Below are 57671 nucleotides of genomic sequence, written 5' to 3'. Positions count from 1 at the left end.
CTCGCCGGCGGGAAGGGCCGGTGCCGGAGCCGGTGTCGTGGTGTGGGGCGGTGTCGGCTCGGCGCGGGTCCACCAGGAGCGTGTGGCGAGGGCGGCGCCCACCCCGCAGGCGGAGCCGAGGACGACGTCACTTGGCCAGTGGGCGCCGGTGTGGACACGCGAGTAGGCAACCGCGGCGGCCACGGGCGCGAGCGCCACGCCGAGAGCCGGGCTCACAAGGCCCACCCCGGTGGCGAACGCCGCGGCCGACGCCGAGTGGCCGCTCGGCAGGGACGAACTCGTGGGCTGGGGGTGGAGGAACCGATGCAGCGGCAGGCTCTCGGGATGGGGGCGGGCGCGCGGGAGGAGGCGCTTGCCCAAGAGGTTGACCCCTGCGGAGGCCAGTGCCACGGCGAGGAGCCCGTGGGCGGCCGCGCGGCGCGGGTTCCCCTTCTTCAGCGCGAGCACGCCGGCCACGCCGATCCAGAGCTTCGAGTGGGTGGCCGCTCGCGTGAGCCAGGACAGGCTGGGGTCCCAGGCTCCGCGGGGCAGCTGCGCCACGCGCTCGACGAGCGCGACGTCCATGCGCTGCACGGCATGGAAGGGAAGGCCGGGGGGCGTGAGCCTCCGGACGATGCGGGAACGGACAGTGAGTGCCACGGCTACTCCCGCGCCTCGCCGGGTACGGCTTCCTTGCGGGTGACGCCTGCGAGGGCGAGGGCCACGAGGATGGGCACCAGAATCACCAGGAGGGCGTGCCGCAGGCCTAGGTGGTCTCCGAGGAAGCCGAGGAGCGGCGGGCCCGCGAGGAAGGCGATGTATCCGATGGTGGAGACCACGGCGACTCGCGCCCCGGCCCTACGGGGATCGTCCGCCGCGGCGGACATGCCCATCGGGAAGGCCAGGGCCGCCCCGAGGCCCCAGAAGACAGCCCCCACCGCCGAGAGCCAATAAGTGCCTGACAAGGCATATACGCTGAGGCCGAGGGCCGCCGAGACCATGCTGGCGCGCAGGGCCGCCACCCGGCCGACCCGATCGATGACCCGGCCGCCGAACCACCGGGCCACCGTCATGGCTCCCACGAACACCGCGAAGAGGGCCGCGCCAGCCGCCTCAGTCGAGCCGAGGCCGTCCACGACGCCCTTGGAGATCCAGTCGTTGCCCGCACCCTCGGTCAGCGTCGCCCCGAGGACCACGACGCCGATGAGCACCGTGCGCGGGTGCCGCCAGGCCTCGAGGGGGCCCGGTTTCGGCTCGGCCGCCGCATCGGGTGGGCCGTCGGCGTCGGGCGAGTGCGCGTCGTCGTGCGGCAGGAAGTACCGGGGAACCACCACCATGATCGCCACGACCACCACGATAATCCCCACGAGGTGCAGAGGCAGGTCAATCCCGGCCGCACTCAGGGCCGCGCCCACGAGGGCTCCGAGCACTGCGCCGCCGCTGAACGCCGCGTGGAACTGGGGCATGAGGGTGCGGCCGAGCCGGTGCTCCACATCCGCTCCCCCGATGTTCTGCGCCACGTCCCAGAGGGCCACCCCGGCGCCGAAGACCACCATGCCGGACGCGACCGTCCAGACCGACCGGAGCAGCAGGCCCACCGAGATGATGCCGCCGGCAGCGACCGCGCACGCGCCGCCCAGGCGCACGGCGGCCGTGAGGCCGATCCGGTCGACCACGGCTCCCGTGAGCGGCAGCGCGACGAGCGAGCCGATCGCCCCCACGAGGAGCACCGCTCCCATGTCCCCCGTGGAGAGCCGGAGGGTCTGCGTGACGGCCGGGATGCGCGCCGCCCACGAGGCGAAGATGAAGCCGTTCGTGGCGAAGATGAAGAAGATCGCGAGCGCGGCAGCACGGACGGAGGTGCTCGTCCCGGCGGTGCTCGTGCTCATCCCCCTACTCAACCATGCCCGCACTGCCCGCGTCAGGAGTTCACCGCCAATCGATGGACAAATTCGCGGCAGACGGTGTCCCTGCGCTCCTACCCACGCAGGCTGCTTTCACCCGGCCTGTTTGGACGCGAGGTCCCGGGGCACAGGTGTGGCTATGAGTGACGACGACGCGATGCTCGGAAGCCCCGAACCTGAACCTCAGGGAGGGCTCGACCGGGACCCCGACGACTGGGTGACCGGGAACGAGCCGATGACTGCCGCGCAGCGGAGCTATCTGGACACCCTGGCCCGCGAGGCCGGGGAGGAACTTCCTGCCGACCTGACGAAGGCGGAGGCATCGCGGCACATCGACAGGCTGCAGGGCAAGAGCGGCCGACTGACGGAGGGATCCGACTCCTAGGCCGTGTTGCTATACCGTGCGTGAGAGGCGGCGGGTGCTTGGATGCACTCAGGACGTGCGCGTGCCTGAGAGTGTTGCTGAGGCGAGAACGTGTCCGTCCACTGCTGTCGCGAGCTCTTGAAGACTGTTCAGGTGTATTAGGTATCTGCTTAGCTGAAGTCACCAAGACTGGCGCGACTCGCCCTTCTGCGTTGACACCCCTTGGCTGTACGACCGAGAGTCGGACCATGGATGAAGCAGATCGCATTTGGAATCGGTCACTCGCGCATGGCCTAACGCATGAACGCGCCGGTGACATCGCGCTGGCCGCGGCGCTGGGATTTCACTCGTCGGTGATGAGCGGAGGCGTTCTGGATGCTGTCGAGGGCCAGTCCGCAGAGTCGTTGGTGGCGGCTGAATCCGCTTTCGCCTGGCTTGGCTTCGAGCCGGTGGCTCGAATCATCGCAGACCTTCGATCAGAGATCGATGCTGGCGCCCTCGACGACGAACGGGCCGAGCAACTCGAGCTGTCAGCCGACGCGAGGTACAACGCCATCATCCCCTCGGATGCTGCCTTGGAGTCCGCGTTCCGAGTGCGGTTCGCTGAAATGCCCGAGGCATTCTCGACGACCTGACACACGGCGATCCGGCTGAGACATTCACGCGCGGGGTACAACCGGATCGGCATCATTTTGGATGACGAGGTCCTTGAGTGGCGCGGGGTCGGTGTTGGTGGCCTGCTGGAGGAGCCGGTAGAAGAGCAGGCCGCGGCTGGTGGAGGTGCGGCGGTTGAAGCGGAAGGTGAACTCGTCCAGGTAGTAGGCCAGCTGTTCCCGGGAGATGCCCTGGTGCAGGGTGCCGTCGATCCAGCGCTTGAGCTGGGAGGCGGCCATGTGTACTGCGGGCATGTTCACGTGGGCCGGGATGTCGGAGCCGAGCTGGGTGAAGTACTCGTGCTGGTAGCCCAGGTCCGCGAAGCGGCGCAGTTGCCTCGCCCCGTCCGTCCGGATCGTCGAGCCGGGTTCGACGACGCGCTGGCCGAACTTCACTAGCGCGAGCCTGCGGTCGGCTGGTCCTGGCTCGAGGCGGACCCGCCCGATCCGGTTGTGGTCCAGGTGTTCGGCGGCGATCAGGACCGAGATCTTGTCCGGGCCGACGCCGGGGAGGCCGCGGTGGACGCCGCCGATGAAGCTCTCGTCGACCTCGACAAGCCCGGAGAGCAGTTCCCGCTCGGGGCGGACCATGGCGCGGCGGAGCGTGTGCATCCACGCCCATGCCGTCTCATAGGAATTCAGCCCCAGGACGCGCTGCAGTCCGAGGGCGGACACGCCGTTCTTCTGCGAGCCGCTGCTTGAGCTTGTTGAAGCACCGTTCGATGACGTTGCGTCCCTTGTAGCGCTCGCGCTGCTGGCCCTTGTCCGCGAGCACCTGGTCGGGTCGGGACCTTGGCCGCCCCTGCGCGCCTAAAACGCGGATCTCAGTCAGCGTCGCGGCGAGCATGCTCGTGTCCGCCGCCTGCCCGGGTGTCAGGATGAACGCCAGAGCGCGACCTTTCCCGTCGCAGACCAGGTGGTTCTTCGTCGTGTTTAAGTCGCCAGCCTGCTGCGCGAGGGACAGCACCTGCTCCAGCGGCCGCGCCCAGCCGCCCTGCTTAGCCCATAGGTTGAAGTTCTTAGGATCGTGTCCAGTTCCCGAACAGCGCCGGAGCACCCGTCCGGAACCGACACGCCGTTGCTTCGACTACCGCGCGACGATCCACGTCTCACCCCCGAGCTGCTCAGGCGGTTTAGCAACACGCCCTACGCCGCTTGGGGCGAGTGTCGCCTCAGCCCGCCTTGACGAGGAAGTTCTTCAGCAGTGGCCCGGACACGGTCGCGCCGAGCCCGCCCTCTTCGACGAAGACCGCCACAGCCAGGTCGCCGTGCGTGCCGATGATCCACGCGTGGGTCTTGGGCGGGTTGTCCGAGCCGAACTCCGCGGTGCCCGTCTTCGCGCCGACCGGGGCGCCCGGAACGTCCGCCAGGAAGCCGGCGTGGCCGCTGGTCACCACCGCACGCATCATGTCCTGGAGCACCGAGGCCTCCGGCTGGCTGAGCGGCGGGCCGGCCGGCGCCTTGCTCGACGTGGTCGGCGGCACGGACGACGGCGCCGGGCTGGCTGAGGCGTCCGGGGTCCCGGGGGCGGTGCCCGCCGCGGAGGGCGAGCCGGACGCGACCGGCGACCCGGCCGGCGTCGTGCGTCCGTTGAGCACGAGCTGCGCCGAGACCGGCGAACCCTTCGCGACGGAGCCGGCCATGACCGCCGCGGCGAGCGGGGAGAAGAGCACTTTGCCCTGTCCGATCATCGAGGCGGCGTGCTCCGTGCCGGTCGCGTCGCCGGGCACGGAGCCGAGGAACGCCGGCGCGCCGAGGCGCGGGGCGTCGACGGCAACGCCGAGGGACGTCGCGGCGGATTCGAGCTGCGGTTGGGAAAGCTTGTCCCGCAGGGAGATGAATGCGGTGTTGCACGAGTGCGCGTAGGCGTCGCGGAGGGTGATGTCCCCGATCGAGGAGGCGGGGTAGCCGTCGGCGTTCTTGAACGTGCGCCCGTCCACGGTGAGGGTCTCGGTGCACGCCACGTGCGTGTCCGCGGTGCCGCCCTGCCGCAGGAGCGCGAGGGAATCGACCGTCTTGAAGATGGAGCCCGGCGCGTACTGGCCCAGCATCGCCGTGTTGTAGCCGTTGCTGCCGGGACCGGATGCCGCGGCCAGCACGGCGCCGTCGGAGGGACGGATCGCCACGATCGCCGAGGCAGGCTTGATGTCCGCGAGCTCGTCCTCGGCGACCTGCTGGAGGCGCGGGTCGATGGTCGTCTTGAGAGGAGTGCCGGGGGTGGGCTCCTTGTGGAAGAGGGTGCGGCGGGCGCCGGGATTGGCCTTGAGCTTCTCCGGCGTGAGGTCCGCCGGCTCCGCGTAGACGGTGACGCCGTCCTGTCCGCGCAGCTGCGAGTCGTACTGGGCCTGGAGCCCGCTCGCCCCGGCCAGCTCGCCGGCCTGGACCGTGCCGCCGGAGTTCTGGACCTGCTCTGCGGTGGCCTGCCCCACCACGCCCAGGACGGGGCGCGCGAACGTGCGCGTCGGTGCGAGCGGCATCGTGTCCTTCACGGTGATGGCCCCGGGGATCGCCGCGATCTGGTCATCGGTGGGGGTGCGGCCGGGCTCGTCGCGCAGGGTGATCGCCTCGACGAACGCCTTCTCACCGGCACCCGTGACCTGCTTGGCGTAGGCGGCCGGGTCCACCTGGACGAGCGCGGCGAGCTTCGCCGCCGAGTCCGCCTGCAGGTCCGGCACCACGATCGCCTTGTCGATCCCCACATGCAGCACAGGCCGGGCGGTCACGAGCTTCGCGTCGCCCGCGCCGAGGATGTCCGCGCGGGGCGGCGCCTGGGTCGCCAGGGCCAGGACTTCGGAGTCGGACAGCTGCGGCGCGAGGAGATCCGGCGTCCATTGCGTGAGCCAGGCATCGCCGCTGCGGACCAGCTGTGCCGTGGTGGTGTACGTCCAGTCCTGCCCGGCGGGCTTCCAGTCGTAGGCCAGCTGCACGGCGGCCTTGTCGCCGTCGACCTTCGGCTCGCCGGCGGTGACGGCGGGCTTGAGGTCCCCGAGGCCCTTGAGGGCGGTCTCGAGCTGCGTCTGCGCGGCGGACGGCTCCTTGCCCTGCAGGGGAACCTTGCCGACGTCGCGCGCTGCGAGCGCACTGGCCAGCTGGGTTGCGGCCTGCTTCGCGGCGGCCTGGCGGCCGTCATCGCAGGAGGCGAGCCCGGCGCCCATGAGGGCCGAGGCGAGGAGCACGGAGACTACGCGGAGGATGCGCACCCCGCCAGCCTATGCGGAGGTTGCTCGGGGCTCCTTGTCACAGCCTGAGTTCGAGCAGGACGGTGTCCCGCCAAGACCCCGCGAGCGGCCCGTGGCCCATCAGCGCGATCCGCTCGCGCCGGCCCACCTCGCGGAAGCCGAACTTGCGGTGCAGCGCCAGACTCGGGAGGTTCTCGGGGAACACCGTGGCCTGGACCGTCCACATCCCGCGGGCACGGCATTCGTCGAGGAGGGCCCGCATCAGGAGGGTCCCGATCCCGCGGCCGCCCGCCGCCGGGTCGACGTACAGCGAGTGCTCGACCACGCCGCGGTGCACCTCCCGCGCTGACACGCGGCCGGCGCCGGTCCAGCCGAGGACGCGCGCTGCCTCGGAGGTGTTCTCGAGTCCTTCCTCCGCCACGAGCACGAACTCCTTGCGCCCAGAGAACTCCTCCCACGTGGCCGGTGGCGCGGACTCGAAGGTCGCGTCGCCGGGCTCGATCCCGGCCGCGTAGATGTCGCGGATGCGCGGCCAGTCTGCGGCGGTCGCCGGGCGCGTGGTCAGGGCTGCGTGGGGCTCCGCCCTTCGGAGATCCATGCGCCGATGCTACGCCGATGCCGGGGGCGCGCGTTCCCGCCCAGTTCTCGCGCGCCCACCACTCGGGCAACCGCGTGTCAGGGGAGCAGGGCTCCTGGGAAATGGGCGGGAGCGTACACCAGACCCCTACCGCGCCCGCTCGACCCGCCCCTCGTCCCATACCGGCTCGGCGGCCTCACGGACGGTGCCGTCGGAACCGAACACGAGGAACCGGTCGAAGGACTTGGCGAACCAGCGGTCATGGGTCACGGCGAGCACGGTCCCCTCGAACGCGTCGATCGCCCGCTCCAGGGCCTCACCGGAGTGAAGGTCGAGGTTGTCGGTGGGCTCGTCCAGGAGCAGGAGGGTGGCGCCGGAGAGCTGGAGCAGGAGGATCTGGAAGCGGGCCTGCTGGCCGCCTGAGAGGGACTCGTACTTCTGCTCCGACTGCCCCGCGAGCCCGTATCCGTCCAGCGCGCCGGCGGCTGCCTCCCGCGCGAGCCCGGAGCGGTGCTCGTCGCCGCGGTGCAGGATCTCGAGCAGGGTCCGGCCGGCCAGGTCCGCCCGGGAGTGGGTCTGGGCAAAGTACCCCGGCCGGATCCTGGCACCGAGTTTGACCGTGCCTCCGTGCGGGACGGGGGCGATCACAACATCCGAGACCGGCAGGTGCTCGCGTTCCGGGTCCGTCCCGCCGAGGGCGAGCAGCCGGAGGAAGTGGCTCTTGCCGGAGCCGTTCGAGCCCAGGACCGCCACGCGGTCGCCGAACCAGATCTCGGCGTCGAACGGCTTCATGAGCCCCGTGAGCTCGAGCTTCTCGGCCACGACGGCGCGCTTGCCCGTCCGCCCGCCGCGCAGGCGCATCCTCACGTTCTGCTCCACTGGGAGCGCCTCGGGCGGCCCGGCGGCGAGGAACTTCTCGAGCCGGGTCTGGGCGGCGTGGTACCGGTTGGCCATGTCGGAGCGGAACGCGGCCTTCGTCTTGTACAGGGTCACGAGTTCCTTGAGCTTCGCGTGCTCCTCGTCCCAGCGCCTGCGCAGCTCCTCGAACCGGGCGTTCCGCTCGGCCCGGGCCTCGACGTAGGAGGCGAAACCGCCTCCGTGGACCCACGCGCCGGCACCGTTGATGCCGGGCTCGAGGGTGACGATGCGCTCGGCGGCGTTGTTGAGCAGCTCGCGGTCGTGGCTGATGAAGAACACCGTCTTGCGGGAGGCGTTGAGGGTGTCCTCGAGCCAGCGCTTGCCAGGGACGTCGAGGTAGTTGTCCGGCTCGTCGAGGAGCAGGAGGTCGTCGGGCCCGGCGAACAGCGCCTCGAGCACGAGCCGCTTCTGCTCGCCGCCGGAGAGGGACGACGCCGCGCGGTGCTGTGCGCGCTCGAACGGCACCCCGAGCGCGGCCATCGTGACCTCGTCCCAGACGGTCTCCCATTCGTAGCCGCCCGCGTCGCCCCACTCGGCGATTGCGTGGGCGTAGGCCATCTGGGTGGCCTCGCCGTCGTCCTCCATCATGGCCAGCTCGGCGGCGTCGAGCGTCCGGCCGGCCGCGGCGACGTCCCGCGGCGCGGCCCCCAGGAGCAGGTCGCGCACCGTCGACTCATCGCGGACGTGCCCGATGAACTGGCGCATCACGCCCATGGACCCCGAACGGCCGACAACACCCTCGTCCGGGGTGAGGTCCCCCGCGATGATCTTGAACAGCGTCGTCTTGCCGGTGCCGTTCGGGCCGATGAGGGCCGTCTTGGAACCCTCGGGGACCTTGAACGTGACACCGTTCAGGAGCGGGGTGCCGTCGGAGAGGACATAGTCGATGCCGGAGAGGTCGAGGTGGGCCACCCGTCAAGGGTAGTGGGCTGCCGTCCTCCGACGTAGGCTCGGAATGCACCTTGGGGGCCCCGAACCGCTGTACGGCAAGGAGAAGGTCATGGCTTCCGCTGAATCCGCACGTCAGATCCTGTCCGGCCAGGACTCCATCAGGGACTGGCAGGAGGACCTGTACAAGGACCTCCATCGAAATCCCGAGCTGAGCCATCAGGAGGTCCGCACTTCCGGAATCGTCGCCGACCAGCTCACCGGGTACGGCTTCGACGTCCACACGAAGGTGGGCGGCACCGGCGTCGTGGGCGTCCTGGCCAATGGGGAGGGGCCCACCGTGCTGCTCCGCGCCGACATGGACGCCCTTCCCGTCGCCGAGGCCACGGGCCTGGAGTACGCGAGCACCGCGTCCGCGACCGATGCGTCCGGGACGCAGACCCCGGTGATGCACGCCTGCGGCCACGACGCGCACGTGTCCTGCCTGCTGGGCGCCGCCAAGCTGCTCTCGGAGCAGCGGGATGCCTGGGCGGGCACCCTCGTGGCCCTGTTCCAGCCGGCGGAGGAGCTCGGCGACGGGGCCAAGGGCATGGTCGACGACGGTCTGGCGTCCCTGATTCCCAAGCCCGACGTGGCCTTCGGCCAGCACATCCTCGTCCACCCTGCTGGCACGGTCGGCACCCACTCCGGGCCGTTCCTGTCGATGGCGGACAGCGTGCAGATCACCCTCTACGGCCGGGGAAGCCACGGCTCGATGCCGCACCTGTCGATCGACCCGGCTGTCCTGGCCTCCATGGTCGTCGTTCGTCTGCAGGGCGTCGTGGCGCGCGAGGTCCAGCCGGGCGAATTCGCCGTCCTGACCGTGGGGAAGATCGCGGTGGGTGCCAAGAGCAACATCATCGACGACCACGCCGTCCTCGAGCTGAACATCCGCACCTACAGCAAGCCGGTCCGGGACCAGCTCCTGGCGGCGATCGAGCGGATCGCCAAGGCCGAGTCCGAGGCGTCGGGCTCGCCGAAGAAGCCCGACATCGAGCTCTACAACAGCTACCCGCTCACCGACAACGATCCCGACGTCACGGCCCGGGTCACCGCGGCCTTCGAGGACTACTTCCCCGCCGGCGCGGTGCAGGACTACGGCCGGCAGACCGCGAGCGAGGACTTCAGCGACGTCCCCACCGCCCTCGGAACGCCCTACACCTACTGGGGAGTCGGGATGGAGGATCCGGAGACGTACCGGAAGGCCGAGGAGGCGGGCACCGTCAGCTCCATCCCCGCGAACCACTCGCCGAAGTTCGCCCCCGTCCTCCAGCCCACTCTGACCACCGGCACCGCTGCACTCGTGGTGGCGGCTGCGGCCTGGCTCGGCAAGGACTGACGGCGGCCGCACGGCGAGGGCGCCGGCGTCATCCGTCCTGCTCCTCGCGCCCCGTCATTCCGGGCGTCGGTACACGGTGCCGGCCTTCATGACGAAGTCCACCGACTCCGTCACCTGGATGTCGGCGAGTGGGTCCCCCGGCATGGCAACGATGTCCGCGGACCGTCCGGCCTCGATGACGCCGAGGTCGTCCCGGCCCAGGAGCTCGGCCGCCACTGAGGTTGCAGCGCGCAGGGCCCTGGCTGGGGTCAGCCCGGCATCGACGAGGGCCTGGAACTCGAGGACCCCGTGCTCGAACGGGAACATGCCGCAGTCCGTGCCGAAGGCCACCTTCGCCTCACTCTCGGCAATGAGGCGCTGCGACGCCAGGATGCGGTCGCTGTCGCGGCGGAACTTCCACACCGCCTGCTCGGGCAGGTCCCCGGCCTTGAGGGCGGCGAGGTCCTCCTGGGTCATCTGCATCGTCGGGACGATGAATGCTCCGCGCTCCACCGCCAGCGCAATGCCCTCCTCGTCGATGAGGTAGGCGTGCTCGAGGCTCCTGGCGCCGGCCTTCAGTGCCTGGATGCAGGCCGGGGCGGCACCGGTGTGCACCGCGACGGGCAGGCCCAGCAGGGCAGCGGCGGAGGCAAGCGCCTCGAACTCCTCGTCGAACCAGGTGCACCGGTCCGGATCGTCCCCGGGGCTGAAGTAGCCTCCCGCGTTGGTGGCCTTGATCCAGTCCGACCCGAACGCGTGCTCCCGGCGCACGAGCCGGCGGATCTCCCCGACGCTGTCCGCCGCAGCCGCGATCGGCAGGTCCCAGCGCGGCGCGTAGAAGGGACGGATGTCGGCGTGGCCGCCGGTCGAGCTGATCAGATGGGCCGCGACCACCAGCCGGGGGCCCTCCGCCAGCCCGGCGTCGATCGCATTGCGCAGGTCCACGGTGGGGAAGTCCGGGTCCATCGTCCCGAGGTCACGCAGCGTCGTGAAGCCCCGGAGCATGTACCGACGCGCCGTGTCCAGCCCGGAGAGTGCCTTGGCAGCCGAGGACTTCAGCGTCTGGGTCGGAAGGGTGGACGCATCCATGGTCAGGTGCACGTGGCAGTCGATGAAGCCCGGAGTGACCACGCGATCGGACAGATCCACCACGTCCGCGCCGTCCGGGCGCGAGACGTGGTCGGCCACCTCGGCAATCCGCCCGTCCTCTACCAGGATCTCTGACGGTCCGCGCAGTTCGTCGCCCACACCATCGAACACCGACCCGCACACCAGCACCGTCGCGCTCACCCGGCCAGAGTAGACCCCGCAACCCGGCGGTAGAACCATTCGCCCGGGGGAACGCTCCCTCGGACCGCACGCGGCCGCCTACATGCGCCGCTTCGTCTTCGCCGTCGCCACCGCCGTCCACGGGTCCTCGGGCCAAGGGTGCTTGGGGTACCGTCCGCGCATCTCCGCGCGCACCTGGGCGTAGGGACCGGACCAGAAGGACGCGAGATCATCGGTCACCGCGAGAGGGCGGCCGGCCGGTGAGAGCAGGTGGAACAGCACCGGCACGCGCCCGTCCACGAGGCGGGGCGTCTCGGCCCAGCCGAAGCACTCCTGGAGCTTCACGGCGACGACCGGACGCCCAGCAGGGGCCGCGCCGTCGTCCGCGCGGTCCTCCACCGGGGGGTACTCGATCCGCACCCGCGAGCCGCTGGGCACCTCGAGCCGCTCGGGGGCGAGCTCGTCGAACCGCGCCGCCTCGGGCCACGGCAGCAGCCGGCGCAGCGGCTCGGCGAGGTCCACTCCGCGCACGGAGGTGCCCCCGGCAAGCGCGTCGACCTCGGGGGCGAGCCACTCGTCGAGCCGGGCGAGCAGGGCGGGGGCCGACACGTCGGGCCACGGGTCACCGAGTTCCCGACGGACGAGCGCGAGCCTGCGCCGCAGCCCATCCGCTGCATCGGACCAGCCGATCACCCCGAGTCCCTCCGCCTCGAGGGCGCGCACGACGGCGCGGTGCCCCTCCTCGCGCGCCGGCCTCACGGGCGTCGACTCGAGCTGGATCGCACCCAGGCGCCGGTCTCGCCGCGCGGCGATGCGGCCGGCGTCGAACCTCGCCTCGACCCGGTCCGTGAGGAGGTGCCCCGCGGCGAGCACCGCGGTCTCCTGGCTGATCGGCGCGGCGGCACGCACGACGGCGCCCGTCCCCGCCGCGTCTCGGCCCGCCGCCCGCGCGGCGTCGGCAATGGCGAGCCACTCGTGGCCCGTGAGCGGGCTCCCGACGGGCAGGCCGGCGCGTGTGCCGGAGGCGAGGAGGTACTGCTCGCGGTACCCGGGGACGCGGCGGGCCACGAAGCGCGGGAACGCGAGCGCGACAACCACCCCCACCTGCCGCCCGGGGTCACCACCAGGCCACCCGGGGTCACCACCCCCCGACCCGGCCCGCGCCTCGCGTGCAATCCGCTCGAAGCGCCGCACGTCCTCGGCCCACGCCCGCGCCTGGGGGTCGCGCCCGGAGCGGAGCGCTCGAAGAAGCCGGCCGAGGTCGGCGCCGGCAGGCCGCAGGTCCCGCGCCACCAAGGCCACAGCCTCGGCGGCGGCCCGCGGTCCCACGAGCCCGGCCCCCTCGAGGAGTGCCCGCCCGAGCCGCGGATCCGCCGGAATGCGCCCGAGGGTACGGCCGAGTGAAGTCGCGTGGCCGTCGTCGTCCACGGCCCCGATCGCCGCGAGCACCCCCACCGCCTCAGCCAGCGCGGGAGCGGGCGGCGCGTCCGGCAGCGCAAGGCCCACCCCACCGGGAGCACCCCAGCACGCGAGCACGAGCGCCGCCTCGGTCAGGTCGGCGGTGGTGATCTCGGGCGTCGAGTGTACGGGAGCAGCGGCGAAGGCGCGCTCGTCGTAGCACCGCACCACGCAGCCCGGGCCCTGGCGGGCGGCGCGACCGGCACGCTGCTCGGCCGAGGCCCGCGAGCAGGAGACGGTCACGAGCCCGGACATTCCCCGCGAGGCATCTCGCCGCGGTTCCCGTGCGAGCCCGGAGTCGACCACGAGACGTACCCCCGGGACGGTCAGGGAGGACTCGGCCAGCGCGGTCGAGACCACGATCCGGGGCCCGTCCCCGGGTCCTCGCCCGGAGACGGCCCGATCCTGCTCCGCAGCCGGTGCCTGCCCGTGCAGCTCGAGAACCTCGATGCGGTCCGGACCGCCGCGGGCACGGGAGCGGAGCCGCTCGGCGACATGCCGCACCTCGCGTGCGCCGGGTACGAACACGAGGGCATCGACGTCACGCCCGCGGGCCTGTTCGCGGCGGTGCTCGTCCAGCGCCACGTCCGCCACGTGGTCCAGGAAGCCGCGGGTCACCCCGCGCTCGTCGAGCCTCGGCACGGACGACGGCGCCCACCCCACCTCGAGCGGGAACAGGGCGGACGGGCAGTCGACCACGGGCACGGCGCCCTCGTCACCGCCGAGCAGCGCGGCAAACCGCGGAGCGTCCAGGGTCGCGGACATGGCCACCAGCGTGAGGTCGCCTCGCAGCTGCCTCACCTCCGCCAGCATCCCCACCAGCAGGTCGGTCTCGAGTCCGCGCTCGTGCACCTCGTCGAGCACCACGGCGTCGACGCCCTCGAGCCCCGGATCGGCGAGGAGCCTCCGGACGAGGATGCCGGGGGTGACGAACTCGACCCTCGTCCCCGGGGAGGTGTGCCGCTCACCCCGGACCGTGTACCCGACGCGCCCACCGATCGCCGTGCCGTCCAGCGCCGCGAGCCTCCGGGCCGCCGCCCGGACGGCCACCCGCCGCGGCTGGGTGACGACGACGCGAGGTGCGGGGGCGCCGTCGTGCGTCCCGTGACGCCCCGCGCCCGCCGCCGACACGAGATTCGCCACGAGCGGCGGCACGAGGGTGGTCTTGCCGGTCCCGGGGGGCGCCTGGACCACGGCCGCGGCGCCCGGAGCGGCGAGAGCCGCCGCGAGCTCGGGGAGCGAGCCCTCGAACGGCAGCCCCGCGCCGATGCGCTCGAGGTCGAAGGGCTGGCTGGCCCACCGCCTCACAGCGGCGGGTGCTCGGGAGCCGGCGGCGCGTGGCCGGGAGCGGCACGGCCCGTCAGCCGCCCACGGAACGTGTTCCACGTGAGCGCGTCGGGTGCCCCGTCGAACTCTCCACCCTGGGGGTCGTCCTGCCGGCTCCGGCGGATGGGATCGCCGCTCGGATCGTAGATGTCCATGACGATCCGCACGCATAGGTAGATGACGGCGCCCATGTGGGCCAGGACGGCACCCACGTAGTAGGGGGAATCGATGTTGTTCGTCGCGGGGCCGCCGCTCGTGGTGGCTCCGAGGTACATCCAGACCGCCCACCAGTGCAGCGCCTCGACGGCCATCCAGATGAGGTAGTCGCGCCATCGCGGCCGGGCGAGCGCGAGGAGCGGGATGAGCCACACTACGTACTGCGGCGAATAGGCCTTGTTGGTGAGGATGAGGGCGGCGACCAGGAGGAAGGCGAGCTGCGCGAGGCGCGGCCGCCGGGGTGCGTGCAGGGCGACGAAGACGACTCCGAGGACGGCGAGTGCGAAGGCGACCACGGCGATGGCGTTGACCTCGGGTGTCTCGAGGGCCGGCAGTCTCAGGCGCCCGGCAACGAGGTTCCACGCGTAGTAGACGGAGGAGAAGCCGGCGGGGCGGTCGCGGGTGAACTCGAAGACGTAGGACCAGCCCCGCGGGTCGATCAGTGCGAAGGGGAGATTGACCGCCAGCCATGCGAGGGCGGCGCCTCCCGCCGTCAGTTGGAGGGACCGGTACCGGCCGGTCCGCAGGGCCAGGAGGAGGATCGCCCCCAGCACAAGGAGCGGGTACAGCTTGGTGGCCATGCCGAGCCCGATCAGCACCCCCGCCCACAGCGGCTGGTTCCGTGCGAAGAGCCATATCCCCACGGCAAGGAGTGCTACCGTCCACAGGTCCCAGTTGATGAACCCGGCGAGGATGGCTCCGGGGGCCACGGCCAGCATCGCCGCGTCCCACGGGCGCCGGCGGTTGGACCGGGCCGTGGCGATGACCGCCACGAGCCACATGACGGCCAGCAGCACGGCGTTGAAGTCGAAGTACCCCAGGATCCGGGCGGTGCTGGCCCCGCTCCCGGGCACGGCCAGCGCGGTGATCCCCGCGATGAGGCTGGTCAGGATGGGGTATTCGAACGGGTGCCCCTGGCTGAGGAAGGGCATGACGCCGTCCGCCAGCCCGCGCTCGGTGAAGAGGCTCGGGAAGTCGGAGTAGCAGGTCGAGTAGAACTGCTGGGGGCTGTTCCAGCCGTAGATGCGGCAGTAGCCCTTGAGCGCCACGCCCGCCAGGGCCGCGAGCGCGGTGAGGAGGATGAGGACGCGCTCGGCGGTCCAGAATCCACTGCGCACAAGCCCGGGCGCCGCGTGGTCTCCGAGCGGGCCGCCGATTGACTCGGACAGCGTGTGCAGGAGTGGATCGTTGCGGGTGGGCGAGATGACCGCCTGCCGTGCTTCCGGCTTCTCGTCGTGGCGCAGCACCATAGCCCGAGCCTACCGGCTGCCTCCGACGCGCTCTGCTGGCAGCGGTTGCCGGCTCCCGTCAAGGAGCCGGCAACCGAAGGTCCTCCTGCAGTCAGTGGAGGATCTCATCGCGGAACGGTCAGGGCCGGACGCCGAACTCCGCGAGGAAGGTCTGCGCCGAGGGGATGTCGACCCGCTGGTAGCCGCCGATATACCGGCAGTTCGACGTGAGGCCGTAGCTCGTGACCCCCACTATCTGCCCCTGGTAGAACACCGGGCCGCCGGAGTCTCCGAAGCAGGTGCCTCCGGTGCCCTTCGTGTCATTGGGGTTGCCGTTGGTCTGGAACACCTGAGGACTGACCTTCTGCAGGGGCATGTCAACGTAGCGCCGGATGAGCGGGTAGCTCATCGGCTCGGGCTTCTGGGGCCCCGAGTCGGGCTTGCGGACCTCGGTGCCGTACCCCACGGCGGTGACGATGGTCTTCGGGACGTCTCCGGGGCTGATGGCGTCGAGTGTGCCGGCCGCCGCGATGGGGTACACCGGCAGGCCCGACACCGGCTCGTCGAGCACCACCACGCCGAGGTCGTTCCAATTCCTCAGGTCCGTGAAGTTGGAGTAGTCGGGGTGGGCGTGCGCGGTCCCGCTCACCCTCCCGGCGAGGTCAGCGGCGGTGTAGCCGATGCTGGGCTCCGCAGCGGCGGGAATGCCCGAGGGCGGCTCATCGGCGATGACCGAGCGGAAGTCCACGAGCACCTTGCCGAGCACCCCGTCGGTGCAGTGCGCGGCGGTGAGGAGCACCCTGGGCGAAACAAGGGCGGCGGAGCAGCGGAACCGCCCGTCGGCGTCGTAGAAGACGATCATCGCGACCCCCGGGTGGGTGCTGCCGTCGGGGGTTCCTCCGGTGCTCGCCTGAGCGGGGGCCGCGATGAAGGCCAAGCTGAAGACTGTCGCGAACGCCGCCAGGAGGGCGGCGATTTTCCTGCGCATGGGCTCTCCTTCCGTGCACTCCGTGTTGAGTGCATCTGAAGGGGATTCTTCACGAATCATGCCTTGCTGGGAAGATGCTGGGATATTTCTCCCAATTCCTACAGGATCGGGCGCGACAGCCCGAGTTCGCGCTGCACCGCCTCGCGATGGGCATCGATGCGGGCGGCGTCGACGTCGCTGTGGAGCCTGCGCAGGAAGTGCTGGATGCGCTGGGCCATGGTGGTCACCTCCTGGTGGCCGCTCGGTGCGGGAGTCTGCTGCGCGGACGACGGCGAACTGGTCGCCTCGGGCGGAACGGTCGGGGCCTGCGGCGGGACTGCCGTCGTCTGGGGTCCGGCCAGTGCAGGATCGGATACGGATGGGGCGGTCAGGGGCGGGGTCGGTCGCGAGGACACGGGAGTCTCCTGGGCAGGGGGCAGCGCGGAGCGGCGCCACCGGAAGGGGTTCGGTGCACCGGCCGCATAGGCCGTGTGCGAGGGCATGCGTCATCGCAGAAGGGCATTGCGCAATAACAGAGGAAAACCAGTCGAGAATAATGGTGCGGACCATTATTGGGGACCAGAGAAATGCCCATCGGCAATGATGCGAAATTGGCCGGCGGAAACCGGCCGAATGGGGCGAGAATTCCGCAGGACGTGCCGCCGGCGCGGACGGGCGCTCGGGAAGGATGAGCGTCAGGCAGGCGGGGAGGCGTACGGGCGGTTCAGCGGGTCAGCATCACGAGGCTCCACCGCGCCGTTCCGAGGCCTTTTCGCCTGGAACGCGGCTGGAGTGGCCGCGGAGACTCTCCGCCGAGGATCAGGCGCCCGCGGCGCCGGAGGCCGGCAGGAGGCCGCAGTGACCGCCCATCAGAAACGCAGTCCAACCACGGTTGAGAACCTTGGTAATCGTCATCGGTCCAGCCTCCTTCGGACATCCGGTCTGGTGGTCTACCCGCTTCGGGGGGACCTCTGGGCTTGTCATGAGCCTGAGCGGCTCATAGATAAAAGGTAGAACAACGCGCTGATAAACCGCAAGGGGAAAATCAGACTTCTTTGAAGAAATCTCCAGGTGAATGCGTAGGGGCTCCCGTCAGAGTCCCCACGCCTCGATCGCCGGCGTCTTCTTGTCCCACCCGAGCCGGCATACCTTGGCCGTCCCCAGCACGAAGTGGCATCCCATCTCGGGAGGCAGTCCCATCCAGCGCGCCGCCAGGATGCGGCAGAAGTGCCCGTGTGCCACGACGAGCGCGTTCTCCACGCCTGCCGTCCGCACCCGCTCCACAATGCGGTCGGCACGCTCGCCCACATGCGCAAGCGTCTCGCCGTTCGGCACGCCGTCCTTCCAGATGAGGTAGTCGGGATTGGTCCTGCGGACGTCGGCAGACCGGACGCCCTCGTAGTCGCCGTAGTCCCACTCGAGGGCGTTGGGCTCCGGCTGAGCCTCGGGAAAGCCGGCGAGCTCGGCCGTGCGCCGGGCACGCTGCAGCGGTGAGGTCAGCACGAGGCCGAAGTCGACGCCGTCGAGCGCCTTGGCAGCCATCCGCGCCTGGTCCTCGCCCACCTCGGTGAGCGGGAGATCGGTGAGGCCCGTGTACTGGCCGCTCTTGGACCACTCCGTCTCGCCATGGCGAAGCAGCCAGAGGCGCGTGAGGTCGAAGTCCTCCATCCCGGGAAGGCCCATGCTGCCCATCTAGCGCTCCTCGCTCTCTGCCGTGTCCTGACGGGGCGTGGAGCCCCCCTCGTCACCGGCCTCTGGCTGCTGTGCCCACCATTGAAGCAGTCGGTCGCGGGCCTCGTCCTCGCTGGCGGGCCCATTCTCCATCCGCTCATTGAGCAGGAACTGGTACGCCCGCCCCACGAGGGGCCCGGGACGGATCCCGAGGATGGCCATGATCTGGGACCCGTCGAGGTCCGGCCTGATTGCCGCGAGCTCCTCGCGCTCGGCGAGGTCGGCGATGCGCTGCTCGAGGTCGTCGTAGGCAAAGGCAAGGCGGTCTGCCTTGCGCTGGTTGCGGGTCGTCACGTCCGAGCGCGTGAGGCGGTGCAGACGCTCGAGGAGCGGGCCCGCGTCCGTGACGTAGCGGCGCACCGCGGAGTCGGTCCAGCCGGCATCCCCATAGCCGTAGAAGCGCATGTGCAGCTCGACGAGCCGAGCGACGGCCTTGATCGTGTCGTTGTCGAAGCGCAGTGCCTTCATGCGCTTCTTCACGAGCTTGGCACCCACCACGTCATGGTGGCGGAAGGTGACCCCGCCGCCGGGTTCGAACCGGCGCGTGGCCGGCTTGCCGGCGTCGTGCATCAGCGCTGCGAACCGCAGCACGAAATCGGGTCCGGGGACCGGGCCGTCGGGACCGGTCTCGAGGCCGATCGCCTGCTCAAGGACCGTGAGCGAGTGCTGGTAGACGTCCTTGTGGCGGTGATGCTCGTCCGCCTCGAGGCGCAGCGCCGGGATCTCAGGGATCACCCGCTCGGCCAGGCCCGTCTCGACCAGCAGGTCGATGCCCGCCCTCGGGGACGCGCCCTTCACGAGCTTCACGAGCTCGTCGCGCACCCGCTCCGCGGAGATGATGGTGATCCGCTCCGCCATCTCCGTCATCGCCGCCTGCACCTCCGGTGCCACTCCGACGCCGAGCTGCGACGCGAAGCGGGCGGCCCGCATCATGCGCAGCGGATCATCGGAGAAGGAGAGCTCCGGGGCGCCGGGGGTGCGCAGGAGTCCCGCATGGAGATCGGAGAGGCCGCCGAAGGGGTCCACGAGCTCGAGGTCCGGAAGGCGGAGCGCCATCGCGTTCATGCTGAAGTCACGCCGCTCGAGGTCCGCGACCAAGTCCTTGCCGAAGGCGACGGCGGGCTTCCGCGAGTCCGGATCGTACGCCTCCGCGCGGTACGTGGTCACCTCGATCTGATGGCCGCCCTTGCGCAGGCCGATCGTGCCGTATTCCCGCCCGATGTCCCAGTGCGCGTCCGCCCAGCCCCGCACCACCGCGAGGGTCTGGTCCGGATCCGCATCGGTGGTGAAGTCCAGGTCCGGGGACGCCCGGCCCAGGAAGAGGTCGCGGACCGGGCCGCCCACGAGCGAGAGCTCGAAGCCAGCGTCCACGAACCGCCGTCCAAGCTCCAGGACCACGGGATCAACCGTGAACCGCGCTTCCTGCACTGCCTTCTCATCTGCTCCCATAGTCCTTAAAGCTTGGCAGATCCCGGCGCGGCCGCAGTCCACGCCTGCGCTGCCGTCCCCGGCAGGGGCTCGTTCGTTAGAGTGGTCTGCATGGTCATTCCGTTGCCGAGCGATCCTCAGAAGAGGAGGAGTGCGCCCCTGCCCTCGGCAGTGGGGCCGCACATCGCCCCGGCCGGGCATGCCTACCCGTCGTCGCTGCCCACTGTCGAGGAGGTCTCCGCGGGCGGAGTCGTCGTCGACACCTCTGATCCCAACCTTCCTGTGGCGATCATCGCGCGCCTCAACCGGGGCGGGCGCCTCGAGTGGTGCCTCCCGAAGGGGCACCCGGAGGGCCGCGAGTCCAACGAGCGGGCCGCGGTGCGGGAGATCAACGAGGAGACGGGAATCATGGGAGAGATCCTCGCCCCGCTCGGCAGCATCGACTACTGGTTCACGGTGACGGGCCACCGCGTGCACAAGACGGTGCACCATTACCTCCTGCGTGCAACAGGCGGCCACCTGACGATCGAGAACGATCCGGACCACGAGGCGATCGATGTGGCCTGGGTCCCCATCTCCGAGCTCGCACGGCGCCTGTCCTTCCCGAACGAGCGCCGCATCGCGGACTTGGCCCGCGAGGTGCTTCCCGAGCACCTCCTCGCCTGAGGCAGCCGTGGCCGCATCAAAGTCCGCACCCGTCTCGGAGGCCCGGTCGAGCGCGATCATGGCGGCCGGCACCCTCGTCTCGAGGGCACTGGGCTTCATCCGCTCGTGGATGCTCATCCTCGCGCTGGGACTGGGCTCAACGGTGGCGGACACGTTCGTCAACGCGAACAACCTGCCGAACCTGATCTTCCTGCTCGTGGCCGGCGGCGTTTTCAACTCGGTCCTGGTCCCGCAGATCATCAAGGCGAGCAAGGCTTCGGACGGCGGCGCGGACTACATCAGCCGCCTGCTGACTCTGGGCGTGCTCGTGATGCTCGTGCTGACGGCGGTCGTGACCCTGGCCGCGCCGTGGGTCATGCAGCTCACGACGTCCGGCTACAGTCCGCCGCAGCTCGCCCTCGCCACGGTGTTCGCCTACTGGTGCCTCCCTCAGATCTTCTTCTACGGCCTCTACGCCCTCCTGACCCAGGTGCTCAACGCGCACGGATCGTTCGGGCCCGCCATGTGGGCCCCGATCGTGAACAACATCGTGGCAATTGCCGGGCTGGGCATGTTCGTGTGGATCTTCGGTGCCAACCGGGCCAATCCGCACACTCTCGACAACTGGACCAGCGGCCACACGTTCTTCATCGCGGCGATGTCCACGATCGGCGTCGTGATCCAGACGGCGCTCCTGCTGATCCCCGTGATGAGGCTCCGCCTCGGGCTCGCGCCGAGATTCGGCTGGCGCGGGGTGGGGCTCGGGACCGCGGCGCGCCTCGGCGTCTGGACGCTCGCCACCACCGCGGTGGGCCAGCTGACGTTCCTGTACGTCATGAAGATCGCCTCCCAGCCGGGCGCCGAGCGCGTGAGGCTGCAGGAGGCGGGCGATCCCCTGTGGCAGCAGATCCCCGGCAACACTGTGCTGGAGATCGCCTCGCAGCTGTACCTCCTGCCGCACTCGATCATCGCGCTGTCCCTCGCCACCGTGCTGTTCAACCGCATGACCGAGGCCTCGCAGGCGGGCGACCGTGCCGGGGTCCGGGAGGCGCTCTCCCACGGGCTGCGGACCATGGCCGTGGCCACCGTGTTCGCCGCGCTGGCCCTGTTCGCCCTCGCCGCGCCGCTGGGAATGTTCTTCTCGGGCGGCCGCGCGTCGGACGGCGTCATGCTCGCCCAGACCCTGAGCATCCTCGCGCTGAGCACCCCGTTCATGAGTGCGAACTTCATGATGGCCCGCGTCTTCTACGCGAACGAGGACGCCCGCACACCGTTCAAGATCCAGCTGTGGCTCGCGGTCCTCAATGTCGTCGGGGCGTTCGCCATCCAGTTCCTGCCCGCCCGCTACATCATCTTCGCGATTGCCGGGCTGTACACCGTGGGCAACGTCCTGTCGGTTGTGCTCAGCAGCCATTACCTGCGCCGGCTGCTCGGGCACCTCGACGGCGCCAAGGTGGCCCGCTCGTACATCCGGATGGGGTACGCGGCGACCGGTTCCGCTGTGGTGGGCGCTATCGCCGTCGGCCTCCTGGGCGGGTACAACCCCGCTGGGTTCATCTGGAGCTCGAATTTCGCGGCCCTCGCGGCCGTGGTGATCATCGCGGTGCCCATGCTTGTTGTGTACTTTGTGCTCCTGCGGGTTTTCCACGTCACCGAGGTGCGTGACCTCCTCGCACCCCTCCTCGGCCGCTTGGGTGGCCGGTTCGGCGCGGCCGCGGGGGCGCCGTCGTCCGCATCCCGCGCTTCGGGCGCGCCTCGTCCGGCAACGCACGACGGCGCAGCCGTCGCCGCGCGCTCCGAGGAGACCCGAGCACCCATCACCGCAGCGGTCACGATGTCGGACGACACCGGCATCATCCCCCGCATCTCAGGCCAGTTCGACCCCGTCATGTACCGGGCGCGCCCGTCCGCGCCCACCGATGAGAGGCTTCCGGGCAGGCGCTCCTACCAAGGCCCTCCCGGCGAGAATCCGCACTTCCCCGAGGACTGACGCCCAGCGCCGCCCGCGGCGTGACCCCCGCGTCCGCTAGGATCTCTAGCAGCACAAGGCGCGGCCATGGCCACGCCCGCGCGAACGACCAGGAGGTTTCCGTGTCACAGCCCATCGACGTCGGCACCGTGATCGGAGGGCGGTACAAAGTCACGTCCTCGATCGTGACGTCCCAGGGGGGCGATCTCGTCCTCGACGGTGTGGATCAGGTGCTGAACCGGCCCGTGAGCATCCTGGTGGCGGGCCGTGCCAATGCCGACCAGCTCGCACAGAGCGCACGCGAGGTCGCCATGGGCGAGCGTCACGGTGCCGTGCAGGTCCTCGACCTCGGCATCAGCCAGGGGTCGACCTACCTGATCACGAACCACACCGACGCGGCTGACCTCCTGGACCTCATCGTTCCTCAGGAGACGCCCTACGTGGAGCCGTTCTTCACGGACACCCTCGGAAGCGAGCTCTTCGGCGAGTCGCGTTCCCACGAACCGGAGACCTATGACGGCACGGTCGATCCGGGCCGGCCCGACGAGTACATTCGGTATGACGACCACGATGAAGTAGCACCGTCTCGCGGCGCGGTACCGGGCCGGCAGCAGCAGTCCTTCCCTGCACCCCGGGGAGAGGCGACGCAGGCGTTCCCGCCGGCCGCCCGGCCCCGCGATACCCCCGGCGCCGGTCCGGCTCAGGGTGCGGCTGCGGCGGCGGCTGCGGCGGCTGCCGCCTCACGTCCCGGCGCTACGCCCACGTCTTCCATTCCGCCGCCACCAGCCGCGCCGCCTCGGTCGGCTCCCTCGGCCGGCTCACCCGGCGCTGGCCAGGGTGGCGCAGGCTCGACACGCGTGACCCCGTGGCCCAATCCCCAGGACCGCAGCGGCACCGAGTCAGCACCGACCGCCGCGGCCCCCGTCCAGCCTCAGCGGTCCGAGCCACGCGAACACCGGCCGTCCAGCCGCCCCGCGGCTGTCCTGCCCGCGGCGGCGAGGCCGTCATACAACGGCCGGGACGCCTACGACGATGACGACGAGTCCACGAAGCCCCGTTCTATGCCATGGCTCGTCGGCGGCATCCTCGCCGTCGTCCTGATCGCAGCTCTCATCTTCGCCTTCACGACCCTCGGCGGACTCTTCCAGCCGCAGCAGGCGGGGACCGCATCGTCGCAGCACCCCGCTCAGCAGGCACCGTCGTCTGCCGCTGCTGGACCGAGCAGCGCCGCGGCGACGTCTGCGGCGCCGGCGCCCGCTGCCGCGCCCGAGATCGAGAGCGTGACCAGGCTCAATCCGGGCGAATTGACCTTCGCCAACTCGTTCGACAGCAAGCTGCCGTTGACCTTCGACGGCAACCCCGCGACGTTCTGGTCGGGGATGGAGTTTGCCCGGGAGGATTGGGGCGGGTTTACCAAGAGCGTCGTCTTGGCGGTCAAGCTCAAGGATCCCGCGCAGATCAAGCAGGTCACCCTCCTCCAGTCGGGCGGTTCCGGCGGCAACTTCAGTATCTACACCAACAACGATCCGAGCCTGACGGGAGCAGCCCTCGCCGGCACCTCGTCGTTCACGGGCCCTCAGGTCACCGTCCCGGTTAGTGCCTCTCCGACTGCCCAGTACGTGCTGATCCAGATCAACTCGCTTCCGCGTCTTTCGGCACCGCAGACCCAGTATCCGTTCGGGCTGCGTCTGGCCGAGATCAAGGTCGAATAGAGGGCGACGCTGCCCGCGGCAGGGGCCACGGACTCCGTTCCGTGGCCCCTGCCGCTTTTCTCGTGGGCGATGGAATCCTCCGAGCCGTGCCGCCCTCTTCGGTACCCTAGGAGGTACAGCTGCGCGGAATATCGGCAACAACCGGTACGTTGTGGCTGCTGACAACCACACGTTGACCGCCAAGGAAGAGGTACGCATCCCGTGAGCACCGCTGAGACCGCCGCCGACGTCCGCGACGTCATCATCGTCGGTTCTGGACCCGCGGGGTACACCGCAGGCATTTACACCGCGCGCGCCAACCTTAATCCGTTGATTTTCGCCGGATCGGTCACCGCCGGCGGTGAATTGATGAACACCACCGAGGTCGAGAACTTCCCCGGATTCCCGGAGGGGGTCCAAGGCCCTGAGCTGATGGACAAGCTCGAGCAGCAGGCCTCGAAGTTCGGCGCACAAATCGAGTACGAGGACGTCGAGTCCGTCGATCTGGCCGGAGAGATCAAGACGGTCACGCTGACGAACGGGACCTCCTACCGGGCGCACGCAGTCATCATCTCGACTGGGTCCGCCTATCGCGAGCTCGGCCTGCCGAACGAGAAGCGCCTGTCCGGTCATGGTGTGAGCTGGTGTGCGACGTGCGACGGCTTCTTCTTCAAGGACCAGGACATCGCCGTTGTCGGCGGCGGCGACTCCGCCATGGAAGAGGCCCTCTTCCTCACGAAGTTCGCACGGTCCGTCACCGTGGTCCACCGCCGGGACAGCCTGCGCGCTTCGAAGATCATGGCCGACCGCGCCCTCAACCACGAGAAGATCAAGTTCGCGTGGAACTCTGAAGTTGCCGACGTCGTCGGCGGCGACAAGGTGACCGCCCTTCGCCTGCGGAACACGGTGGACGGCACGGAGTCCGAGATCCCCGTGACGGGCATCTTCGTGGCCATCGGCAACGACCCCCGCACGCAGCTCGTCAAGGATGTCCTCGAGCTCACTTCGGAAGGAACGATCGCGGTTGAAGGCCGGTCCTCGAAGACTAGCCTCCCAGGCGTCTTCGCGGCGGGCGACGTCGTCGATCCCACCTACCGTCAGGCCATTACAGCAGCCGGTTCCGGTTGTGTCGCGGCCCTCGATGTTGAGCACTATCTTGCTGACATTGAGGCCCGTGCACTGACCAGCCAGGCATAATCACCTCCGAGAGAACGGATCGCAGAAGATGAGCAACGCAAAGAATGTCACGGACGCGGACTTCACCGATCAGGTGATCATGTCCGAGAAGCCCGTCATCGTCGACTTCTGGGCTGAGTGGTGCGGACCGTGCCGGAAGCTCGGCCCTATCCTCGATGACATCTCCGTCGAGTATGCGGACAAGGTTGATGTCGTGAAGGTTGACGTCGACAACAACCCGAACATCGCTGCCGAGTACGGCATCACGTCGATTCCTGCTGTCTACCTCTTCGAGAAGGGCAAGGTCACCGGTACGGTCATCGGTGCTCGCCCGAAGCAGTACTTCGAGAAGGAGTGGAACGAAGTCCTCGCGAAGTAGTCTGGCTCGGCCAAGAGGCTCAGGAGGGATGGACGACTAGGTCGTCCCTCCCTCCTTCTTTGCGCTCGTCGCCTTGCGTTTCACGTGAAACGTCGCGCTCCTGTCGGCGGCAGGACGAGTCCATCCTGTCGACCGTCGAGCGCACCCCATGAATTTCGGAGACCGGCCCTGGCATCGCGGTCGAGAAACCAGCGGAAGATCAACTCAGGCAGCGACTGTGGGGCTACCCGCGCGTGCAACTCTTCAGGGTAGCTCGATCGGTGAACCGGAATGTGCGCATGCCATTCGGGGTAGGCGATGTCGTCGCCCTAGGCTCACTCCGTCAAACCAGGCTCCCCTCACAGCCCCTGTGCACCCCCAACGGCTCCCCCTATACCCTCATGACCCTCAGCATCAGAGATGGCACGATCAACCTCGCGGTGAGTTCTTCTCTGCATTGTCTCCTCCTGCGCTTCGCGACGAAGCTTCCACCCGTTCGCATTGAAGGGTGCACCTAGAAGACATTTCGCCTGCCCGTTGGCCGGCGGTCCGCGCACACTGGCCTGCGCTGCCCCAGTTCGCGCACATCCACCAGATGATTGTCCATGGTGCGAATCCCGAATTTCTCGTGGTCTTTGCGCCACCCGGTCAGATCGGTCTCCAACTGTTCACCGCCGGCTCAGCACCGCCTGCTCCACACCGCCCGCCCAGCACAGCGTGCTGCTTTACCCGCGTTGCAGCATCTCTATTGCAGTGTCTTGCCTAGGCAGAACCGCTCGCCAACAGGTTTCACTTGCGTGTGTTCGACTCACCGTCGAGTACACGAGAGGGCGCCCCTACGGGGTCGACGCCATTGAATGTGCAGACCAGCACGCCGAGGGTCTGGGAATTCGATTACGGCAACGCGCACGCAGCTTCCTCCCAGGGGCCAGGGTTGCCCCGCGACGGGTAAGTGCTTTGGCAGCGCCGCGGGCCACGGGCCTAGATGGATATCGTCAAAAGGTGGCCGTGGGGGGCGACCGGCGTTCATCCGTTGTAGAGAATTGGGCAGGGACAGAAGCGCGTGACCGATAGGTCATACGGTCTGGCGCGGAGTGCTGTACCAGGGAGACCCGTTAGCTTACCCAGACCGACTAAGGCGCAGCCCGAACCGGCTACGATGCTCTGCCGACAATGGCTGCTGCGGGACGGTCACACGATTGCGTCAACCCCCTCTCCTCGGAATAGCAATGGCCGTCCTTCGCCACAGCTTTCGCCTGCCTTTGGCGTGTTTCACGTGAAACAGAAGCACCAATCCAGCTCCGCCGCTAGTCGCCCACTCATTGTGTGGCTCTTCCCGCAAGATCCTGGCTAGTGTTTCACGTGAAACAGGCAACGCCAGTCAACAAGCATCGCTACTCTGATCAGCCATGTCGACCCATTGTCCCACCAACACTTTGCCCGTCGACGCAGCCGCGTCGCCCAGCGGAGATCGATCGGTCGGATAGGTGCGAAGCAATGCCGTGGTCCGGGATCGGCGGTCATGCGCTCCGGCTTACCACTTGCTCTACCGAGCACGCCTGGGGCGACTTAGTCCTTGTGTGCGCCGCAAATGATCCCTGCCCACGAAGGCCAGCGCCATGCAAGTTCCAGCCACTCCTAGACAGCACCCTCTATCGCGAATGCCGGCTTCGCGGCTGGGCCGCTACTCACAGTCCTCGGGTCACGTCCGCCCCTCTGTCTAGGGCCAGCAGGCATCGGCACGGTAGCTGCCGCGATAGCTATCCCATGGATGGCGTACGCGAAGGCACTGAACATTGGGGCGCTATCGCCGTCGCGTTTGATACGAACTATGGACGTGCCCAAGAGCGCCCCTCATCCGTCCTCACGGCACCGGAGGTGAAGTCGCTACCCATGGCATCAAAGCCCCAAGGGAAGACACCCAGGCGCCAGAGAACACCATCACGCCCGACGAAGGAGTGAAAGGCGAACCAGTGCGTCGAACCAGCTGGGCCGCATCGTGTCGGATGTGGCCTAAGGTGCGGAGGATGGCGGGGCGGGCCATCGCTCCCACCCCAGCGACCGCGATCCGACGAACCGACTCAGCCCTGATTTTCCACACAGCTATCCACAGCTTGTATCCACAGCTGAGCACTGGATATCCACAGGCCACCGTCGTTCTAGGCACAGAAGGCCGACCGCTCAGAAAACAGCATCGTTCGCCGGCGCGTCATTAGTCACCGCGGCTGAGCGCGCCACCCCGCATGGGATGGGAGCGAAACCACCGACGCGACGGTCAGAAACCGGCCTCAGACCCGTATCTGCTGACCGGGAGGAAACCGCAAATAGTCGATCTATGTGCCCGAACCAGCCAGATCAAGAAGCCCGACAAGCGAGAAGTGCAAGGGAGCGGATCGATGTAGACCAAACGTCCGGACGCCTCCTGCGGTCCGCGAAGGGTCTTCCAGCCGTAAGTGTGCGCTGGCACTTAGATTGAGCGCGGAATCGACGCACTGATCGGGGCTCGGATGGCACTTTCCCACAGAGCTATCCACACCCGTTATCCACAGGCCGTCCACAGGCTGACTGCCTCTCAGTCCCCGAGCAGCAGTCAGCCCAGGCGCCCAATCTTCCGGTCCATTGCGACCATACGATTGACGGCTGTGTACCCCCACGCGGTGAGCGATTCCGATGCCCACGTCTTCCTCCCACAAGGGCGGAGCAAGGCCGATAGACCGCTGAGAGTCAAAGCCACAGGCGTGTCAAACGCGCGCAGACAGACGCTGAAAAGCGCGCGGCCGGGGGTCTGAACGGCCCCTCTGTCCCAAATAAACGAAGAGCCTTTTGCTCGATCCCGAGCCGGCCCCGATCATCGAACCCCTCGCATCTAGCGACGCGGCCCCGGCGGACTGCGTCTGCATCTGGCCGTTAGCGAGAGACGCTGGCCGGGGGCGCACGTGCTTCCCTCACTCGAGACGAGGGTCTGGTGCGCGCGTACAGGAGAACGTCATCGGCGGCAGCAACGAGCGTCGGTCCGGTGCCAGACTGCTCTTGGCCTGTTTTGCACGCTTCGAGGCCGCGTGTACATAGCGGAAGAGTGAATAGCCGGCGCAGTAGCTGGCCCGCAGACTCTTGGGGAGCATCGGTCCCGCGCCTTCAGGTTCTTCGCTACCGCCGCCCTGGCTCGCCACCGCCGCGCCACGCTTCACCACGGCAGCTGCGGGGCTCAAAGGTGTGCTGTCCAGCGTCCACCGTTTCACGTGAAACAGAACCTTCCGCGCCAACAGCGCGGGTCGGACTTCTCCTGGGCCCCATTAGATCGGCTGAATGCTCGCTAAAGATGGCCGCGCGATCGTCCCATCGCCCGCAAAGGCCCCAATAACTTGGCCGAAAGGATTGCGCAGCTGGAGATTCGGTCTTGTGGCTTGAGGCTTTGCCATCTAGTCGCGCGGACAAGGACTCCAGTGGACCCGCAGTTCCCAGCGACCACCTGCATTCGCGACTCACGACGTTCCGACGTACAGTGTCGGCCTCGACGCACCGAAGTCTCTCGCACTCACATCGGTCTTGCTTCCATAATCCATGTCAGGGTCGTCCCCCATGCCCTCGCCCCACGTCGACATCGCGACAATGTATCGGACGCAGTCAGGCCGCCGGGCAATCGGACCATAGCCCGACCCTTCAATCGGAACGCGTGCCGCCACGGCCTGCTTCGACGCACGTGTCGGCCCGCTGCCGCTACCTGTGGCGCGGGAGCGTTCCCTCTGCAGTGACCGCTGCCCGCAATAGGCACGTTAGCTCCGAATGGGCGGCAGCACCTGGGTCCAACCCACGCTCCACCCTCTCATCTGGGTTCGTAAAACGCGTCTTCACTCATCGCCCATGCACACCCCGCCTTTTCGCCTAGGTACAACCAAGCCTTTGTCATCCTCCCCAGCCCAGGAGGGTGTGACGGCAACTGAAGATTCGCCCGACATTGTGCACAAGGAGGCCCACACATATCGCTTGAAGCGGCCGCGGAACCGTGAACCGGAGATACCGCGGGGAACAGGCGCGAAGGTGTATGACTGCTGGAACCGCGTCAGCGCAGCCAGGTTTCACGTGAAACGCGACGCTCAACTCTCCAGCCCGCATGCTTCCACTCGCGGCTCGGCTCCATAGCAGCGACAGCGCTGCACCCCAGAGTCCCCCTATAGTGACAATCACCTGAACCCTCGCTGCCCAGAGCAGTCATGTTGCTATGAGCGCCGCCTACGACTCGCTGCGACCTTCGCAGGTCGCTCTAGTTCCTTTCAAAGCCAGGAGGAGCGCGAAAACTCGCGGGTTAGCGCCGACATCATCCTCTGCCCCTCAGCCGACTGGACTTGCCTCGGATCAACAGACGGGCACGCTGCAAAGTGGGTAGCAACCGACAATGGTCGTGGTCCGGCCGGCTTGAGCCTACAGCGCAAGCTCATACCCTATGTGGTGGCGCGCTCCCGATGCACCGAAGTGACTATCGATGCGGGTTTGGGTTCCCAACGTCTTTTCTGCATTCGGGGAACCTCGGCGGCCTGCGCCGGTGTACCGACGGGACAGCGCGACCCCTCTTTCGCCCACCCTCCGCCTTTGGCACGACCGTCGGTCCACCAATATCGTCGACGTGACCGGCCGCATTTCTATCTCTAGAGCTTGTTCCTCGATCTACGACGCACAATCTTCGGTGTCTTAGGCAGATCCACCGTCGGTAGATTCACGCGGAGTTGTCCGAGTGTGTCGGCGGCGGTGGGGGCCGACTGTGCAATCTCAATAGCGGAGGCCGCCGCTTCTGGACCTGTGCGCGAGGCGTGTCACGACGCAGCAGTCTCGGGGTCTGCCATTCAGCGCACCGCGGCCGTCGTCGGGATGGAGGGCCCCTCCGTGCACGACCTAAGAAGGGAAGCCCGGCGCCTCGGGCAAGCCGCTACACATGAAGCCAGCCCCGTTTCACGTGAAACGGGGCCGGCTCCGGGGCAGACCTAGGTGAAGCGGTGTGGATCTAGTCATCCTCAGGGCTGATCAGCGTCATGATCCGGTTGAGGTCCTCCACCGAGGCGAACTCGATGCTCACCTTCCCTTTGCGAGCACCCAAGGTGATCTTCACGTTGGTGTCCAGACGATCGGCCAGGCTCGACGCCAGGAAGTCCAGGCGCTCGTGTCGGGCATTGTTGCGGGCACTGGAACGACGCGGCTCCTGCGGCTCCTGATAGAGGGCAACGGCCTCTTCAGTCGCCCGGACGGACAGTCCCTCGGACACAATCTTCTGGGCCATGCGCTCGATAGATGCCTCGTCCGGGAGGGAGAGAAGGGCGCGGGCGTGGCCTGCAGAGAGAACGCCGGCCGCTACGCGCCGCTGCACCAGCGGTGGAAGACGAAGAAGCCGAATCGTGTTGGAGACCTGGGGCCGAGAACGTCCAATACGGTCGGCCAGCTCCTCATGCGTCGTGCCGAAGTCCTCGAGCAGCTGCTGGTAGGCAGCTGCCTCTTCGAGCGGATTCAGCTGGCTGCGGTGAAGGTTCTCGAGAAGGGCATCGCGGAGCAGGGCGTCGTCGCCCGTGTCACGGATGATAGCCGGGATGGTATCGAGGCCAGCACCCTGCGCCGCACGCCACCGCCGCTCGCCCATGACGAGTTCGTACGCTTCGCTACCGGATTCGGTTGACTTACGGACTACGATCGGCTGGAGGATACCGATCTCGCGCACGGAGTGCACGAGCTCCGCCATCTCGTCCTCATCGAAGACAGTACGCGGCTGCTTGCGGTTGGGGTGGATGGCCTTGAGTGGAAGTTCAGCGAACTGGGCGCCAGGGACCTCGACAAGATCGAGCTCGTCGTTGCCGTCGTGCTTCGCGGCCCTCGAACCGGCCTTTCCCCGTGAGGAAGAAGCATTCTTCGGCTCGCGAGCCTCCGAACCCTCAGGCGCGGCCTGCACCTCTGTCTCGGGAACGCCGTCGTCCGTCTCGGCAGCTCGCGGAGGGCGGCCACCCGCGTTGGAAGTCGCGCGAGCATCGGACGCCGCCCCGGTGCCACCCCCCTGGTTCCGGGGTTCCTCGGCAGGGGCAGGAGTCTCAGCGATGGGCTCGGCGCCGGCAGGTCCAGTGCGGCCGGTCGAGTCGGGGAAGAAGAGGTCCACGGGGCGTGACGACGTCGTCGGCCCACCGTTCGCCGGGGCGGAGCTGGGAATAAGGGCCCCCAGGCCCCGGCCCAGCCCTCGGCGCTTCTCGCTCATTGCGGTTTCCTCCCTCGCCCGCTGCCGGGCACCTGGCTGTTCGAGTGAATGGGTGACGAGCGTGCCAGCAGACTAGCGTTCGGCGATCTCCGCTGCAGCCTCGAGATACGACAGCGCACCGGTCGACGTCGGGTCGTAGGTCATCACGGTCTGCTGGTAGCTGGGTGCCTCGGAGATGCGCACCGAGCGCGGCACCACGGCTTCGAGGACCTGCTCGGGGAAGTGCTCGCGGACCTCGGCGGCGACCTGGGCCGCGAGGTTCGTACGGCCGTCATACATGGTCAGCAGGATCGTCGACACCCGAAGGTCGGCGTTGAGGTGCTTCTGGATCATCTCGATGTTCTTGAGCAGCTGGCTGAGGCCCTCGAGCGCGTAGTACTCGCACTGGATCGGGATGAGCACTTCGCTTGCCGCGCAGAACGCGTTGACGGTGAGGAGGCCGAGGCTGGGCGGGCAGTCTATGAAGATGTAGTCGAGGCGCGGCTGGCCCGCCTCCTTGCGTGCCACCGCGTAGTTGTCGATTGCACGGCGCAGCCGCTGCTCGCGGGCAACAAGCGAGACGAGCTCGATCTCGGCCCCCGCGAGGTGGATCGTGGCGGGGGCACACACGAGGTTCTCGACGTCGGGGCACGGCGCCACGACCTCCTCGAGCGGTGCGTCGTTGATGAGCACGTCGTAGATGCTCTCCACCTCGGAGTGGTGCTCGATGCCGAGTGCCGTGGAGGCATTGCCCTGCGGGTCGATGTCGATGACCAGGACCTGCATCCCGGCCGACGCGAGGGCCGCAGCGATGTTCACCGTGGTGGTGGTCTTGCCGACGCCGCCCTTCTGGTTGGACACCGTGAAGACGCGGGTCGCCTCAGGCTTGCGGAGGATCCGGCCGTGGAGCCGCTCTCGACGGCGGGCTTCGCTGGCGAGCTGCGAGGCAATGGGGCTGCCCTCGTCGAGGGTCTTGAGGAACGGCTGGGCATCACCCGTGCCCTGGGCGTTCCCCGCAGCGGCGGACTGCGCCGCGGGAGCTGGGTGCGCGGCCGGGGGCATGGCCTCCTCCGAGGCCGCGCGCGGCGAGCCGAGCGTCAGGAAGGGAGGGATCCGTTGGGCCGACGTCTCACCACTGCTCACTGTCAAACTCACTCTCGATTCGCGTCGATTGCCTCACACCAGACTAGCGGCTGAACGGGCCCTCCCGAGGGAGATCAGGCGCCCCCGACGGCGATCCTCACCACGGTGGTCGGCTCGGCGAGCAGCCCCTCACCCACCACGCGCACCTCGGGTGAGTGCCCCTTGTACTTCCGGATTGCCTTGGCGGCCTTCACCACTTCCTCTGCCGCACTGCGGCCCTTGATGGCCACGAGCGTTCCCTCTCCGTCGAGGAGGGGCAGGGTCATGGGGATCAGGGTCGCGAGGGCGGACACGGCACGCGCGGCGACGAAGTCGACGTCGACCGTTCCGGCCACCTGCTCGCCGCGGCCGCGCACCACGGTGACGTTGTCCAGCCCGAGGTCCGCGATCACCTCCTGGAGCCAGACGACGCGGCGCTCCAGCGGTTCGATGAGGGTCAGCCGCAGGTCGGGACGGGCGATGGCGAGGCAGAGGCCCGGCAGTCCGGCACCGCTCCCGACGTCCGCGATCGCGGCGCCCTGCGGGAACTCGGATTCGATGACCGCGCAGTTGAGCACGTGCCGGCTCCAGAGCCGGGGAACCTCCCGCGGGCCGATGAGGCCGCGCTCCATCCCCGAACTGGCCAGATGGCCCACGTAGCGCCGGGCCAACTCGAGGCGGTCGCCGAAGATCTGCTCGGCCGCGTCGAGCTCAGCCCCGGCGAGCTCGGGGACCTCGGCTGCCTCCACCCCTGCTGGCGTCTCGCCCATCGTCACTCTGCCGAGACCACGATGTGGCGGGAGGCGCCCTCGCCTTCCGACTCGCTGATGAAACCGAGGTCTGCGACGGCGTCGTGCACTATCTTGCGCTCGTAGGAGCTCATCGGCTCGAGATGGACCGAGGCCTCGCCGGCCTTGACCCGCTCGACGGCCTTCTCCGCGAGGTCCGCGAGGTGCGTGGAGCGCTCCCCCCGGTACCCGTTGATGTCCAGGACGAGGCGCGAGCGGTTCCCGGTCGAGGCCAGCACGGACAGGCGCGTGAGCTCCTGGAGGGCTTCGAGGACCTCACCGTCCGGGCCCACGAGGATGTCCAGGCCCTCGGCCTCCTCGTCACCGACCACCGAGAGGTAGGAGCGGCCGTTGCGGACCTCGATGTCGATGTCGCCGTCGATGTCAGCAATGTCGAGGAGCTCTTCGAGGTAGTCGGCGGCGATGTCGCCCTCCTCCTCGAGACGGCTCAGCGGGACGGTGGGCTCCTCGTCGGGAGCCGACTCCTCGCCGGCGCTGCCGCTGACAGGGATGTTCTCGGCCGCCGCCTCGGCGGAGGCGTCCGCCGATGCGGTGTCGACCTTCTGGGCGTCCTCGCCCTCGGGCAGGTTCACGGCAGTGCTCTCGGAGGTCATGACTTCTTCTTCCTGTTCTTCCGCTGCGGCTGCTCACGCTGGACCTTCGGCGGCGGCGGGGGCGGCATGTCCTCAGGCTTCATGACCTTGCCGGTGGTGACGTCGATCGGGGCAAGGCCCTTGGCGGCGCGGCGCTCGTTGAGCTCCTTCGCGGCCGGCGAGCCCGGGGCCGGCATCCGCCGGATCACGTAGAACTGCTGGCCCATGGTCCACAGGTTGGAGATGGTCCAGTAGATGAGGACGCCGATGGGGAAGTTGATGCCGCCGATGCCGAAGACGAGCGGGAGGATGTACAGCAGGATCTTCTGCTGCTTCATGAACGGGCTCTGCATGGCGGCCTCGGTCATGTTCTTCGCCATGATCTGCTTCTGCGTGATGAACTGCGAGGCAGTCATCGCGATGATCATGAGGATCGAGAGGACGGCCACGGCAACGGCGTTGCCTCCTCCGCCGTGGAGGAGCGATGCGGAGAGCGGGGCGCCCAGGATGCTTGAGTTGTGGAACTGCTCGACCTGATCGTGGGTCATCGCGCCGATGCCCGTGTTGTTGGCCTGGGCGTTGCTGATGCCGGAGAGCACGCGGAAGAGGCCGAAGAAGAACGGCATCTGGATGAGCATGGGCAGGCACGCGGAGAACGGGTTGGTGCCGTGCTGCTTGTACAGCGCCATCTGCTCCTGTGCCATGGCCTGGCGCGAGAGCTGGTCCGTCTTGCCCTTGTACTTGGCCTGGAGCTTCTGCAGGTCAGGCTGGAGCAGCTGCATGCCGCGCTGCGCCTTGATCTGCTTGACGAACACGGGAATGAGCGCGGCCCGGATCACGAGCACAAGCCCGATGATGGAGGCGGTCCACGTCCACCCGCTCGCGGCGGGGAGGCCGATGAACGAGAGGGCCTCGTGGAAGGCCACCATCACAAATGAGACCAGCCACTCGAAGGGCAGCAGTATGGCGCTTAACGGGTCCATGCGTTTCCCTAGTTCCTCATGTCATTCTCGTTGTCGGTCCAGTAGCGGTCCGGGTGGTTGAGCACCAGGATCCTTGGGAGGCGGTCCTCCGGCCAGTGCCGGTGCCCTTCGGGGACGTGGTCGATTCCCCCGGGGTTCCACGGGTGGCACCTCAGGAGACGGCGCACGGCCAGATACGATCCTCGCACAGCCCCGTGCACGGTGATGGCCTCGAGCGCGTACCCCGAGCAGGAGGGGAAGAACCGGCACACCTGCCCGTAGAGCGGCGAGACCACGGCGCGGTAGGCCTTCAGCAGCAGGATGAGCAGGTTCTGCGGGAGCGTCCACACGAAGCGCACGACGGCGGTTGCCCACCGGAGCGCAGCACGCCGGCCTTCCGCCTCGGGCATCTCAGCCGTGGCCGCCATGCGCATTCCTTCCGCCGCCGGGCATGCTGCCCTGATCTGTCGCTCCTCCGAGGCGGCGCAGGGCTCCCCCGAGCGCAGACTCGTAGTCCTTGCTGAGCTCGGCCCAGCTTGCCTGGGCCGATGCGGGAAGCGCGCGCACCACGACGTCGAGCCCCTCGGGCTGTTCGCGGAGCGTGGACGCAGCCGCCTCCCTCAGCCTCCGTTTAACGAGGTTGCGGGTGACTGCGTTCCCCACGGCCTTGGAGACGATGAAGCCGAAGCGGGTGGGCCGGCTCGGCGTGCTGACCGCATACAGCACGACGTTCCGGCGCCCTTGGCGGACGCCGGAACGTACGGTATGCGTGAAGTCTGCGCCAGTGCGCAGGCGGTGGGCCGCGGCGAGCATCAGGTCATCCCCGGCGCAGTGCCTGCGACGTCGCCGCCGTGCGTGTCAGAACTCAGGCCGAGAGCTCAGCGCGGCCCTTGGACCGGCGGGCGGCCAGGATCGCGCGGCCGGCACGGGTCCGCATGCGAAGGCGGAAACCGTGCTTCTTGGCACGGCGGCGGTTGTTCGGCTGAAAGGTCCGCTTGCTCACTTCTCTCACTCCAGTAGATCGAGCGCGTCTGCCGAACGAGTCGAAGTGCGGGCGGACGCTAGGTTTTCGGGGTCTGCCGCCCCGCCGCGCCTCATGCCGGCCGCCTCCGGACCTCCCTGCTGATCGAGGGCGGCGCGTGGCGTCCGAGGGCATGCGACAGGACAGTAAGCAGACACAAAGGACTTAACGACGTTAGGCCACGACGGCCTCCAGCGTCAATTCGGGCGCGCGCAAGGAGAGCCCTGCGGGCTCTGGCGCGGGGGCTGGCTCCGCTGTCCCCAGCTGTGTCCAACTCCACTCACAGGCCTGTGGACAGTGCGGTTGTGCGGGTGCCCGGATGAACTTCAACAGTGTAATTCATGGTGGCCCCGAACCCAGCTATCTTCTGGGTTGTCCCATCATCTAGTCTGTCTCAGTACCCTCCTCCACGGCTGTGGGTATCCCTGTGGATGAAAACGATCTCCCGGCGGACAGAAGGCATCACAGCACGGGAGGCCGAGGGATGATCAAGCCGTAGAGGAGCACATGGGACCGCAGGAAGCCAACGAGGCCAACACACTTGGCAGTTCGTGGCGCCGGGTGGTGCGTCTCCTCGAGGAAGACGACCGTGTGTCGCCGCGGCAGCGCGGGTTCGTCTCGCTCGCACAGGCCCAAGGGCTCATCGGCTCTACCCTCCTCGTCGCCGTCCCCAACGAGCTGACCCGCGAGGTGCTCCAGGGGCAGATCAAGTCCGCGCTCGACGACGCGCTCCGCTCGGTCTTCTCCGAGGACGTCCGGTGCGCGATCGACGTCGACACCGACCTCGTTCCGGTGCGCGCCGAGGCGTTCGAGTCAGCCCCCCGCCCCGCGTTCAGGGAGGAGCTGCGCGAGGAGGTCCGTCCGGCCCCGACCCCGCCGAGCACGTCACAGGAGTCCAGCCGGCTCAATCCCAAGTACGTGTTCGACACGTTCGTGATCGGCGCGTCGAACCGGTTCGCCCACGCCGCAGCGGTCGCGGTCGCTGAGGCGCCCGCCAAGGCCTACAACCCGCTGTTCATCTACGGCGACTCGGGGCTCGGAAAGACCCACCTGCTGCACGCGATCGGCCACTATGCGCGGCGCCTCTATAACGGGATCCGGGTCCGGTACGTGAACTCGGAGGAGTTCACGAACGACTTCATCAACTCCATCCGCGACGATGAGGGCACGAGCTTCAAGACGACGTACCGCAACGTCGACCTCCTGCTCATCGACGACATCCAGTTCCTCGCCGGCCGCACGGGGACGATGGAGGAGTTCTTCCACACCTTCAACGCGCTGCACAACAGCAACAAGCAGGTGGTCATCACCTCGGACCAGCCGCCCAAGGCACTGCACGGATTCGAGGACCGCATGAAGTCGCGGTTCGAGTGGGGACTCCTGACCGACATCCAGCCGCCGGACCTCGAGACCCGCATCGCCATCCTGAGGAAGAAGGCCAACAGCGAGGGCCTCTCCGCCCCGGATGCGGCCCTCGAGTACATCGCGTCGCGGATCTCGGCCAACATCCGGGAGCTCGAGGGCGCCCTGATCCGCGTGACGGCGTTCGCGAGCCTGAACAAGCAGCCGGTCGACGTCGCGCTGGCCGAGATGGTCCTCAAGGACCTCATCACGGACGACTCCGCCCTGGAGATCACCGCGGACCAGATCCTGGCGGAGACGGCAGCCTACTTCAAGCTCACGGTCGAGGAGCTCAACAGCAAGTCCCGCACGCGCACGCTCGTCACGGCACGCCAGATCGCGATGTACCTCTGCCGGGAGCTGACCGATATGTCGCTTCCGAAGATCGGGCAGGTGCTCGGCGGACGCGACCACACAACCGTGATCCACGCCGACCGGAAGATCCGGGAGCTCATGGCAGAGCGCCGGGCCATCTACAACCAGGTGACGGAGCTGACCAACAAGATCAAGCAGGTCCAGCGGGGGCTGTGATCCGTCCCCGGGGCCGGACGCCGGATCCCGCCTCGCACGCGCGTGTGCCTTATTAACAGGCGCATGTGGACAACCCTGTGGACGGTTAAGTGCACATCCTCGTCCCACGGGCTTACAACCCTCCTCGGCGCTGTGGAAAGCGCGAATGACAGGAATCGGGGCGTCCACAGCCTGCCCTCAGCCGGAGCACGCTCCGTCAACACACCATGAACACCCGGAATCCGCGCCGGAACGCGGCAGAAGCGGGTTATCCACAGTTTCCACAGCACTTATTAACACCACCAAATCCCAAGAATCCAAGAATCGTCAGCCAACAGCTAGCCCGCCCTGCACGACCCGGACTTCCGGCCAGCCTCCAGCCCCCTCTCCGGCTTGAACCCGCGAGTACCGATAGGGCTAAGCTGTGGTCAGCGCCCAGCGAGGGCGGTGCCGGCTCAGATGGCCGCGGCCACGACAGCGATGAAAGGCGGAACGCGTCCGTGAAGTTCCGAGTCGAACGGGATGTCCTCACCGAGGCTGTGAGCTGGGCCGCCCGCTCGCTCTCCCCGCGTCCACCCGTTCCCGTTCTGGCCGGCCTCCTGCTCAAGGCGCACGACGGCGTCGTAAGCCTGAGCAGTTTCGACTACGAGACCTCCGCCCGCCTCGAGATCCCGGCCGAGATCAGCGACGAGGGAACGATCCTCGTCTCCGGCCGCCTCCTCGCAGACATCTGCCGCAGCCTGCCCAACGCACCAGTCGACGTCGAGACCGACGGCACCAAGGTCACCCTCAGCTGCCGCCGCAGCTCCTTCCACCTGGCGACCATGCCGGAGGCCGAATACCCGGCCCTCCCCGCGCTCCCGTCCATCCTCGGCACCGTTCCCGGCGACTCGTTCGCCAAGGGCGTCGCCCAGGTGATTATCGCCGCGAGCAAGGACGACACCCTCCCGATCCTCACCGGCGTGCGCATGGAGATCGAGAACGAGCTGATCACGCTGCTCGCCACCGACCGCTACCGCCTCGCGATGCGCGAGATCCCCTGGCAGCCGGCCAATCCGAGCACCTCGACCTCCGCGCTCGTGAAGGCCAAGACCCTCAGCGAGGTCGCCAAGACCCTCGGCGGCTCGGGTGAACTGAACCTGGCCCTGGCTGACGACGACTCGCGGCTCGTCGGCTTCGAGAGCGCCGGCCGTACCACCACCTCGCTCCTCGTGGACGGCGACTACCCGAAGATCCGCTCGCTCTTCCCGGAGTCCACCCCGATCCACGCGGTGGTCTCCACCCAGGAGCTCGTCGAAGCCGTCCGCCGCGTCTCCCTCGTGGCCGAGCGCAACACCCCGGTCCGGCTCGCCTTCACCGACGGCCTCGTGACCCTCGACGCCGGCACGGGCGAGGACGCACAGGCCTCCGAGGAGCTCGAGGCGCAGCTCACGGGCGAGCCGATCACTGTGGCCTTCAACCCCCACTACCTGATCGAGGGCCTCGCCGTCATCGAGACCCCGTTCGTGCGGTTCTCCTTCACGAGTGCACCCAAGCCGGCCATGATCACCGCCCAGCGCGAGCTCGACGGCGAGGACGAGGACGACTACCGCTACCTCGTCATGCCCGTCCGGCTGCCGAACTAGGATCCCGCCGCCCCACCACGTCCACCGCCCCGCTCACCCACCGCGCGAAGGGATCTCGCTCATGCACATCGGACTCATCGGTCTCGGCAAGATGGGATTCAACATGCGGGAGCGGCTCCGCCGCGCGGGCATCGAGGTCACCGGCTTCGACCGCAACCCGGACGTGGCGGACGTGGCGAGCATCGACGAGCTCGTCGCGGCGCTGCCTGCCCCCCGCATCGTGTGGGTCATGGTCCCGTCCGGGGAGATCACGGACAAGGTCATCACCGAGCTGTCGGAGAAGCTCTCCGAAGGCGATCTGGTGATCGACGGCGGCAACTCGCGCTTCACCGAGGACCAGCGCCACGGTGAGCAGCTGCGCGCCAAGGGGCTGCGGTTCGCAGACTGCGGCGTCTCGGGCGGCGTGTGGGGACTCGAGAACGGCTACGGCCTCATGGCCGGCGGCGACGCTGCGGACATCGAGCTCGCCATGCCGGTGTTCGACGCCCTCCGGCCTGAGGGCGAGCGTGCGGACAGCTTCATCCACGTGGGCGACGTCGGCGCTGGCCACTACGCGAAGATGGTCCACAACGGCATCGAGTACGGCCTCATGCAGTCCTATGCGGAGGGGTACCAGCTGCTCGCCGCGAAGGACATCATCAAGGACCTCCCCGGCACCTTCCGCGCGTGGCAGAAGGGGACGGTCGTGCGCTCGTGGCTCCTCGACCTCGTGGTCAAGGCCCTCGACGAGGACCCGGGCCTGGAGAAGATCGCCGACTATGTCGAGGACTCCGGCGAGGGCCGGTGGACCGTCGAGGAGGCCATCGCGAACGCCATTCCTGCCCCCGCCATCACGGCCGCGCTGTTCGCCCGGTTCGAGTCCCGCGAGGACTCCTCACCGGCGATGAAGATGGTCTCGGCACTGCGGCACCAGTTCGGCGGGCACGCCACCCGCCCCGCCGAATAGGGCGGGGCGTCGCCGGCCGGTGTACGTCGAACGCGTCTCCCTGACGGACTTCCGCTCCTACGCCCAGCTCGACCTCGAGCTCTCCCCCGGGACCACGGTCCTCGTCGGGTACAACGGGGTGGGCAAGACCAACATCGTCGAGGCGCTGGGAATGCTCTCGACCCTCAGCTCGCACCGTGTCAGCTCGGACGCACCCCTCGTGCGCTTCGGCGCGGAGCGTGCGCTCGTCCGGGCGGGGTTCGTCCGCGGCTCGCAGCGCTCCATGCTCGAGCTGGAGATCACCCCGGGCCGCTCGAACCGCGGCCGTATCAACCGTGGCAGCACGATCAGGGCCCGTGACCTGCTCGGGATCGCGAGGACCGTGCTGTTCGCCCCGGAGGACCTTGCCCTCGTCAAGGGGGATCCGTCGGCGCGGCGCAGGTTCCTCGACGAACTCCTCACGGTCCTGCTCCCCCACCTCGCCGGGACCCGGGCAGACTACGACCGCGTGCTCAAGCAGCGCAATGCCCTGCTCAAGAGCGCCCGCGCCGCCCGCTTCTCCCGGCGTGGGCCCGGTGCCGGGGACCCGTCCGGCGCGACGGTCGAGTCGACCCTGGAGGTCTGGGACAGCCATCTCGCCCGCGCGGGCGCGCGACTCCTGGCCGCGCGCCTCGAGCTCGTGGACCGACTCGGGCCGCACCTCGACGCCGCCTACGCGCAGCTCACCGACGGGTCGAAGGTGGCCAGGGCCGTCTACCGCTCGACGGTGGAGGGTGCGGTTCCCGACGCCGAGGAGGAGACGGACGACGGCGGCGACGCGCCGTCGTCCGCCACCGCACCCGCCGCGGCGCGCAGCGGGCTGGCGGGCCTGGACGTGGACGCGATCGCCGAGCGCTTCCTCGCCGCGCTCGTCCAGGCGAGGCCGCGCGAGCTCGAGCGGGGCCTGACCCTCGTGGGCCCGCACCGGGACGACCTCGAGCTGCTGCTGGGAGACGCGCCGGCCAAGGGGTTCGCCTCGCACGGGGAGACGTGGTCGTTCGCGCTCGGGCTCAGGCTCGCCTCCTACTACGTCATGCTGGACGATTCCGCCGTCGCCGGCGACGAACCGATCCTCATCCTCGACGACGTCTTCGCCGAGCTCGACTCCACCCGGCGCGCCCGGCTCGCGGCGATCGTGGCGAAGGCGGAGCAGGTCATCGTGACGGCCGCAGTCGACGGCGACATCCCGCCCGAGCTGGGCGGCCGGCGGATCCGCGTCGTGCCCGGCGGCGTCGACGAGGGCGCCAGGGGCGCCGGGGGCGGAGATGGCTGACCGGCCGGACAAGGGCGCCCGCGGGGATGAGACGCAGGGGTCCGCCGACGGGAGGCCCGGTGCCCCCGACCGCGTGGACGCGGCGAGGGCTGCGCTGAACCGGGTGCGGCAGGCCGCCGAGGCCCGGGGCGAGGTCCGCTCGAGGGCCACCGGTCCGCTCGTCGCAGATCCCCGGGCAGCCCAGGGCGGCTGGGCCCCCGGCCGCAGCCGGCGCCGCACCACCCCGGGCGGCTACAGCGGGCGCGACCCCCAGGGCCTGGGCGCCGTGGTGAACCGCATGGTCGCCGAGCGGGGCTGGGACTCCCCCGTCGCCGTCGGCTCGGTCATGTCACGCTGGGCGGAGCTCGTGGGCCCGGAGATCTCCGCCCACTGCATCCCGGAGAGCTTCGAGGGGACGGACCTGCGCGTGCGGTGCGACTCCACCGCATGGGCCACCCAGCTTCGCCTGCTCAGCTCGAGCCTCCTGGACAGGTTCCGGCGCGAGCTCGGCGAGGGCGTCGTGACCAGGATCCAGGTGCTGGGACCCGCCGCGCCGAGCTGGCGGAAGGGCCCTCGGCACGTGCGCGGCCGCGGCCCGCGGGACACCTACGGGTGAGGCCCGCGCCCGAACGGAGGCGGAATCCCGTGCACGGCGCGTGGGACGCTCAGGAGGCCGGGAGGCGCACTCCCCCTTGGTTGGCCTCCGGACAGGGGCGCCACGAGCCCTTTTTGGGCCGCTGAACCGCATGCATGGGTGGCGCTGTCCGTTCCCGCGCGGGCGAACCGGTAGAATTGACACGTTAAGCCCGCCGAAGTGAAGGGGTCGAGAACGCCTGTGTCTGACGAGAGTGGGACCCGACAGGGGCCCGGAGAGTATGGCGCCAGCAGCATCACCGTGCTCGAGGGGCTCGAGGCCGTCCGCAAGCGGCCCGGCATGTACATCGGATCGACAGGCCCGCGGGGCCTCCACCACCTGGTCTACGAGGTCGTGGACAATTCGGTCGACGAGGCGCTGGCCGGGTACTGCGACCACATCCAGGTGACCCTGCAGAACGACGGCGGTGTGCGCGTCGAGGACAACGGCCGCGGCATCCCGGTGGAGATGCACCCGACGGAGGGCAAGCCCACGGTCGAGGTCGTCATGACCATCCTGCACGCCGGCGGCAAGTTCGGCGGCGGCGGGTACACCGTCTCGGGCGGCCTTCACGGCGTCGGCATCTCCGTGGTCAACGCCCTCTCGACCCGGGTCGACACCGAGGTGCGCCGCGACGGGCACGTGTGGCGCATGTCCTTCCGCGACGGCGGGCACCCGGTGGGCGGCCTCACCGAGGGCGAGGAGACCACCGAGACCGGCACCATCCAGACCTTCTACCCCGACCCCACCATCTTCGACGCCACGGACTTCGACTTCGAGACCCTCCGGGCGCGATTCCAGCAGATGGCCTTCCTCAACAAGGGCCTGCGCATCACCCTCACGGACGAGCGCCGCGGCGAGGAGGAGGAGAGCGAGGTTGCCGGGGAGGAAGGCGAGGACCTTCCCCCCGAGGAGGCAGCCTCGACCCCCAAGCGCCGCGTGGTGGACTACAAGTACGACGACGGGCTCCTGGACTACGTCAAGCACCTCAACTCGTCCAAGAAGATCGAGGTGATCGACGAGGAGGTCATCGCGTTCGAGAGCACCGACCACGAGCGCAGGATGGCACTCGAGGTCGCGATGCAGTGGACCACGGCCTACGCCGAGTCCGTGCACACGTACGCGAACACGATCAACACCCACGAGGGCGGGACCCACGAGGAGGGCTTCCGCGCGGCCATCACGTCCCTCATGAACAGGTATGCGCGCGAGAAGGGCATCCTCAAGGACAAGGACGACAACCTCACGGGCGAGGACGTGCGCGAGGGCCTCACCGCCGTCATCAGCATCAAGCTCGCGGAGCCGCAGTTCGAGGGCCAGACCAAGACCAAGCTCGGCAACTCGGACGCGAAGGGCTTCGTCCAGCGCGTCGTGACGGACCAGCTCGGCGACTGGCTCGAGCGGAACCCCGGCCCTGCCAAGGACGTGATCCGCAAGGCCATGCAGGCCTCCCAGGCCCGCATGGCCGCGCGCAAGGCCCGCGACAACGCCCGCCGCAAGAGCCCGCTCGAGTCCTTCGGCATGCCGGGCAAGCTCTCGGACTGCTCGAGCAAGGACCCCTCGCGCTGCGAGGTGTACATCGTGGAGGGCGACTCGGCCGGCGGCTCCGCGAAGCGGGGGCGCAATCCCGAGACCCAGGCGATCCTGCCGCTGCGCGGCAAGATCCTCAACGTCGAGCGGGCCCGCCTCGACAAGGCCCTCGGCAACGCCGAGGTCCAGTCGATGATCACCGCGTTCGGCACGGGCATCGGCGAGGACTTCGACATCTCCAAGCTGCGCTACCACAAGATCGTCCTCATGGCCGACGCCGACGTGGACGGCCAGCACATCACGACCCTGCTCCTGACGCTCCTGTTCCGGTACATGCGCCCCCTCATCGAGAACGGGTACGTGTTCCTTGCCCAGCCTCCGCTCTACCGCATCAAGTGGTCCAACCACGCGCACGACTACGTGTTCAGCGACCGCGAGCGGGACGAGGCGATCCGCACGGGCATCGCCAACGGCCAGCGCCTGCCGAAGGAGAACGGCATCCAGCGCTACAAGGGCCTCGGCGAGATGGACTACACCGAGCTGTGGGACACCACCATGGACCCGGACCGGCGCACGCTGCTCCAGGTGACGATGGAGGACGCCGCCGCCGCGGACCAGACGTTCTCCGTCCTGATGGGCGACGACGTCGAGTCCCGCCGCCACTTCATCCAGCAGAACGCCAAGGACGTCCGATTCCTGGACATCTGACCTCGGGACGCGAGAGCAAGGACTGTAAGGAGAGAATCTGGTGAGCGACGAGACTCCCGAGAACCCGGACGGCACCCCCGGCGTCGACCGCATCGAGCAGGTGGACCTCCAGACGGAGATGCAGCGGTCCTACCTCGACTACGCGATGGCCGTGATCGTGGGCCGCGCGCTGCCGGACGTGCGCGACGGCCTCAAGCCCGTGCACCGCCGCGTGCTCTACGCGATGTACGACGGCGGCTACCGCCCCGACCGCGGCTTCAACAAGTGCGCCCGCGTGGTCGGCGACGTTATGGGCACCTACCACCCCCACGGCGACATGGCGATCTACGACGCCCTGGTCCGCCTCATCCAGGACTGGGTGATGCGGTACCCGCTCGCGCTCGGGCAGGGCAACTTCGGCTCCCCCGGCAACGACGGCGCCGCCGCGCCCCGGTACACCGAGACGAAGATGGCCCAGCTGGCCCTCGAGATGGTCCGTGACATCGACGAGGAGACCGTCGACTTCCAGGACAACTACGACGGCAAGAACCAGGAGCCCACGGTCCTGCCGGCGCGGTTCCCGAACCTGCTGGTCAACGGCTCCTCGGGCATTGCCGTCGGCATGGCCACCAACATTCCGCCGCACAACCTGCGCGAGGTGGCCGACGGCGTCCAGTGGTACCTCGAGAACCCCGAGGCGACCCGCGAGGAGCTCCTCGAGGCGCTCTTGACCCGCATCAAAGGCCCGGATTTCCCCACCGGCGCGACCATCCTGGGGCGCAAGGGCATCGAGGACGCGTACCGCACCGGCCGAGGCTCGATCACCATGCGCGCCGTGGTGAACGTCGAGGAGATCCAGGGCCGCACGTGCCTCGTGGTCACCGAGCTGCCGTACATGGCCAACCCGGACAACCTGGCCATGAAGATCGCCGAGCTCGTCAAGGACGGCAAGATCGCCGGCATCGCGGACCTGCGCGACGAGACCTCGGGCCGCACCGGCCAGCGCCTCGTGATCGTGCTCAAGCGCGACGCCGTGGCCAAGGTCGTGCTGAACAACCTCTACAAGCACACCCAGCTCCAGGAGAACTTCCCGGCGAACATGCTCGCGATCGTCGACGGCGTGCCGCGCACGCTCTCGCTCGACGCGTTCGTCCGGCACTGGGTGCTGCACCAGATCGACGTCATCGTCCGCCGCACCCGGTTCCGGCTGCGCAAGGCCGAGGAGGAGATCCACATCCTCCGCGGCCTCCTCAAGGCCCTCGACATGCTCGATGAGGTCATCGCCCTCATCCGCCGCTCCCCCACGGTGGAGCAGGCCAGGGACGGCCTCATGGCGCTGCTGGACATCGACGAGCTCCAGGCCCGCGCCATCCTCGACATGCAGCTGCGCCGCCTCGCGGCCCTCGAGCGGCAGAAGATCCAGGACCGCAACGACGAGCTCGAGGCGCTCATCGCCGAGTACAACGCGATCCTCGCCGACCCGGCACGGCAGCGGCAGATCGTCTCGGAGGAGCTCGCCGGCATCGTCGAGAAGTACGGCGACGACCGCCGCACGCGCATCGTGGCCGGCTTCGACGGGGACATGAGCGTCGAGGACCTCATCCCCGAGGAGGAGATGGTCGTCACCATCACCCGCGGCGGGTACGTCAAGCGCACCCGCAGCGACCAGTACCGGCAGCAGCAGCGCGGCGGCAAGGGAGTCCGGGGTGCGCAGCTGCGCGGCGACGACGTCGTGGAGCACTTCTTCGTCACGACGACGCACCACTGGCTCCTGTTCTTCACGAACCTGGGCCGCGTCTACCGCGCCAAGGCGTACGAGCTCGCCGAGGGCGGCCGTGACGCGAAGGGCCAGCACGTGGCGAACCTGCTCGCCTTCCAGCCGGACGAGCGCATCGCCCAGGTCCTCGCACTGCGCGACTACCAGCAGGCGCCCTACCTCGTGCTCGCCACGAAGGGCGGCCTCGTGAAGAAGACCCGCCTCGAGGACTACGACACGAACCGCTCCGCCGGCGTCATCGCGATCAACCTGCGCGACGACGACGAGCTCGTCTCGGCGCAGCTCGTGAGTGAGACCGACGACCTCATGCTCGTCTCCCGCCACGGGCAGTCGCTGCGCTTCACGGCCGACGACGACGCGCTGCGCCCGATGGGCCGCGCCACGAGCGGCGTCACCGGAATGAAGTTCCGCGACGACGACGAGCTGCTCGCCGCCGACGTGGTGATCGACGGCGCCTTCGTGTTCATCGTGACCGAGGGCGGCTACGCCAAGCGCACCGCCGTCGAGGAGTACCGCGTCCAGGGCCGCGGCGGCCTCGGCATCAAGGTGGGCAAGTACCAGGAGGGGCGCGGGCACCTCGTCGGGGCCCTCATCGTCCAGGAGGAGGACGAGGTCCTCGTGGTCATGGAGGGCGGCAAAGTGGTCCGCTCCGCCGTCGCCGGCGTCCCCGCCAAGGGCCGCGACACCATGGGCGTCATCTTCGCCAAGCCGGACAAGCGCGACCGGATCATCGCCGTCGCGAAGAATATCGAGCGCAGTCTGGGCGAGGACGACGAGGAGTCCGAGGAAGGCGCCGAGGAGGCTCATGCCGTAACGTTGGCTGGAGACTCTGACCAGGATCTTGGAGGTACCGAGTGAGCACGCCCGAGAACACGCCGTCGTCAGGCGGGTATCCGCAGGCTGCGCCACCGTCGCGCCCGCCGCAGCGGCCGAGCGCCCCGCCGCAGTCGGCAGGCGCCGGCAGCGGCGTCCAGCGTCCGACCGTCCCGCCGCAGTCCGCGGGTGCCGGCACGCAGCGGCCGGGCCCCCGGCCCGCGGAGCGCCCGCTCACGGCGACCCAGCGTCCGGCCGGCGCGCGCCCCATGACGCAGCGCCCGGGCCAGCCGGGCCTCGTGCGCCCGGCGCCGAAGGCCAAGCAGCGCAGGGCCCGCCTGATCGTGAGCAAGGTGGACACGTGGTCAGTGCTCAAGATGGCGTTCCTGCTGTCCGTCGCGCTGGGCATCGTCACCGTCGTAGCCTCGATCGTGCTGTGGATGGTCCTGGACGTCACCGGCATCTTCGACAAGATCAACGGCCTCCTCGGCGAGATCGGCGGCTCCGAGAGCAGCGGAGCCCTCGACCTGAAGAAGATCGCCTCCCTCGGCCAGGTCGCCTCGTTCGCGACCATCATCGCCGTGGTCAACGTGGTGCTGCTGACCGCGCTCTCCGCCCTCACCGCCGTCCTGTACAACATCTCGGCGACCCTCGTGGGCGGCATCGGGGTGACCCTCACGGACGACTGATGCCGATTTGGCCGCGGGCCGAGATGTGCTGTAGAGTCAAGTCTCGGCCCGGGGGCACTACGGAACATCGGGCCCCATGGGGGCGTATAGCTCAGGCGGTTAGAGCGCTTCGCTGATAACGAAGAGGTCCCAGGTTCAAGTCCTGGTACGCCCACGGAACGTGGTTTTCCGAGCATGATGGAGGTGCCCGTGAAGAGACTGATTGCCTTGGCAGTCGCGGCTTTCGCGGGTGCCTTCCTGTATCGGAAGGCCAAGGAGTCCGAGGCCCAGAAGGACATCTGGAGCGGCTCGACCGATTCGGTCGAGTGACTCTGGTCCGACGGACCACGGGGGCATGGCGCAATTGGTAGCGCACCTGCTTTGCAAGCAGGGGGTTAGGGGTTCGAGTCCCCTTGCCTCCACCGAACGCGGCGAAGGCCGGCTCTCCTCGCGGGGAGCCGGCCTTCGCCGTTCCTGACGCCGCGGCGCCGCGGTGCGGCGTCCCGCCGGAGGCCCCTAGAGTGGGCTGGTGATTCCCCTCTTCGTGGTGCTCGGCGTCCTGGGCGTCTCCGCCTCCGGACCGCTTATCGCCGCCACGCTCGCGGGGACGTCCGTGACGGCCCTGGCGGTTGCGTTCTGGCGCAACGCGCTGGCCGCCGTCGTGATGGCCGTGCCCGTGGCCGTCCGCAGCCCTGGCCAGTTCGGCCGGCTCGGTCGGCGAGAGTACTTCTGGTCGGCGGTGGCCGGCGTGGCCCTTGCCTTCCACTTCGTGTGCTTCATCGTGTCCCTGACCCTGACGTCCGTCGCGGCGTCGACCGCGCTCGTGTGCCTGCAGTCCGGGTGGATCGCCGTCTTCTCCCTCGTGCGTGGCAAGAGGCTGCCCTCCCCGGTGTTGATTGGCCTGGGGCTCGCGTTTGCGGGCGTTGTGGCAATCACCGGTCTGGACCTCGGTTCCTCCCGCGAAGCGGTGCTAGGTGATGTGCTCGCGGTGGCAGGCGGCATCCTCGCCGGCCTGTACACGATGGCCGGCGGCCAAGCGCGCCAGACCATGGGCACGGGAACCTACACGGCCGTCTGCTACAGCGTGTGCGCCCTGCTCGTCGCGGTGATGGCACTGGCCACCGGGCAGCCGCTGACCGGATTCGAGCCGGCGGGCTGGATCGGCATCGCCGCGATCACGCTCGCCGCGCAGATCGTGGGGCACACCGCCTTCAACTACCTCGTCGCGACCCTCAGCCCGCTCGTCGTCTCGATGTTCATCCTCCTCGAGATCCCCGGCGCGGCCCTGCTCGCAGCAGTGTTCCTGCACGAGGTCCTGCCGGCCGGGACCTACGCGGGGCTCGCCCTCATCCTGGCGGGGCTCGCCGTCGTCGTCCTCGGCCAGCGCGGGAGCCGGCAGCGGCGCGGTCGGCCACTCGAGCCGGAACTCGGGACGGACTGAGCGGGTCAGACTCCCCCGCGCTTCACGGGCGGCTGGTTGGCGGCGTGGATGGCGCGCAGCAGCTTGGCGGGGTAGTACACGGAGAGGATCACGGCCATGGGTGCCCGCAGCGTGATCCTCCTGATGTTGTGCGCCCTGTAGGTGCGGTCGAACCTCTGGACGTAGTACCGGTAGTCCCTCGGCGAGTCCTCGAGCCTGCGCGCCGACATCCCCGAGACCATGTCCGGCCAGTACTGGATCCGCAGCCCCTGCTCGGCCAGATGCAGGGACAGGTCGATGTCCTCGTGCATCTCGTCCTTCTCGTCCCGGCAGACTCTGCCCCGGATCGACTCCCACGCCGAGCGCCGCAGCGCCATGTTGGAGCCGAACAGGAACTGGTACTCGTGCCGCGAGAGCCTCAGCAGAAGCTGGCGGACCTTGTCGTCCGCCTTGAGGCCGAACCGGCGCATCGGCATGTCGTAGTAGATCACCGGGCCGGTGGCCGCTTGGACATTGCGGTCCGCGAAGGCCCGCTGGACTTCCTCGACCCAGTCGGGCTCGAGCAGCGAATCGGCGTCGATCCGGCCGAGGACATCACCGGTGGCGTGGTCCAGCCCGAAGTTGCGGGTCGGGATGAGGCCCTGCTCGGTGTTCTGGACCAGGAGCCTGATCGGGGACTCCGGGTACTCCCTCTGCAGCTGCCGGACGATGTCCGAGGTCGAGTCCTTGGACATGTTGTCAACGACGATGATCTCGTGCGCCGGCACCGACTGGTAGATGGCCGCCGTGACGCACTGGCGGATCACGCTCTCCTCGTTGTAGGCAGGGATCACGATCGACACACTCGGTGCAACAGACGGCGGAGCCGCCGCGCGCGAGGCGTCGAGGAGAGCGGGTTCCGGGGACATCACCACCAAATCTAGCAAGCGCACGGCGCCGGGGCGCAGCGAGGGCGCGGCACCGCACGTCATGTGCGGTGCCGCGCCCTCGCTGCGGCGGACTGGCGGTGTCAGGCCTCCGGGGTCTGGTCCTTCTTGTCGCCGTTCGAGGCGGCGTGGATGTTCTTCATCGCCGTCGTCGGGTCCTCCGCGACGTGCTTGCCCTCGGCCTGCCCGGCGTCCTCCGCCTTGGGCTCCTTGGCGGAGTCCTCGAGCACGGCGGCCTGGCCGGCGTCGAGGCTCGCCGAGGCGTCCCTGTCCGCGGCGTCGTCCGGCGTCGTCTCACCCGACTCCGTGGCGGCCGACCCGACAGCCGTGCCCGCACCGGCGGACCCGGCAGCGGTGTCAGCACCGGCGGACGGTGCGGCCGGGGCCGCCTTCTCCGCCGTGATGACAGGCTCGGTCGAGGCGCTCGACGGCGTCGCAGGCACGGGTGCCGGCGTCGCCGCAGGAGTCGTCGCGGTGGACGGCGTCCCGGTGGAGGGGGCGGTGGTCGAGGACGCCGGGGTAGGTGCCGGCGGAACGGCGGCCGGCGTCTTCCAGGGATCCTCGACCGGCTTGGCCGCCTTCCATGCGGCCACGCCCGCGGCGACTGCCGCGGCAACGACGCCGAAGATGAGGAGTCCGCGACGCTTCTTCCGCGGCGGCGTCGAGCTCACTTCATTGGCGGCCTGGCGGACGGCCTTCTGCGCCGCGGCCACGGCGTCACGCGTGGCGGCGTCCGCCTGACGCACCACGCCCGAGTCGGCGAGCTTCTGCGCCACGGAGTCCACGTGCTCCGGGGCGGTCGAGAGCCCGCGGTTGACCGATTCGGCCGCGTGCGCGATGCCCTCCGAGAGCTTCGGGATGTAGGTGTCTGCGACATCTTTGATCGCCGGGGCCGCCTTGTCCACGACCTGGTGCAGGCGGGGGGCGGCGCTGTCCACGGCATCGGTGATGCGCGGCGCGAGCTGCGAGAGGCCCTCCTGGAGGCGCGGGGTCACGACCGCCACGCCCTCGGCCAGGTTGTGAGCGGCCGACTTGAGCCCCTCCTGGATCCGGGGGGACGCAGTGTCGAGGCCCTGCTGGATCCGCGGTACGGCCCACTGGACAGCCGCATCCACGCGCGGCTGCGCCCACTCGCGGGCGTTCTCCACACCCGTGACCACGTTCTGCTGCACGTCCCGGGCAAGGGACTCGCTCGCGTTGAGGCTCTTCTCCACTTGTTTCTTCACGGTTACCTCCGGAATCTGCTGGGACCATCGCCAGCCTACGTGGCGAGCGTGTCGTAGGCTACGGTCACACGGGGCACGCGACCCCTCGGTTCCCCGATTTCACCCAGCGCGGAACAGCCGCAGCACCGGGCGGCGCTCCGGCATGCCGTGGAAGAATGGCGGCCATGAGCGCAATCCCAACCGCCAAGGCAACCATCCACACGAACCACGGCGACATCGTGGTCAACCTCTTCGGCAACCACGCTCCGAAGACGGTCAAGAACTTCGTGGGCCTCGCCACCGGCGAGCAGGCCTGGACCGATCCTGAGACGGGCGAGGACAAGACCGGCACGCCGCTGTACAACGGCACGATCTTCCACCGCATCATCAAGAGCTTCATGATCCAGGGCGGCGACCCCCTCGGCAAGGGCATCGGCGGCCCGGGGTACCGCTTCGACGACGAGATCCACCCCGAGCTCGACTTCAACCAGCCCTACAAGCTCGCCATGGCCAACGCCGGCATCCAGGGCGGCCGCGGCACCAACGGCTCGCAGTTCTTCATCACGACGGCGAACACCGACTGGCTGCTGGGCAAGCACACGATCTTCGGCGAGGTCGCGGACGATGCCTCCAAGAAGGTCGTCGACGAGATCGAGAACGTCCGCACCGGAATGCAGGACCGCCCCGTCGAGGACGTGGTGATCTCCTCGATCGACGTCGAGCAGCTCTGAGCACTGACCGCCGTCTGACGCCGTGAGTTATGGAAGCCCGGCGGCCGGGCCTGAGCAGGTGCCCGTGTGCCCGCGCCACCCCGACCGCGTCTCCTATGTGACGTGCCAGCGCTGTGGGCGGCCGGCGTGCCCGGAGTGCCAGCGGCCGGCCGCCGTCGGCTTCCACTGCGTGGACTGCGTCCGCGAACTCGCGGCGGCCGATCAGGGCCGGAAGGCGAGGACCGTCTACGGAGGCACGGCGCGTCCCGGCGGCCGCCCCGTGGTCACGTTCGCCCTCATCGGCCTGTGCGTCCTGGTCTATGCCCTGCAGTGGCTCGTCCCGAACGACGAGGTCTACCAGGACTTCGCCTACGCGAACTCTGCTGTCCTGACGGCCCAGGAGCCGTGGCGCATGCTCACGAGTGCCTTCCTGCATTCCCAGGGCTTCTTCCTCCACATCCTCCTGAACATGTACACGCTGTGGCTGTTCGGCCAGGCCCTCGAGCCGTACCTCGGCAGGATCAGGTTCCTCGCGGTGTACCTGCTCTCCGCCGTCGGCGGGTCTGTGGGCTACCTCCTGCTCGCGCCGCCGCCCGCGACCGCCGTCATTGGGGCTTCGGGTGCCATCTTCGGCCTCTTCGGAGGGCTGTTCGTGGTGATGCGCCAGCGCGGCGGAGACGTGCGCCAGCTCCTGGTGCTCATCGTGATCAACGCGGTCCTCGGGTTTGTGATCCCGGGCATCGCCTGGCAGGCCCACCTCGGCGGCCTCCTCACCGGCGCTGCGGCGACGGCGGTCATCGCCTACGCGCCGAGGGGGCGCTCCCGCACGGCTGTCCAGACCGGGGGCCTGGTGGCCGTGGCGGTCGTGCTCGCGGTTGCGACCCTCGTGAGAGTCTCCGCGGTGCCCGTCCCGGCGGGCCTCTCGCTCTAGCGACCCGTTGAGTGCCGTCTGAAAACCCCTGTGGAGCAGAGTTCTCCACAGGGGTTTTCCACACTGTGCACAACTTACATCCCTGTAGTTGCCCGGAACAGGCCGTCGGCGGCCCGTCGGTCCCCATCCTGTGGATAAGTTCGCGCACCGCCTGTGGACCGCTGTGGACTCTCAGGCGCCGCCGGAGGCCAGCAGCCCGTCGAGGCGCTCGTAGCCCTCGTTCATGCCGTCCGTCATCCCGGCGGCCAGCATCGCGTCGCGGTCCTGGACCGACTGGAACGTCGAGTGGACCGTGAGGCGGCACCGTCCATCGGGCAGGTCCTCGAGTTCGGCGGTGTCGAGGGAGACGTGCCCCGGGTCGCCCTCGAACTCGAAGGTCTGGACCATGCGGTTCGGCTCGGTCATCTCATGGAACGAGCCGTGGAAGGCGTACCGGGCGCCGTCGTCCCCGGTCTGGACGAACCGGTAGGATCCGCCGCTGCGGGCGTCGTAGCGCTCGACGGTGGTGGAGTACCTGCGCGGGCCGATCCACTGCGCGAAGAGCTCGGGGTCGGTGTGCGCGCGGTACACGCGGGCAGCGGGTGCGTTGAATTCGCGCACGACGTCGACGAACGGGAGCCCCGGCTCGGCGGTCACTCGGGTGGTCTGGGTGGCGGTCATGGCTGTGTTCCTCTCCTCTGCTGGCCGTCCTGGGCGAGCACGGCGTCCAGGCGGCGGTACTTCTCCTCCGCGCGGTCCGCATAGGCGGCGATCCAGGCGGTGAGGGGCCCGAAGGCTTCGGGCTCGAGATGGCAGGGGCGGCGCTGCGCGTCGCGGCTGCGGGTGATGAGGCCGGCGTCCTCGAGCACCTTGAGATGCTTGGACACGGCTTGGACGGTGACGGCGAATGGTGCCGCCAGCTCGTTCACGGTGGCATCGCCGAGGGCGAGGCGGGCCAAGAGCCTGCGGCGGAGGGGGTCGGAGAGCGCCGCGAAGGCGCGGTTGAGGCGGTCCTCTTCAGGCTCACCCAGAACGGTGCCGACGCTTCCCATCGCTTTCCCTCTCCTTGGCCTATGGCTCATTCAATTTACTGGTTGTTCAACTAATCGGTTGAATACTTCAAAAATACGCCCCGTCGCAATCGGCGTCAATGCCGGCGCCATCGGCCGTTGTCCACAGCCCTTGTCCACAGTGTGCGTAACTTACACGCGTGTAGTTCACAGAGCTTTTCGGCACCACCACGCCATCGTCGCAGGCGCGCGCACCTGATGCCGGTCGGTTGTCCCCAGCTGTGGATATCGTTGGGCATAACCGATGGTGACAGTGCCGGATCGTGTCGCCGTCTGTTCATCTGCCGGCAGTAGCATGGCACCGAAGACGGCGCAGTCCCGGGCGCCGCAGGCAGGCGAGGAGACCATGGCGCCACCAGATCCCACCCGGCGCGCAGCGATCGCGGCGCTCTCCGCGGCAGCGGCCTCGCTGCTGGCCGGCTGCGCCGATGCCCCGAGCCCCATCGCCGCCCTTCCAGCGGCTCGGCCGTCGGACAGCCCATCGGCGTCGGCGAGCCCCGCGCCGTCGTCCGCTACCCCCACCGCTACCCCCGCGCCGCACTTCGCTTCCGACTACGCCATTCCGCCGGTTCAGGGTGGCCTCGCTCCGGTGATCACCCGCGTGGCCACCAAGCAGCCGGTCGTGTTCCTCACGATCGATGACGGTGCGACGAAGAATCCGGAATCGCTCGCGCTGCTCGAGAAGTACGGCTACCCGGCCACGCTGTTCCTCACGAAGTCCGCCATGGGTGACAACCCGGCATTCTTCAAGGGCTTCGCCCAGCGCGGAGACCACGTCCAGGACCACACCATCAGCCACGACACCACGATGAGCACCAAGCCCTACGGCTACCAGTTCGGCGAGATCAAGGGCATGAAGGACTACATCACTGCGACGTACGGGACGGCGCCCACGCTGTTCCGGCCGCCGGGCGGCGCCTACTCGGGCGCCATGCGCAAGGCAGTGGCCGACGCCGGGCTCAAGGCGATCATCCACTGGGAGGCCAAGGCCAATGCCGGGTCCATGCAGTACCAGTACGGCAACGCACTGCGGCCGGGCGACATCGTGCTGATGCACTTCCGGCCCGAGTTCGCCTCGGACCTGGCCGCGTTCCGCGCGGCACACCTGGCCGCGGGACTGACAGTCGTGCGCCTCGAGGACTTCATCGGCGCGTAGCCCGGGCGCCTCCCGAACGGCGGCGTCCCGGCGTAGGCTCGGCCCAGGAGGTGCGCCATGAGCAATCTGGAAGCCCACCCGGTCGAGACCCTGTGTGCCGACAGGCCCGGGGGCGCCGGAGTCGAGGTCATCGAGCCCCGTGATGTGCCGCTCGGAGGACCCCGGGCGATGACCGTGCGGCGCACGCTTCCCTCCAAGGAACGCTCCCTCGTCGGTGCGTGGTGCTTCCTCGACCACTACGGCCCGGACGACGTCTCCGCCACCGGCGGGATGCGGGTCCCGCCGCATCCCCACACCGGTCTGCAGACGATCAGCTGGCTGTTCACGGGCGAGATCGAGCACCGCGACAGCGCCGGCCACCAGGCCATGGTCCGCCCGGGCGAGCTGAACCTCATGACCGCTGGCCGCGGCATCAACCACTCCGAATACTCCACGCCCGGCACCGAGCTCCTGCACGGGGTGCAGCTGTGGACGGCGATGCCGGAGCCGTTCCGCGGCGCTCCCCCGGGATTCGAGCGGTACGTCCCGCGCGCCGTCGTGCTCCGCGACCGCACCGGGACCACCGCCGGAGAGCTGCGCGTCTTCCTCGGCTCCCTGCACGGCGAGGCCTCCCCCGTGCGGACCTACACGGCGCTGCTCGGCGCCGAGGCCGTGCTCGAGCCCGGCGCGAGCGTTGAGCTGGAGCTTGCCGGGGAGTTCGAGCATGCCTTCCTGCCCGACGGCGGCGTTCTCGAGGTCGACGGCGACACGGTGCCCGAGGCGCATCTGGCCTACGTGGCGCCCGGGCCGGGGTCGGTGGGGCTCGCCAATCCGGGAGAGGGCCGGGTGCGCGTGATGATCCTCGGGGGGCCGCCGTTCGAGGAGGAGATCACGATGTGGTGGAACTTCGTGGGCCGCTCCCACGAGGAGATCGTCGGATACCGCGAAGCGTGGAACGCCGAGCTTGCGGCGGCCGAGCGCGGAGGGGATCAGGCGGACGACGGCGCCCCGTTCGGACCCGTCGTCGAGCGCACCGGGGGCGAGGCGCCCCTTCCCGCGCCTCCCCTGCCCAACGTCCGGCTGCGGCCGCGGCCGAGGGCCAGGCAGACCGGACGCAGAACCGAGGAGAAGGAAGTGCCCATGAGCGTCGAGGAGTCCGAGAAGAAGGCGGCCGCGGCCGAGTTCGTCCACGCCGAGCAGAGGCACCGGTACGAGGTCCACGTCGGCGGCGCGACAGCCGGCTTCACCCAGTACCGGGTGCAGGAGGACGGCGAGGTCCTGGCCTTCGACCACACCGAGGTGGCGGACGGCTACTCGGGTCTGGGCCTCGCCGGCAAGCTCGTGGCGTTCGCGCTCGACGACGTCCGGGCGAAGGGCCAGCGGATCCGCCCCTACTGCCCGTACGTGCGCGCCTTCCTCAAGCGCCACCCGGAGTACAGCGACCTGGTCGAGGCCGGCTTCACTCCCCCGGAGGACTGACCGCCTCTTCAGAGGGCTGTTGTCCACAGCCCTATCCACGACGTGGATAACTTACAGGCGTGTTCTTCCCGGTGACTGGCCAGTATCCACGGGTTTTCCCACAGTCTGTGGATAACTTCGGCCCGGGCGGTGCACAGGCGGTGGACAGCCGGACGGGTCGCGGGACCTGGGTGCTAGCGTGGGCGCACCAGCACCATCGGAGCTCCGGGGGCCTCTGCGGAGCGCGAGCCCATGGCGAGGAGCCGGCATGAGCGTCATCTGGAAGCCCATCGAACCCGCCCACGCTGCGGCGTGGGCCGAGCTGAGCACCGCACTGGCCCGGCACGACGACACGGACGAGTTCTACGAGCCGGAGGACCTCGCCGAGGAGCTGCGGGAGCCGGGCGTCGACCCTGCTGCGGACACCCTCGCCGCGTGGGACGGCGACACGATGGTCGCCTACGGCCAGCTGCGGGTCGCCGCCGGACTTGCTGATCGAGAGACCAAGGCCTCCCTCGGCGGAGGCGTCCATCCCGACTGGCGCGGCCAGGGGCTGGGGCGCGCCGTCATGGACTGGATCGAACCCCGCGCCGACGCCCTCGCCCGGGACCGGTATCCGGGAATGCCCGTGGTCTGGTCGATGTGGTGCGGCACGGTCGGCTCCCCGACGGAACGGCTCGCTGCCGCCCGGGGCTACACCCCCGCGCGCTACTTCCGGGACATGCGCTTGGATCTGACAACATGGAGCGCGCCCGCGGCCACTCGCCGCGTCGGGCGCCCCGTCACGCCGGAGATCTCCGAAGGGCTCCGCCGCGCACACAACGAGGCCTTCGCGGACCACTGGGGCTCGAGCGAGCGCGACCCGGACCGGTGGGCCGACCAGCTCGCCTCGCGCAGCTTCCGGCCGGCGCTGAGCAGGGCCGCACTCACCGACCGTCCCGACCTCTCCCCCGAGGACGCGGTGGACGCCTACGTCCTCGCCAACGAGTACGTCGAGGGAGAG

The 57671-nt window shown here is 69.0% G+C and carries 49 protein-coding genes and 2 tRNA genes (2 of these 51 running past the window's edge); 25 read left to right on the top strand and 26 right to left on the bottom strand.

All coding sequences use genetic code 11. From position 1 onward, the window contains the following. Together IE231_RS13160 and IE231_RS13155 are read right to left on the bottom strand one after the other, a co-directional pair. On the bottom strand, nucleotides 1–639 hold the 5' end (the start) of the coding sequence (locus tag IE231_RS13160) for a bifunctional phosphatase PAP2/diacylglycerol kinase family protein (protein WP_306341567.1). The gene continues 909 nt to the left of window position 1, outside the view; only the first 639 of its 1548 coding nucleotides appear in the window; its start codon is at nucleotides 637–639; the stop codon falls past the left edge of the window. A gap of 2 nt (nucleotides 640–641) precedes the next feature. After that, entirely contained in the window at nucleotides 642–1868 is a 1227-nt protein-coding gene (locus IE231_RS13155; RefSeq protein WP_189694421.1) for an MFS transporter, read from the bottom strand. Nucleotides 1869–2022: 154 nt separating this feature from the next. Here IE231_RS13155 and IE231_RS13150 point away from each other — a divergent pair, with 154 nt between their 5' ends. Both IE231_RS13150 and IE231_RS13145 read left to right on the top strand, forming a co-directional pair. Beyond that, entirely contained in the window at nucleotides 2023–2268 is a 246-nt protein-coding gene (locus IE231_RS13150) for a DUF3072 domain-containing protein (protein ID WP_189694420.1), read from the top strand. 227 nt (nucleotides 2269–2495) lie between these two features. Further along, on the top strand, nucleotides 2496–2882 hold the full coding sequence (locus IE231_RS13145) for a hypothetical protein (RefSeq protein WP_189694419.1): 387 nt from the start codon (nucleotides 2496–2498) through the stop codon (nucleotides 2880–2882). A 24-nt stretch (nucleotides 2883–2906) separates the two neighbouring features. On the opposite strand, the gene IE231_RS13140 is transcribed toward IE231_RS13145, so the two are convergent. The 5 genes from IE231_RS13140 to IE231_RS13120 form a co-directional block, all read right to left on the bottom strand. Continuing rightward, nucleotides 2907–3575: an IS1595 family transposase gene (locus IE231_RS13140; protein ID WP_189694418.1), complete on the bottom strand. Its 669-nt coding sequence runs from the start codon at nucleotides 3573–3575 to the stop codon at nucleotides 2907–2909. Beyond that, nucleotides 3529–3867 (bottom strand): transposase, encoded by a 339-nt coding sequence (locus IE231_RS13135; RefSeq protein WP_189694417.1) that lies wholly within the window; start codon nucleotides 3865–3867, stop codon nucleotides 3529–3531. Before IE231_RS13135 ends, IE231_RS13140 begins: the two co-directional genes overlap by 47 nt. A 205-nt stretch (nucleotides 3868–4072) precedes the next feature. Continuing rightward, nucleotides 4073–6055 (bottom strand): penicillin-binding transpeptidase domain-containing protein, encoded by a 1983-nt coding sequence (locus IE231_RS13130; protein ID WP_189694465.1) that lies wholly within the window; start codon nucleotides 6053–6055, stop codon nucleotides 4073–4075. A gap of 82 nt (nucleotides 6056–6137) precedes the next feature. Beyond that, nucleotides 6138–6677, bottom strand: coding sequence for a GNAT family N-acetyltransferase (locus IE231_RS13125; protein ID WP_189694416.1), 540 nt, complete (start codon nucleotides 6675–6677; stop codon nucleotides 6138–6140). A gap of 126 nt (nucleotides 6678–6803) precedes the next feature. Continuing rightward, nucleotides 6804–8486, bottom strand: a complete 1683-nt coding sequence (locus IE231_RS13120) for an ABC-F family ATP-binding cassette domain-containing protein (protein ID WP_189694415.1) — start codon at nucleotides 8484–8486, stop codon at nucleotides 6804–6806. Nucleotides 8487–8574: 88 nt separating this feature from the next. Between IE231_RS13120 and IE231_RS13115 the strand changes: the two genes are divergently transcribed. Next, nucleotides 8575–9840, top strand: coding sequence for an amidohydrolase (locus IE231_RS13115; protein ID WP_189694414.1), 1266 nt, complete (start codon nucleotides 8575–8577; stop codon nucleotides 9838–9840). Between the two features lie 54 nt (nucleotides 9841–9894). Here IE231_RS13115 and IE231_RS13110 read toward each other — a convergent pair whose 3' ends face one another. From IE231_RS13110 to IE231_RS13080, 7 genes are all read right to left on the bottom strand, one after another. After that, complete coding sequence (locus tag IE231_RS13110; protein ID WP_189694413.1) at nucleotides 9895–11109, bottom strand: metal-dependent hydrolase family protein; 1215 nt, start codon at nucleotides 11107–11109, stop codon at nucleotides 9895–9897. Nucleotides 11110–11187: 78 nt separating this feature from the next. Beyond that, on the bottom strand, nucleotides 11188–13854 hold the full coding sequence (gene hrpB / locus IE231_RS13105) for an ATP-dependent helicase HrpB (RefSeq protein ID WP_189694412.1): 2667 nt from the start codon (nucleotides 13852–13854) through the stop codon (nucleotides 11188–11190). Continuing rightward, entirely contained in the window at nucleotides 13851–15338 is a 1488-nt protein-coding gene (locus tag IE231_RS13100; RefSeq protein ID WP_189694411.1) for a glycosyltransferase family 87 protein, read from the bottom strand. The genes hrpB and IE231_RS13100 overlap by 4 nt, the downstream gene beginning before the upstream one ends. Nucleotides 15339–15456: 118 nt before the next feature. Continuing rightward, on the bottom strand, nucleotides 15457–16305 hold the full coding sequence (locus tag IE231_RS13095) for a S1 family peptidase (protein ID WP_189694410.1): 849 nt from the start codon (nucleotides 16303–16305) through the stop codon (nucleotides 15457–15459). A 98-nt stretch (nucleotides 16306–16403) separates the two neighbouring features. Beyond that, nucleotides 16404–16700 carry a hypothetical protein gene (locus IE231_RS13090; protein WP_189694409.1) on the bottom strand — a complete coding sequence of 99 codons (297 nt, stop codon included), beginning with the start codon at nucleotides 16698–16700 and terminating at the stop codon, nucleotides 16404–16406. Between the two features lie 676 nt (nucleotides 16701–17376). Beyond that, nucleotides 17377–17976: a histidine phosphatase family protein gene (locus tag IE231_RS13085; protein WP_229866919.1), complete on the bottom strand. Its 600-nt coding sequence runs from the start codon at nucleotides 17974–17976 to the stop codon at nucleotides 17377–17379. Next, nucleotides 17977–19464, bottom strand: a complete 1488-nt coding sequence (locus IE231_RS13080; RefSeq protein ID WP_189694408.1) for a CCA tRNA nucleotidyltransferase — start codon at nucleotides 19462–19464, stop codon at nucleotides 17977–17979. 138 nt (nucleotides 19465–19602) lie between these two features. On the opposite strand from IE231_RS13080, the gene IE231_RS13075 reads away from it, so the two are divergent. From IE231_RS13075 to trxA, 5 genes are all read left to right on the top strand, one after another. After that, nucleotides 19603–20109: an NUDIX hydrolase gene (locus IE231_RS13075; RefSeq protein WP_189694463.1), complete on the top strand. Its 507-nt coding sequence runs from the start codon at nucleotides 19603–19605 to the stop codon at nucleotides 20107–20109. A 7-nt stretch (nucleotides 20110–20116) separates the two neighbouring features. Further along, the gene (gene murJ / locus IE231_RS13070) at nucleotides 20117–22078 is read left to right on the top strand and encodes a murein biosynthesis integral membrane protein MurJ (RefSeq protein WP_374189459.1); all 1962 of its coding nucleotides are present in this window, start codon (nucleotides 20117–20119) and stop codon (nucleotides 22076–22078) included. A 101-nt stretch (nucleotides 22079–22179) separates the two neighbouring features. After that, complete coding sequence (locus tag IE231_RS13065; RefSeq protein WP_189694406.1) at nucleotides 22180–23769, top strand: ABC transporter substrate-binding protein; 1590 nt, start codon at nucleotides 22180–22182, stop codon at nucleotides 23767–23769. A gap of 201 nt (nucleotides 23770–23970) precedes the next feature. Continuing rightward, entirely contained in the window at nucleotides 23971–24945 is a 975-nt protein-coding gene (gene trxB, locus IE231_RS13060) for a thioredoxin-disulfide reductase (RefSeq protein WP_189694405.1), read from the top strand. A 28-nt stretch (nucleotides 24946–24973) separates the two neighbouring features. Continuing rightward, entirely contained in the window at nucleotides 24974–25303 is a 330-nt protein-coding gene (gene trxA / locus IE231_RS13055; protein ID WP_189694404.1) for a thioredoxin, read from the top strand. A gap of 4975 nt (nucleotides 25304–30278) precedes the next feature. On the opposite strand, the gene IE231_RS13050 is transcribed toward trxA, so the two are convergent. From IE231_RS13050 to rpmH, 8 genes are all read right to left on the bottom strand, one after another. Then, nucleotides 30279–31508, bottom strand: coding sequence for a ParB/RepB/Spo0J family partition protein (locus IE231_RS13050; protein WP_189694403.1), 1230 nt, complete (start codon nucleotides 31506–31508; stop codon nucleotides 30279–30281). Nucleotides 31509–31580: 72 nt separating this feature from the next. Further along, nucleotides 31581–32630 (bottom strand): ParA family protein, encoded by a 1050-nt coding sequence (locus IE231_RS13045; RefSeq protein ID WP_229866917.1) that lies wholly within the window; start codon nucleotides 32628–32630, stop codon nucleotides 31581–31583. 74 nt (nucleotides 32631–32704) lie between these two features. Next, the gene (gene rsmG / locus IE231_RS13040; RefSeq protein ID WP_189694402.1) at nucleotides 32705–33379 is read right to left on the bottom strand and encodes a 16S rRNA (guanine(527)-N(7))-methyltransferase RsmG; all 675 of its coding nucleotides are present in this window, start codon (nucleotides 33377–33379) and stop codon (nucleotides 32705–32707) included. A gap of 2 nt (nucleotides 33380–33381) precedes the next feature. Beyond that, nucleotides 33382–34011: a Jag family protein gene (locus tag IE231_RS13035; RefSeq protein WP_189694401.1), complete on the bottom strand. Its 630-nt coding sequence runs from the start codon at nucleotides 34009–34011 to the stop codon at nucleotides 33382–33384. Then, nucleotides 34008–34973, bottom strand: a complete 966-nt coding sequence (gene yidC / locus IE231_RS13030) for a membrane protein insertase YidC (protein ID WP_189694400.1) — start codon at nucleotides 34971–34973, stop codon at nucleotides 34008–34010. Before yidC ends, IE231_RS13035 begins: the two co-directional genes overlap by 4 nt. Before the next feature lie 8 nt (nucleotides 34974–34981). Next, a complete protein-coding gene (yidD, locus tag IE231_RS13025; protein WP_189694461.1) occupies nucleotides 34982–35362 on the bottom strand; it encodes a membrane protein insertion efficiency factor YidD in 381 nt (126 codons plus the stop codon). A gap of 1 nt (nucleotide 35363) precedes the next feature. Beyond that, on the bottom strand, nucleotides 35364–35765 hold the full coding sequence (gene rnpA, locus IE231_RS13020) for a ribonuclease P protein component (protein ID WP_189694399.1): 402 nt from the start codon (nucleotides 35763–35765) through the stop codon (nucleotides 35364–35366). A gap of 52 nt (nucleotides 35766–35817) precedes the next feature. Beyond that, nucleotides 35818–35955, bottom strand: coding sequence for a 50S ribosomal protein L34 (gene rpmH, locus IE231_RS13015; protein ID WP_084249685.1), 138 nt, complete (start codon nucleotides 35953–35955; stop codon nucleotides 35818–35820). A gap of 525 nt (nucleotides 35956–36480) precedes the next feature. On the opposite strand from rpmH, the gene dnaA reads away from it, so the two are divergent. From dnaA to IE231_RS12960, 12 genes are all read left to right on the top strand, one after another. Then, nucleotides 36481–37905 (top strand): chromosomal replication initiator protein DnaA, encoded by a 1425-nt coding sequence (gene dnaA, locus IE231_RS13010; RefSeq protein WP_189694398.1) that lies wholly within the window; start codon nucleotides 36481–36483, stop codon nucleotides 37903–37905. Nucleotides 37906–38384: 479 nt separating this feature from the next. Beyond that, on the top strand, nucleotides 38385–39509 hold the full coding sequence (gene dnaN / locus IE231_RS13005; protein ID WP_189694397.1) for a DNA polymerase III subunit beta: 1125 nt from the start codon (nucleotides 38385–38387) through the stop codon (nucleotides 39507–39509). 1 nt (nucleotide 39510) lies between these two features. Beyond that, the gene (gene gnd, locus IE231_RS13000; protein ID WP_374189460.1) at nucleotides 39511–40455 is read left to right on the top strand and encodes a phosphogluconate dehydrogenase (NAD(+)-dependent, decarboxylating); all 945 of its coding nucleotides are present in this window, start codon (nucleotides 39511–39513) and stop codon (nucleotides 40453–40455) included. Between the two features lie 19 nt (nucleotides 40456–40474). Further along, nucleotides 40475–41746 carry a DNA replication/repair protein RecF gene (gene recF, locus IE231_RS12995; RefSeq protein WP_189694395.1) on the top strand — a complete coding sequence of 424 codons (1272 nt, stop codon included), beginning with the start codon at nucleotides 40475–40477 and terminating at the stop codon, nucleotides 41744–41746. Beyond that, entirely contained in the window at nucleotides 41739–42341 is a 603-nt protein-coding gene (locus IE231_RS12990; protein WP_189694394.1) for a DciA family protein, read from the top strand. Before recF ends, IE231_RS12990 begins: the two co-directional genes overlap by 8 nt. A gap of 219 nt (nucleotides 42342–42560) precedes the next feature. Continuing rightward, nucleotides 42561–44597: a DNA topoisomerase (ATP-hydrolyzing) subunit B gene (gene gyrB / locus IE231_RS12985; protein WP_229866916.1), complete on the top strand. Its 2037-nt coding sequence runs from the start codon at nucleotides 42561–42563 to the stop codon at nucleotides 44595–44597. A gap of 40 nt (nucleotides 44598–44637) precedes the next feature. Further along, a complete protein-coding gene (gene gyrA, locus IE231_RS12980; protein ID WP_229866911.1) occupies nucleotides 44638–47211 on the top strand; it encodes a DNA gyrase subunit A in 2574 nt (857 codons plus the stop codon). Then, complete coding sequence (locus tag IE231_RS12975; RefSeq protein WP_189694392.1) at nucleotides 47208–47855, top strand: DUF3566 domain-containing protein; 648 nt, start codon at nucleotides 47208–47210, stop codon at nucleotides 47853–47855. Before gyrA ends, IE231_RS12975 begins: the two co-directional genes overlap by 4 nt. An 80-nt stretch (nucleotides 47856–47935) precedes the next feature. Further along, a tRNA-Ile gene (locus IE231_RS12970) sits at nucleotides 47936–48009 on the top strand. 35 nt (nucleotides 48010–48044) lie between these two features. Then, the gene (locus tag IE231_RS18285) at nucleotides 48045–48164 is read left to right on the top strand and encodes a DLW-39 family protein (RefSeq protein ID WP_229866904.1); all 120 of its coding nucleotides are present in this window, start codon (nucleotides 48045–48047) and stop codon (nucleotides 48162–48164) included. 19 nt (nucleotides 48165–48183) lie between these two features. After that, nucleotides 48184–48256, top strand: a tRNA-Ala gene (locus tag IE231_RS12965). A 107-nt stretch (nucleotides 48257–48363) separates the two neighbouring features. Continuing rightward, nucleotides 48364–49275, top strand: coding sequence for a DMT family transporter (locus IE231_RS12960; RefSeq protein WP_374189458.1), 912 nt, complete (start codon nucleotides 48364–48366; stop codon nucleotides 49273–49275). Nucleotides 49276–49280: 5 nt separating this feature from the next. On the opposite strand, the gene IE231_RS12955 is transcribed toward IE231_RS12960, so the two are convergent. Together IE231_RS12955 and IE231_RS12950 are read right to left on the bottom strand one after the other, a co-directional pair. After that, nucleotides 49281–50162, bottom strand: a complete 882-nt coding sequence (locus IE231_RS12955) for a glycosyltransferase family 2 protein (protein WP_189694391.1) — start codon at nucleotides 50160–50162, stop codon at nucleotides 49281–49283. A gap of 101 nt (nucleotides 50163–50263) precedes the next feature. Next, a complete protein-coding gene (locus IE231_RS12950) occupies nucleotides 50264–51406 on the bottom strand; it encodes a hypothetical protein (protein WP_229866902.1) in 1143 nt (380 codons plus the stop codon). A 164-nt stretch (nucleotides 51407–51570) separates the two neighbouring features. Here IE231_RS12950 and IE231_RS12945 point away from each other — a divergent pair, with 164 nt between their 5' ends. Both IE231_RS12945 and IE231_RS12940 read left to right on the top strand, forming a co-directional pair. Further along, nucleotides 51571–52116 carry a peptidylprolyl isomerase gene (locus IE231_RS12945; protein WP_189694390.1) on the top strand — a complete coding sequence of 182 codons (546 nt, stop codon included), beginning with the start codon at nucleotides 51571–51573 and terminating at the stop codon, nucleotides 52114–52116. A 22-nt stretch (nucleotides 52117–52138) separates the two neighbouring features. Then, nucleotides 52139–53026: a rhomboid family intramembrane serine protease gene (locus IE231_RS12940; RefSeq protein WP_189694389.1), complete on the top strand. Its 888-nt coding sequence runs from the start codon at nucleotides 52139–52141 to the stop codon at nucleotides 53024–53026. A 171-nt stretch (nucleotides 53027–53197) separates the two neighbouring features. Here the strand turns inward: IE231_RS12940 and IE231_RS12935 are convergent, their stop codons facing one another. Both IE231_RS12935 and IE231_RS12930 read right to left on the bottom strand, forming a co-directional pair. Next, complete coding sequence (locus IE231_RS12935; protein WP_189694388.1) at nucleotides 53198–53686, bottom strand: SRPBCC family protein; 489 nt, start codon at nucleotides 53684–53686, stop codon at nucleotides 53198–53200. Beyond that, nucleotides 53683–54057, bottom strand: a complete 375-nt coding sequence (locus IE231_RS12930) for an ArsR/SmtB family transcription factor (RefSeq protein WP_189694387.1) — start codon at nucleotides 54055–54057, stop codon at nucleotides 53683–53685. Before IE231_RS12930 ends, IE231_RS12935 begins: the two co-directional genes overlap by 4 nt. A gap of 313 nt (nucleotides 54058–54370) precedes the next feature. Between IE231_RS12930 and IE231_RS12925 the strand changes: the two genes are divergently transcribed. From IE231_RS12925 to IE231_RS12915, 3 genes are all read left to right on the top strand, one after another. Continuing rightward, nucleotides 54371–55231 carry a polysaccharide deacetylase family protein gene (locus IE231_RS12925; protein ID WP_229866900.1) on the top strand — a complete coding sequence of 287 codons (861 nt, stop codon included), beginning with the start codon at nucleotides 54371–54373 and terminating at the stop codon, nucleotides 55229–55231. 57 nt (nucleotides 55232–55288) lie between these two features. Further along, nucleotides 55289–56689 carry a bifunctional pirin family protein/GNAT family N-acetyltransferase gene (locus IE231_RS12920; RefSeq protein WP_189694386.1) on the top strand — a complete coding sequence of 467 codons (1401 nt, stop codon included), beginning with the start codon at nucleotides 55289–55291 and terminating at the stop codon, nucleotides 56687–56689. A 247-nt stretch (nucleotides 56690–56936) separates the two neighbouring features. After that, on the top strand, nucleotides 56937–57671 hold the 5' portion of the coding sequence (locus IE231_RS12915; RefSeq protein ID WP_189694385.1) for a GNAT family N-acetyltransferase. The gene runs 216 nt beyond the window's last position; 735 of the gene's 951 nt are visible here — the first part of the coding sequence; the start codon lies at nucleotides 56937–56939; its stop codon lies off the right edge, out of view.

Origin of the sequence: Sinomonas cellulolyticus (assembly GCF_014656475.1) — a bacterium.
In the GTDB taxonomy this organism is placed as follows: Bacteria; Actinomycetota; Actinomycetes; order Actinomycetales; family Micrococcaceae; genus Sinomonas; species Sinomonas cellulolyticus.
Note: the sequence above shows the minus strand (reverse complement) of the source record. Positions and strands in the feature narration are given on the sequence as shown.

Excerpts from the sequence above, each read along its gene's own strand:
- IE231_RS13155 (WP_189694421.1), bottom strand. The coding sequence starts at position 1,868 with ATGAGCACGAGCACCGCCGGGACGAGCACCTCCGTCCGTGCTGCCGCG.
- IE231_RS13150 (WP_189694420.1), top strand. The coding sequence starts at position 2,023 with ATGAGTGACGACGACGCGATGCTCGGAAGCCCCGAACCTGAACCTCAG.
- IE231_RS13145 (WP_189694419.1), top strand. The coding sequence starts at position 2,496 with ATGGATGAAGCAGATCGCATTTGGAATCGGTCACTCGCGCATGGCCTA.
- IE231_RS13130 (WP_189694465.1), bottom strand. The coding sequence starts at position 6,055 with ATGGGCGCCGGGCTCGCCTCCTGCGATGACGGCCGCCAGGCCGCCGCG.
- IE231_RS13125 (WP_189694416.1), bottom strand. The coding sequence starts at position 6,677 with ATGGATCTCCGAAGGGCGGAGCCCCACGCAGCCCTGACCACGCGCCCG.
- IE231_RS13115 (WP_189694414.1), top strand. The coding sequence starts at position 8,575 with ATGGCTTCCGCTGAATCCGCACGTCAGATCCTGTCCGGCCAGGACTCC.
- IE231_RS13100 (WP_189694411.1), bottom strand. The coding sequence starts at position 15,338 with ATGGTGCTGCGCCACGACGAGAAGCCGGAAGCACGGCAGGCGGTCATC.
- IE231_RS13095 (WP_189694410.1), bottom strand. The coding sequence starts at position 16,305 with ATGCGCAGGAAAATCGCCGCCCTCCTGGCGGCGTTCGCGACAGTCTTC.
- IE231_RS13085 (WP_229866919.1), bottom strand. The coding sequence starts at position 17,976 with ATGGGCAGCATGGGCCTTCCCGGGATGGAGGACTTCGACCTCACGCGC.
- IE231_RS13080 (WP_189694408.1), bottom strand. The coding sequence starts at position 19,464 with ATGGGAGCAGATGAGAAGGCAGTGCAGGAAGCGCGGTTCACGGTTGAT.
- trxA (WP_189694404.1), top strand. The coding sequence starts at position 24,974 with ATGAGCAACGCAAAGAATGTCACGGACGCGGACTTCACCGATCAGGTG.
- IE231_RS13050 (WP_189694403.1), bottom strand. The coding sequence starts at position 31,508 with ATGAGCGAGAAGCGCCGAGGGCTGGGCCGGGGCCTGGGGGCCCTTATT.
- rsmG (WP_189694402.1), bottom strand. The coding sequence starts at position 33,379 with ATGGGCGAGACGCCAGCAGGGGTGGAGGCAGCCGAGGTCCCCGAGCTC.
- IE231_RS13035 (WP_189694401.1), bottom strand. The coding sequence starts at position 34,011 with ATGACCTCCGAGAGCACTGCCGTGAACCTGCCCGAGGGCGAGGACGCC.
- yidC (WP_189694400.1), bottom strand. The coding sequence starts at position 34,973 with ATGGACCCGTTAAGCGCCATACTGCTGCCCTTCGAGTGGCTGGTCTCA.
- yidD (WP_189694461.1), bottom strand. The coding sequence starts at position 35,362 with ATGCCCGAGGCGGAAGGCCGGCGTGCTGCGCTCCGGTGGGCAACCGCC.
- rnpA (WP_189694399.1), bottom strand. The coding sequence starts at position 35,765 with ATGCTCGCCGCGGCCCACCGCCTGCGCACTGGCGCAGACTTCACGCAT.
- dnaA (WP_189694398.1), top strand. The coding sequence starts at position 36,481 with ATGGGACCGCAGGAAGCCAACGAGGCCAACACACTTGGCAGTTCGTGG.
- IE231_RS12990 (WP_189694394.1), top strand. The coding sequence starts at position 41,739 with ATGGCTGACCGGCCGGACAAGGGCGCCCGCGGGGATGAGACGCAGGGG.
- IE231_RS12955 (WP_189694391.1), bottom strand. The coding sequence starts at position 50,162 with ATGTCCCCGGAACCCGCTCTCCTCGACGCCTCGCGCGCGGCGGCTCCG.
- IE231_RS12945 (WP_189694390.1), top strand. The coding sequence starts at position 51,571 with ATGAGCGCAATCCCAACCGCCAAGGCAACCATCCACACGAACCACGGC.
- IE231_RS12935 (WP_189694388.1), bottom strand. The coding sequence starts at position 53,686 with ATGACCGCCACCCAGACCACCCGAGTGACCGCCGAGCCGGGGCTCCCG.
- IE231_RS12930 (WP_189694387.1), bottom strand. The coding sequence starts at position 54,057 with ATGGGAAGCGTCGGCACCGTTCTGGGTGAGCCTGAAGAGGACCGCCTC.
- IE231_RS12925 (WP_229866900.1), top strand. The coding sequence starts at position 54,371 with ATGGCACCGAAGACGGCGCAGTCCCGGGCGCCGCAGGCAGGCGAGGAG.
- IE231_RS12920 (WP_189694386.1), top strand. The coding sequence starts at position 55,289 with ATGAGCAATCTGGAAGCCCACCCGGTCGAGACCCTGTGTGCCGACAGG.